Source organism: Streptomyces sp. CA-243310, from assembly GCF_050936775.1.
Lineage (GTDB): Bacteria > Actinomycetota > Actinomycetes > Streptomycetales > Streptomycetaceae > Streptomyces.
The window spans coordinates 115,344-171,087 of sequence record NZ_JBNJMF010000003.1; the positions used below are offsets into that span (position 1 = coordinate 115,344).

The 55,744-nt window shown below is 70.8% G+C and carries 51 protein-coding genes (1 of these 51 running past the window's edge); 18 read left to right on the top strand and 33 right to left on the bottom strand.

Going from position 1 to position 55,744, the window contains the following annotated elements; translation table 11 throughout:
- Together ACQEVM_RS33885 and ACQEVM_RS33890 are read left to right on the top strand one after the other, a co-directional pair.
- On the top strand, positions 1-1,214 hold the 3' portion of the coding sequence (locus ACQEVM_RS33885) for a molybdopterin-dependent oxidoreductase (RefSeq protein ID WP_433085735.1). Its footprint begins 178 nt before the window's first position; only the last 1,214 of its 1,392 coding nucleotides appear in the window; its start codon lies off the left edge, out of view; its stop codon occupies positions 1,212-1,214.
- On the top strand, positions 1,211-1,744 hold the full coding sequence (locus ACQEVM_RS33890; RefSeq protein WP_433085737.1) for a hypothetical protein: 534 nt from the start codon (positions 1,211-1,213) through the stop codon (positions 1,742-1,744). The genes ACQEVM_RS33885 and ACQEVM_RS33890 overlap by 4 nt, the downstream gene beginning before the upstream one ends.
- Here ACQEVM_RS33890 and ACQEVM_RS33895 read toward each other — a convergent pair.
- Complete coding sequence (locus ACQEVM_RS33895) at positions 1,714-2,493, bottom strand: class I SAM-dependent methyltransferase (RefSeq protein ID WP_433085739.1); 780 nt, start codon at positions 2,491-2,493, stop codon at positions 1,714-1,716. The genes ACQEVM_RS33890 and ACQEVM_RS33895 overlap by 31 nt on opposite strands.
- Positions 2,494-2,943: 450 nt before the next feature.
- Here ACQEVM_RS33895 and ACQEVM_RS33900 point away from each other — a divergent pair, with 450 nt between their 5' ends.
- Positions 2,944-3,357: a VOC family protein gene (locus tag ACQEVM_RS33900; protein ID WP_433085741.1), complete on the top strand. Its 414-nt coding sequence runs from the start codon at positions 2,944-2,946 to the stop codon at positions 3,355-3,357.
- Positions 3,358-3,655: 298 nt separating this feature from the next.
- Here ACQEVM_RS33900 and ACQEVM_RS33905 read toward each other — a convergent pair whose 3' ends face one another.
- Entirely contained in the window at positions 3,656-4,270 is a 615-nt protein-coding gene (locus ACQEVM_RS33905; protein ID WP_433085743.1) for a TetR family transcriptional regulator, read from the bottom strand.
- Positions 4,271-4,496: 226 nt separating this feature from the next.
- Here ACQEVM_RS33905 and ACQEVM_RS33910 point away from each other — a divergent pair, with 226 nt between their 5' ends.
- Positions 4,497-5,084, top strand: coding sequence for a helix-turn-helix domain-containing protein (locus tag ACQEVM_RS33910; RefSeq protein ID WP_433085745.1), 588 nt, complete (start codon positions 4,497-4,499; stop codon positions 5,082-5,084).
- Between the two features lie 264 nt (positions 5,085-5,348).
- On the opposite strand, the gene ACQEVM_RS33915 is transcribed toward ACQEVM_RS33910, so the two are convergent.
- The 11 genes from ACQEVM_RS33915 to ACQEVM_RS33965 form a co-directional block, all read right to left on the bottom strand.
- Entirely contained in the window at positions 5,349-6,296 is a 948-nt protein-coding gene (locus ACQEVM_RS33915) for a PDR/VanB family oxidoreductase (RefSeq protein ID WP_433085747.1), read from the bottom strand.
- 82 nt (positions 6,297-6,378) lie between these two features.
- Positions 6,379-7,824, bottom strand: a complete 1,446-nt coding sequence (locus tag ACQEVM_RS33920) for a purine-cytosine permease family protein (RefSeq protein WP_433085749.1) — start codon at positions 7,822-7,824, stop codon at positions 6,379-6,381.
- On the bottom strand, positions 7,821-8,168 hold the full coding sequence (locus tag ACQEVM_RS33925) for a Rieske (2Fe-2S) protein (RefSeq protein WP_433085751.1): 348 nt from the start codon (positions 8,166-8,168) through the stop codon (positions 7,821-7,823). Before ACQEVM_RS33925 ends, ACQEVM_RS33920 begins: the two co-directional genes overlap by 4 nt.
- A complete protein-coding gene (locus tag ACQEVM_RS33930) occupies positions 8,168-9,010 on the bottom strand; it encodes an iron-containing redox enzyme family protein (RefSeq protein WP_433085753.1) in 843 nt (280 codons plus the stop codon). Before ACQEVM_RS33930 ends, ACQEVM_RS33925 begins: the two co-directional genes overlap by 1 nt.
- Positions 9,007-9,795, bottom strand: coding sequence for a dihydrodipicolinate synthase family protein (locus tag ACQEVM_RS33935; RefSeq protein ID WP_433085755.1), 789 nt, complete (start codon positions 9,793-9,795; stop codon positions 9,007-9,009). The genes ACQEVM_RS33930 and ACQEVM_RS33935 overlap by 4 nt, the downstream gene beginning before the upstream one ends.
- 11 nt (positions 9,796-9,806) lie before the next feature.
- A complete protein-coding gene (locus tag ACQEVM_RS33940) occupies positions 9,807-10,328 on the bottom strand; it encodes a DUF6190 family protein (protein ID WP_433085757.1) in 522 nt (173 codons plus the stop codon).
- On the bottom strand, positions 10,318-11,529 hold the full coding sequence (locus ACQEVM_RS33945) for an aminotransferase class I/II-fold pyridoxal phosphate-dependent enzyme (protein ID WP_433085759.1): 1,212 nt from the start codon (positions 11,527-11,529) through the stop codon (positions 10,318-10,320). Before ACQEVM_RS33945 ends, ACQEVM_RS33940 begins: the two co-directional genes overlap by 11 nt.
- Before the next feature lie 262 nt (positions 11,530-11,791).
- Positions 11,792-12,493 carry a DsbA family oxidoreductase gene (locus ACQEVM_RS33950; RefSeq protein ID WP_433085761.1) on the bottom strand — a complete coding sequence of 234 codons (702 nt, stop codon included), beginning with the start codon at positions 12,491-12,493 and terminating at the stop codon, positions 11,792-11,794.
- Positions 12,490-13,422 (bottom strand): MBL fold metallo-hydrolase, encoded by a 933-nt coding sequence (locus ACQEVM_RS33955; RefSeq protein WP_433085763.1) that lies wholly within the window; start codon positions 13,420-13,422, stop codon positions 12,490-12,492. Before ACQEVM_RS33955 ends, ACQEVM_RS33950 begins: the two co-directional genes overlap by 4 nt.
- A 21-nt stretch (positions 13,423-13,443) precedes the next feature.
- Positions 13,444-13,686, bottom strand: coding sequence for a DMT family transporter (locus ACQEVM_RS33960; RefSeq protein ID WP_433085765.1), 243 nt, complete (start codon positions 13,684-13,686; stop codon positions 13,444-13,446).
- A gap of 5 nt (positions 13,687-13,691) precedes the next feature.
- Positions 13,692-14,381, bottom strand: coding sequence for a DMT family transporter (locus tag ACQEVM_RS33965; RefSeq protein ID WP_433085767.1), 690 nt, complete (start codon positions 14,379-14,381; stop codon positions 13,692-13,694).
- Between the two features lie 106 nt (positions 14,382-14,487).
- On the opposite strand from ACQEVM_RS33965, the gene ACQEVM_RS33970 reads away from it, so the two are divergent.
- A complete protein-coding gene (locus tag ACQEVM_RS33970) occupies positions 14,488-15,138 on the top strand; it encodes a TetR/AcrR family transcriptional regulator (protein WP_433085769.1) in 651 nt (216 codons plus the stop codon).
- A 285-nt stretch (positions 15,139-15,423) separates the two neighbouring features.
- On the opposite strand, the gene ACQEVM_RS33975 is transcribed toward ACQEVM_RS33970, so the two are convergent.
- Positions 15,424-16,761 (bottom strand): carotenoid oxygenase family protein, encoded by a 1,338-nt coding sequence (locus ACQEVM_RS33975; RefSeq protein WP_433085771.1) that lies wholly within the window; start codon positions 16,759-16,761, stop codon positions 15,424-15,426.
- A gap of 2 nt (positions 16,762-16,763) precedes the next feature.
- Positions 16,764-18,047, bottom strand: a complete 1,284-nt coding sequence (locus tag ACQEVM_RS33980; RefSeq protein ID WP_433085773.1) for an MFS transporter — start codon at positions 18,045-18,047, stop codon at positions 16,764-16,766.
- A gap of 198 nt (positions 18,048-18,245) precedes the next feature.
- On the opposite strand from ACQEVM_RS33980, the gene ACQEVM_RS33985 reads away from it, so the two are divergent.
- Positions 18,246-20,909 carry an AAA family ATPase gene (locus tag ACQEVM_RS33985; RefSeq protein WP_433085775.1) on the top strand — a complete coding sequence of 888 codons (2,664 nt, stop codon included), beginning with the start codon at positions 18,246-18,248 and terminating at the stop codon, positions 20,907-20,909.
- Here ACQEVM_RS33985 and ACQEVM_RS33990 read toward each other — a convergent pair.
- Positions 20,871-21,245: a DUF2255 family protein gene (locus tag ACQEVM_RS33990; RefSeq protein ID WP_433085777.1), complete on the bottom strand. Its 375-nt coding sequence runs from the start codon at positions 21,243-21,245 to the stop codon at positions 20,871-20,873. The genes ACQEVM_RS33985 and ACQEVM_RS33990 overlap by 39 nt on opposite strands.
- Before the next feature lie 289 nt (positions 21,246-21,534).
- Positions 21,535-23,271: an amidase gene (locus tag ACQEVM_RS33995; protein ID WP_433085779.1), complete on the bottom strand. Its 1,737-nt coding sequence runs from the start codon at positions 23,269-23,271 to the stop codon at positions 21,535-21,537.
- 140 nt (positions 23,272-23,411) lie between these two features.
- Between ACQEVM_RS33995 and ACQEVM_RS34000 the strand changes: the two genes are divergently transcribed.
- Positions 23,412-24,134 (top strand): TetR/AcrR family transcriptional regulator, encoded by a 723-nt coding sequence (locus ACQEVM_RS34000; RefSeq protein WP_433085781.1) that lies wholly within the window; start codon positions 23,412-23,414, stop codon positions 24,132-24,134.
- A gap of 106 nt (positions 24,135-24,240) precedes the next feature.
- On the opposite strand, the gene ACQEVM_RS34005 is transcribed toward ACQEVM_RS34000, so the two are convergent.
- Entirely contained in the window at positions 24,241-24,405 is a 165-nt protein-coding gene (locus tag ACQEVM_RS34005; RefSeq protein WP_433085783.1) for a hypothetical protein, read from the bottom strand.
- Between the two features lie 386 nt (positions 24,406-24,791).
- On the bottom strand, positions 24,792-24,923 hold the full coding sequence (locus ACQEVM_RS34010) for a hypothetical protein (RefSeq protein WP_433085785.1): 132 nt from the start codon (positions 24,921-24,923) through the stop codon (positions 24,792-24,794).
- Positions 24,924-24,981: 58 nt separating this feature from the next.
- Between ACQEVM_RS34010 and ACQEVM_RS34015 the strand changes: the two genes are divergently transcribed.
- The 3 genes from ACQEVM_RS34015 to ACQEVM_RS34025 are packed head-to-tail and all read left to right on the top strand — an operon-like array spanning position 24,982 to position 27,409.
- A complete protein-coding gene (locus ACQEVM_RS34015; protein ID WP_433085787.1) occupies positions 24,982-25,527 on the top strand; it encodes a hypothetical protein in 546 nt (181 codons plus the stop codon).
- 2 nt (positions 25,528-25,529) lie between these two features.
- Entirely contained in the window at positions 25,530-26,741 is a 1,212-nt protein-coding gene (locus tag ACQEVM_RS34020; protein WP_433085790.1) for a sensor histidine kinase, read from the top strand.
- Positions 26,738-27,409: a response regulator gene (locus ACQEVM_RS34025; RefSeq protein WP_433085792.1), complete on the top strand. Its 672-nt coding sequence runs from the start codon at positions 26,738-26,740 to the stop codon at positions 27,407-27,409. Before ACQEVM_RS34020 ends, ACQEVM_RS34025 begins: the two co-directional genes overlap by 4 nt.
- A 189-nt stretch (positions 27,410-27,598) precedes the next feature.
- Here ACQEVM_RS34025 and ACQEVM_RS34030 read toward each other — a convergent pair whose 3' ends face one another.
- The 6 genes from ACQEVM_RS34030 to ACQEVM_RS34055 all read right to left on the bottom strand — a co-directional run bounded on the left by ACQEVM_RS34030 (position 27,599) and on the right by ACQEVM_RS34055 (position 38,118).
- The gene (locus ACQEVM_RS34030; RefSeq protein WP_433085794.1) at positions 27,599-29,989 is read right to left on the bottom strand and encodes a UvrD-helicase domain-containing protein; all 2,391 of its coding nucleotides are present in this window, start codon (positions 29,987-29,989) and stop codon (positions 27,599-27,601) included.
- A 267-nt stretch (positions 29,990-30,256) separates the two neighbouring features.
- Positions 30,257-31,186 (bottom strand): hypothetical protein, encoded by a 930-nt coding sequence (locus ACQEVM_RS34035; protein WP_433085796.1) that lies wholly within the window; start codon positions 31,184-31,186, stop codon positions 30,257-30,259.
- 430 nt (positions 31,187-31,616) lie between these two features.
- Positions 31,617-32,015, bottom strand: coding sequence for an XRE family transcriptional regulator (locus ACQEVM_RS34040; RefSeq protein ID WP_433085798.1), 399 nt, complete (start codon positions 32,013-32,015; stop codon positions 31,617-31,619).
- A 642-nt stretch (positions 32,016-32,657) separates the two neighbouring features.
- Entirely contained in the window at positions 32,658-33,353 is a 696-nt protein-coding gene (locus tag ACQEVM_RS34045; protein WP_433085800.1) for an RES family NAD+ phosphorylase, read from the bottom strand.
- Between the two features lie 273 nt (positions 33,354-33,626).
- Complete coding sequence (locus ACQEVM_RS34050; RefSeq protein ID WP_433085802.1) at positions 33,627-35,984, bottom strand: WD40 repeat domain-containing protein; 2,358 nt, start codon at positions 35,982-35,984, stop codon at positions 33,627-33,629.
- Positions 35,974-38,118, bottom strand: coding sequence for a hypothetical protein (locus ACQEVM_RS34055; RefSeq protein ID WP_433085804.1), 2,145 nt, complete (start codon positions 38,116-38,118; stop codon positions 35,974-35,976). Before ACQEVM_RS34055 ends, ACQEVM_RS34050 begins: the two co-directional genes overlap by 11 nt.
- A 20-nt stretch (positions 38,119-38,138) precedes the next feature.
- On the opposite strand from ACQEVM_RS34055, the gene ACQEVM_RS34060 reads away from it, so the two are divergent.
- The gene (locus ACQEVM_RS34060; RefSeq protein WP_433085806.1) at positions 38,139-39,623 is read left to right on the top strand and encodes a lipase/acyltransferase domain-containing protein; all 1,485 of its coding nucleotides are present in this window, start codon (positions 38,139-38,141) and stop codon (positions 39,621-39,623) included.
- A gap of 563 nt (positions 39,624-40,186) precedes the next feature.
- On the opposite strand, the gene ACQEVM_RS34065 is transcribed toward ACQEVM_RS34060, so the two are convergent.
- A complete protein-coding gene (locus tag ACQEVM_RS34065) occupies positions 40,187-40,582 on the bottom strand; it encodes a YciI family protein (protein WP_433085808.1) in 396 nt (131 codons plus the stop codon).
- A gap of 86 nt (positions 40,583-40,668) precedes the next feature.
- Positions 40,669-41,268, bottom strand: coding sequence for a TIGR03086 family metal-binding protein (locus ACQEVM_RS34070; protein ID WP_433085810.1), 600 nt, complete (start codon positions 41,266-41,268; stop codon positions 40,669-40,671).
- Between the two features lie 324 nt (positions 41,269-41,592).
- On the opposite strand from ACQEVM_RS34070, the gene ACQEVM_RS34075 reads away from it, so the two are divergent.
- The gene (locus ACQEVM_RS34075; RefSeq protein ID WP_433085812.1) at positions 41,593-41,952 is read left to right on the top strand and encodes a hypothetical protein; all 360 of its coding nucleotides are present in this window, start codon (positions 41,593-41,595) and stop codon (positions 41,950-41,952) included.
- An 82-nt stretch (positions 41,953-42,034) separates the two neighbouring features.
- Here ACQEVM_RS34075 and ACQEVM_RS34080 read toward each other — a convergent pair whose 3' ends face one another.
- A complete protein-coding gene (locus ACQEVM_RS34080) occupies positions 42,035-42,703 on the bottom strand; it encodes a MerR family transcriptional regulator (RefSeq protein WP_433085814.1) in 669 nt (222 codons plus the stop codon).
- Positions 42,704-42,834: 131 nt separating this feature from the next.
- Between ACQEVM_RS34080 and ACQEVM_RS34085 the strand changes: the two genes are divergently transcribed.
- The 3 genes from ACQEVM_RS34085 (at position 42,835) to ACQEVM_RS34095 (ending at position 46,343) form a co-directional block, all read left to right on the top strand.
- Positions 42,835-44,217, top strand: a complete 1,383-nt coding sequence (locus ACQEVM_RS34085; protein WP_433085816.1) for a YhgE/Pip domain-containing protein — start codon at positions 42,835-42,837, stop codon at positions 44,215-44,217.
- A 258-nt stretch (positions 44,218-44,475) separates the two neighbouring features.
- Positions 44,476-45,456 (top strand): ABC transporter ATP-binding protein, encoded by a 981-nt coding sequence (locus ACQEVM_RS34090; RefSeq protein ID WP_433085818.1) that lies wholly within the window; start codon positions 44,476-44,478, stop codon positions 45,454-45,456.
- A gap of 113 nt (positions 45,457-45,569) precedes the next feature.
- Positions 45,570-46,343 carry an ABC transporter permease gene (locus ACQEVM_RS34095; protein WP_433086932.1) on the top strand — a complete coding sequence of 258 codons (774 nt, stop codon included), beginning with the start codon at positions 45,570-45,572 and terminating at the stop codon, positions 46,341-46,343.
- Positions 46,344-46,493: 150 nt separating this feature from the next.
- On the opposite strand, the gene ACQEVM_RS34100 is transcribed toward ACQEVM_RS34095, so the two are convergent.
- Entirely contained in the window at positions 46,494-46,988 is a 495-nt protein-coding gene (locus ACQEVM_RS34100; RefSeq protein WP_433085820.1) for a hypothetical protein, read from the bottom strand.
- A 671-nt stretch (positions 46,989-47,659) separates the two neighbouring features.
- Between ACQEVM_RS34100 and ACQEVM_RS34105 the strand changes: the two genes are divergently transcribed.
- The 3 genes from ACQEVM_RS34105 to ACQEVM_RS34115 all read left to right on the top strand — a co-directional run bounded on the left by ACQEVM_RS34105 (position 47,660) and on the right by ACQEVM_RS34115 (position 50,769).
- A complete protein-coding gene (locus ACQEVM_RS34105; RefSeq protein ID WP_433085822.1) occupies positions 47,660-48,160 on the top strand; it encodes a nucleoside 2-deoxyribosyltransferase domain-containing protein in 501 nt (166 codons plus the stop codon).
- A gap of 376 nt (positions 48,161-48,536) precedes the next feature.
- Positions 48,537-48,995, top strand: a complete 459-nt coding sequence (locus ACQEVM_RS34110; protein WP_433085824.1) for a hypothetical protein — start codon at positions 48,537-48,539, stop codon at positions 48,993-48,995.
- Positions 48,996-49,671: 676 nt separating this feature from the next.
- Entirely contained in the window at positions 49,672-50,769 is a 1,098-nt protein-coding gene (locus tag ACQEVM_RS34115) for a hypothetical protein (RefSeq protein ID WP_433085826.1), read from the top strand.
- A gap of 244 nt (positions 50,770-51,013) precedes the next feature.
- Here ACQEVM_RS34115 and ACQEVM_RS34120 read toward each other — a convergent pair whose 3' ends face one another.
- From ACQEVM_RS34120 to ACQEVM_RS34135, 4 genes are all read right to left on the bottom strand, one after another.
- The gene (locus ACQEVM_RS34120; RefSeq protein WP_433085828.1) at positions 51,014-51,649 is read right to left on the bottom strand and encodes an ABC transporter permease; all 636 of its coding nucleotides are present in this window, start codon (positions 51,647-51,649) and stop codon (positions 51,014-51,016) included.
- A gap of 13 nt (positions 51,650-51,662) precedes the next feature.
- On the bottom strand, positions 51,663-53,249 hold the full coding sequence (locus tag ACQEVM_RS34125) for an MFS transporter (RefSeq protein WP_433085830.1): 1,587 nt from the start codon (positions 53,247-53,249) through the stop codon (positions 51,663-51,665).
- Positions 53,250-53,436: 187 nt separating this feature from the next.
- Complete coding sequence (locus ACQEVM_RS34130; RefSeq protein ID WP_433085832.1) at positions 53,437-54,711, bottom strand: cytochrome P450, cyclodipeptide synthase-associated; 1,275 nt, start codon at positions 54,709-54,711, stop codon at positions 53,437-53,439.
- A gap of 664 nt (positions 54,712-55,375) precedes the next feature.
- Positions 55,376-55,723 (bottom strand): ferrous iron transport protein A, encoded by a 348-nt coding sequence (locus tag ACQEVM_RS34135; RefSeq protein ID WP_433085834.1) that lies wholly within the window; start codon positions 55,721-55,723, stop codon positions 55,376-55,378.
- Between the last annotated feature and the right edge of the window lie 21 nt (positions 55,724-55,744).

Consider the following 55,744-nt stretch of genomic DNA (forward strand, 5'->3'; position numbering starts at 1 on the left):
CGCTGCGGGGACCGTGGTTGACCGGTCTGTTCGGCCTCATCCTGCTGGTCGGGGTCATCGTGCTGTTCGTGACGGGCCTGTTGTCGTACGCGTCCTACAACCCGGACCTGGCAGCGCGCAACGACCAGACCCCGGACAAGGGCTGGCTGGGCTTCTACCTGTTCACCTGGCCGACGTCGCCGTCCTGGCTGTATCGGGTGACGCAGGGCGTGCACACGGTCCTCGGCGTGGTCCTGGTCCCGGTGCTCCTGGCCAAGCTGTGGTCGGTGATCCCGAAGCTGTTCGAGTGGCCGCCGCTCCGTTCGGCCGCTCACGCCCTCGAACGGCTCTCGCTCCTGCTGCTGGTGGGCGGGGCCGGGTTCACGTTCGTCACCGGGATCCTGAACATCCAGCTGAACTACATCTTCCCCGGCTCCTTCTACACCCTGCACTTCTACGGCGCCTGGGTGTTCATGGCCGCGTTCGTCGTCCACGTCGCGTTCCGCCTGCCGCGCGCCGTCCGTGCGGTACGGGCGGTACGGGCGGGCCGCGGATGGCAGCCCGCGGCGGACTCCGAGGAAGCCGCAGGGCTGGTCTCCCCCGCCCCGGCGCCGGCCACGATCTCCCGGCGGGGCGCCGTCGCGATGGTGGGGGCCGGCTCGCTGGCCCTGCTGGTGGTGACCGCCGGCCAGAGCATCGGCGGCTGGTGGCGCAAGACCGCCCTGCTGGCCCCGCACGGCCGCGACCCCGGTACCGGCCCGAACGGGTTCCAGATCAACAAGACCGCCGCCTCCAGCGGAATCCGGCCCAGCGACATCGGCCCCGCCTGGCGGCTGACGGTACGCGGCGGAGGCAGGCAGGAGGTGCTGACCCGGCAGATGCTCCTCGCCATGCCACAGCGGGAGGCGGCGCTGCCGATCGCCTGCGTGGAGGGCTGGTCCACCCCCGACCAGCAGTGGTCCGGCGTCCGCCTCACCGACCTCGCCGCGCTCGTCGGACTCGGCACCGACACTCCGCCGGTCCTGGTGGAGTCGGTCCAGCGCGGCGGATCGTTCTCCTCGGTGGTCCTGGCCGCCAACCAGGCCCGTGATGACCGCTCGCTCCTCGCGATGCGCGTGAACGGAGCCGACCTGTCCCCGGACCACGGCTACCCGGCCCGCGTGATCATCCCGGCGGCCCCGGGCGTCCACAACACCAAGTGGGTCACCCGCCTCACCTTCGGAGAACCCGCATGAGCCACTCCACCACGGGGGCCGCCGCGGCCTTCCGCCGACGCTACGGCGCCTCCCCGCTCCACCTCCTGCTCACCCTGGCCTGCTTCGCCCTCGCCCTCTACGCCGGCATCCGCCTCCTGGCGGGCGACACCGTGGGAGTGGCGATCTGGTTCGTCGGCGCCGCCCTCCTCCACGACCTGGTCCTGCTCCCCGCCTACTCGCTCACCGACCGGGCCACCCAACTCCTCTTCCGCGGCCGGACCGCCACGCCCGGGAGCGTGCCGCGTCCGAGCGTGAACCACGTCCGGGTCCCGGCCTTCGTCTCAGGCGTACTGTTCCTCGTCTGGTGGCCGTTGATCCTCCGACAGGGAGGCCACTACACCGCCTACACCGCCCTGTCCGCCGACGGCTTCCTGGCCCGCTGGCTCCTCATCACCGCGGCCTTGTTCATCGCCTCGGCGATCGTCTGGCTGGTACGGACCTGGTTGCGCCTGCGGCCGGAACGCAAGCGTGTCCGAGCTCAGGGACAGGCCCGCAGAACGGCGAAGTGACGCTCGCCCAAGAGGCTCGTCCACTGCTCGACGGGCGCCCAGCCCGAGAGTCGGCCGTGCCGGACCAGGGCCCGGGTGCCGACGGTGGCCCAAGGGAAGACCGGGCTGACCGGACGTCGGCCGACGTGGATCGCGACCCGGCGCCGCTCGTCCACCTCACGGGCCGAGGTTTCCACGAGCAGCAGCCCCGCGGGGCGTACGAGGTCGTGGAGACGGCGCAGGAGGCGCCGGGGGTCACCGCCGATGCCGATGTTCCCGTCGATCAGCAGCGCGGTGTCCCAACCGCCCTCGTCCTGCACCGGGGCGAAGACGGAACCGCTGCGGGCGTGCCCGCCCCGGCACGCCGTGGAGATGACGGCAGCCGGGGACACGTCGATGCCCAGGACGGTGTGACCACGACGGGCGAGCGCCTCGACGAGTCGCCCGGCCCCGCACCCCACGTCCAGTACCCGCCCCTTGCACCGTTCCAGGACGGCATGGTCCGCCCTGTCGGCCCCGCCCGACCATCGGGCCACGTCCAACGGGAAGGACCAGCCCTCGCCATCGCGCAGCGTGACCTCGCCGGCAGACGCGTGGATCGTCTGCGTGTACGGGGCACTGATCCAGGGCTCCGGGCCGCCGGCATCGTGCTCAGCGGCACTGACCCGGATTCCCGTCCCCGCGCGGACGGGCGCGGTCGACGTCCGAGGGACGTCGCCTGGCCCGGCGACAGGCTCCTCGCCGGAGGGGCTGCGGGAGACGCGCGTCATGGCTCGACCCTTTCGGAGCACGCCTGGAACGGACCCGCACGACGCTAGGACGACTCGCCCCGAGCCGCCTGCCGGGAGCGTCAGACGGGCGAGCAGCAGGCAACCGCCGGCGGCGCACCGCATGCCGGGCAGGCCAAGGTGCTCCTGCGCCGCCGTCCCTCCGATTCAGCACGGCTCAGGCGCGCCGGAGTTGCCCGCTCCGCCGATCCCGCACCGCTCCCGCACGGGGCGATTCGCCGCCGCCGCGGGTGAAGGCCGCCTCGGCCTCGGCGCTTCCCGCCGGGAGGGTGCGGGCCTGCTCGTGGGAGTGATGGGGAGGCCGTTGACGACCCTTTCGCCCCGGAACTTCCGCACCGGTGGCACCGGGGCATCGCGATCCGAGGCAGCCAGGACGCGCCCCGGGGCCTGTCTCACGGTCAGACTCATTTGATCTTGTGGCAAGATCGCCGGATGCTACGACTAACAGACTTCATCATCGATTGTCCGGACCCGATGAAGCTGGCAGCCTTCTACTCCGAGGTGACGGGACTCCCGGTCAAGGAGGACAGCAACGAGAACTGGGCCGGTGTCCGGTTCGGCGGGATCGAACTGGCCTTCATCCAGGTGGAGGACTACCGCGCCCCGCAGTGGCCCGACAGCGAGCACCCCAAGCAGTTCCACCTCGACTTCGAAGTCGACGACATCGAGGCCGAACAGCGCCGCGTCCTGGCCCTTGGCGCGACGCTCCAGCGGGACTGCATCGGCCCCGAAGGCTACGGTTTCCGCGTCTACACCGACCCCATCGGCCACCCCTTCTGCCTCTGCCGCAACAAGGGTGTCGTCTGGACGGATCAGGGCCTCATCTGGCCCAAGCGCGACCAGTAGCCCCGACGAACGCTCGCGGACGATCCGCCTCCGTCCTCCCGACAACCGATGAACACACCCCCGGCCGCGACTCCGCCCGGCCGACCCCGCGTTCGGTCAGCGTGGCTCTCGGATGCCGGCGATGATGCGGGTCCCGTCGTCACTGCCACGTCCGTTCCCGATCGCGCGCCGGTAGCGGGCCTGCGCGGCCGGTAAACTGTCTGCCCGAACGCGCAGAACGGGCCGGGCCGTGTGCTCGGCGGTTGTGGGCCGGGGGTGTTCGCCGGCGGCGGCTCAGCGGGTTGCCGCGCGGTCCTGGTCAGCCCAGGATGGGCAGCAGCAGGTCCCAGATCCGCTCCAGCCGCAGTTGGGCCGCCCCGTCCAGGGAGCCGGCCTCGCCGAGCCAGGGCTCGTCGACGGGCAGCGGCGCGCGCCGCATCGCCAGCTCGACGCCACTCACCACGTAGCTGACCAGTGCCGCCAGCGCCGTCGCGTCCGTCCCGGGGCGCAGCATCCCTTCGGACGCCACCGCCCGCGACAACCGCGCCACCTCGCGGCGCCACGGGCACTCCTCGTGGGCGTTCTCCTGTGGTTTCAGCTCCCGCGACAGGCGCTCGCCGGCCCGCACGACCTCATCGGTCTCGAAGAGGCCGATGATGGTGCGGGTGACGGCCACCAGCCTGTGTACGGGCCCCGAGGCCTCGCTCGACGTGGTCTCGACGGCCTTGCGGGTCACCGTGCGGGACCGTTGCCTGACCGCCTCGGCCAGAGCGGCCTTCGACGTGAAGTGGAAGACCACGGCCCCCGTCGTCACTTGGGCCCGTGAGCCGATCCTGCTCAGAGACGTCCGTTCGTAGCCTTCGTCGTCGAACTCGGCGGCCGCGGCTCTCAGGATGACCTGCTTCGTTCTCGCCGCTCGCTGCTGAACTGCCATTGACACTCCCCGTGCGCGCGTCCTCCCCCGACCGTCACAGGGCGGCCCGGGCACAACCACGTACAGCGCCCCCGTCCGTTCCCGGCCACGGTCGGCGGGAGGTGCGGAAGGCCATCACCGTCACGGCCAACTGGCCCTGAATCAGCCTGTGTTCAACATTCCAGTGCTGCGGAGAGCATAGACTACGGGAGTGAACTGCCCCGTCTAATGTATTGGACGAGACGCGTTGGACATCGACCAGCTCTCACAGTCGCTCGCCTGCAACCTCAAGCACTGGCGCACCCGGCGCGGGCTCACCCTAGACGGATTGGCCGCTCGCGCGGGACTGAGTCGCGGCATGGTCATCCAGGTCGAGCAGGCCCGTACCAATCCCAGCCTGGAAACCATGGTGAAGCTCGCCGACGCCCTCGGCGTCGACATGACGGCCCTGCTCGACTGCGACCAGGAGCCACGGGTCCGCCTCACTCCCCCGGGTCGGGCCGTGCGCGTGTGGTCGACCGAAGCCGGAAGCTCCAGCACGCTGCTCGCCGGACGCAGCGACCAGAGCGCTTTCGAGCTGTGGCACTGGCGGCTGGAACCGGGCGACGCGAGCAACTCCTCGCCCCACCCACCCGGCACGACCGAACTCCTGCACGTCCATGCGGGAGAGCTCACCCTCATCGTGGCCGGGGACATCCACGCGATGCCGACCGGTTACTCGGCATCGCTCGCGGCCGATGTCCCCCACGGGTACCGCAACGACGGTGACGTCACCGTCGAGATGACTCTGGCGGCCTACATACCCGGCTCCAGGGAACCTGCACAGGCCGTGTGACCAGCACGTTCGGCGGGTCGTCACAGGCCACGTGACGTCCCGTCACGAGCCGGTGGACGCGACTCCCCCCGCGCATGCACGTGCGCGTCCTCCGCGCCGGGCGCGTCCAGTGCTCGCAGGGGGGCCGGGTGGCGACCCTCCCGTCGGGCCGGCGCCCGAGGACATCGAGCTTCCGAATCCTCGACGCCGGACACCGGCCGCCGCGGGTGCACGAGCCTTCCGCGGCGGCCGGTGCCCGGCGCTTTCGACCGAACGGGCGCGGCCCTAGAGGTCGAGGACCAGGCGGCTGCTCCTGGCCCGGCCGACGCAGATCATCATCGTGTTCCCGGTCTCCTTCTCCGCGTCGGACAGGACGGTGTCGCGGTGGTCCGGGATCCCGCCGAGGACCTTGGTCTCGCAAGTGCCGCAGATTCCCTGCTCGCAGGAGGACGTCACGGAGGGGACCGCGCCGCGCACGACGTCGAGCAGGCTCCGTCCGGCCTCGACCCGGAGCACACGGCCGCTGCGGCGAAGTTCCACCTCGAACGCGCCCGCCTCCGATCGGGGGGCGGGGCCGGGGGCGGCGGCGAAGCGTTCCACGTGGAGGGCGCCGGTGGGCAGGAGGGCGGCGCAGCGTTCCTCCACGGCCCGGATGAGGCCGTCCGGGCCGCAGCAGTAGACGGCGGTGGATTCCGGCAGGCCGCTCAGCACCCGGTCGAGGTTGAGGAGTCCGTGGCTGTCCTCGGGGACGATCGTGATGTTCTCGGCGCCCAGGGAGGCCAGTTCGTGTCGGTAGGCCATGGACGTCGTCGTCCTGCCGCCGTACAGCAGCGACCAGTCGGCCCCGGTGGCCGCGACCTGCCGGACCATGGGCAGGATCGGGGTGATGCCGATCCCGCCGGCGATGAAGACGTACCGCTCGGCGGGAACGAGGGGGAAGCGGTTGACCGGGCCCCGCACGTCGAGCAGCAGCCCGGCGAGAGGAGTGGTGTGCAGTTCGTCGGATCCGCCCCTCCCGCCGGGCTCGCGCAGGACGCCCAGGCGGTAGGCGGCCCGGTCCTGCGGGTCGCCGCTCAGGGAGTAGTGCCGTGTCCGTCCGGACGGGAGGCGCAGTTCCAGGTGGGCCCCGGGCTCCCAGGGGGGCAACTCCGTCCCCCGCGGGTCGACGAGCACGATCCCCAGGACTCCGTCGGCCTCGGGCACGGTCTCGCGGACGAGGAGTCGGCGCGGCATCGAGGTGGGTGGCGGGCCCGGCGGAGGGGACGAGGGGGGCCAGGGTGGTGAGGGGTCCACGTGAACCATCGAGAACCTTCCGTCAGGTCGGGCGCGTCTGGCCCGGCTCGGGCCATCTGCGGCACAGCAGGGCGTACACGGCCGCCGTCACGGTGAAGGAGGCCGGCAGGCTGAGGTCGACCCCTCCGGTCAGCTCGGCCAGGGGGCCCACGTAGAGCGGGTTGTTGACCCACAGGGCGCCCAGGACGGATCCGGCCGCGAAGCCGACCGCGGCCCGCGGGTTGACTCCGTGGGTGTACCAGTAGATTCCGCCGCCGCCGGTCGTGAAGGTCCGCAGGTCCTCGGACCGGTAGGCGCCGCCGTGAAGTCGGTGGCCGACCATGAGCACCGCGGCCCACGGCGCGACGACGGTCAGCAGCAGCGTCACGAACGCCCCCATGGCCTCCATGGCGTCGTAGACCACCGCCCCGAGGTACAGGACGACGAGCGACAGCACTGCCACCACCGCCGTCACCGCGGAGCGCGGGGCCCGCCAGAACATCGAGTTCGCGGACAGGCCGGCCGCGTACAGGCAGACGGCTCCCTGCGGGACGGTCCCGGCGAAACCGAAGACCACCACGACGATCGCGAACCAGCCGGGGACCACCTCGGTGAGTCCTTGCAGCCAGGGCGTCTGCGGGCCGGAGAGCAGGGTGCTCACGTAGGCGCCTGTGCCCAGGGCGACGAGACTGCTGACGAACATGGCCGTGCCCGAGTACCGGACCAGCTTGCCCGGCGGGGTGGTGGAGGGCATGTACCGGGTGTAGTCGCCCTGGAAGGTGGCGTAGGACAGGGGGACCGTCGCCGACGCGGTGGTCGCCAGGAGCCAGGTGTGGAACGGGCCGGCGAGTACGTACTCCCCTCCCGCGTACCCGGCGTCGAAGCGGGGGGCGAGGACCACGATGGTGCCGACCAGCACGAGCGCGCCGATCACCGCGGTGATCCGGTACGTCCGCACCAGGACGGTGTGCCCGCGGACCGCGACGACGGCCACCACGGACGCGGTGACGACCATGGCGACGGTCAACGCGCCCGGCCCCGTCGGAGTGGCGGCCATGCGGTTGGCGGCGACCATGATGGCGGTTCCGCCGGTCCACACGGCGATGGCGAAGAATCCGAGCGCGGTGACGATCGTGATGAGGTTGCCGAGGACGCGGCCTCGCACGCCGAAGTGGGCTCCGGACGCGATGGGGTCGTTGGTACCGGTCCGGGCGCCCAGCCGGGCGAGTGGTGCCAACAGGGCGGTCCCGATCGCGACGCCGACGACGATGGCGCTGATGGCGCCCCACCAGCCCAGACCGAAGGCGACGGGCAGGGCGCCCAGGACCACGGTGCCGAAGGAGAACTGGGCCGAGGGCCAGATCCATCCGAAGTCCGCCGGCCGGGAGGAACGTTCGGCCTCGGGTATCGGCTCGATGCCGTCCACCCGGGCCGCGGACGGGCGGGGCGGTGCCGTGGTCGGCGCCGCCCCCTCGTGCAGGGCGCTCATGCTCCGGCCCGTCCTGTCGCCGCCGGCCGGTCCTGACCGGATGGTGCGGCGGCCCGATCGACAGGTGTGGCCGGCGGGCCGGGGGGTGCGGCCTGCCGGCCGGGAAGGGTGTCCACGATCCGCAGGGGGTCGCACGCCGGCCCGGAGGTGCGTTCGCCTGTGGCCAGGTCGAACGTCGAGTAGTGCAGGGGGCAGGTGATCCTGAGTCTGCCGCCGTCGACCCGGGCGAACTTCAGTTTCCCCTGCCGGTGTGGGCAGCGGGCGGACGCCAGGACTTTGCGACCGGCCACCTCGACGAGGACCAGGTCCTCGCTGACCTCGCGGATCGTCCCGTCAGAGCCCATCAGGAGACCTTCCGTGCTCGGGCGATGGCAGCCTCGGTGGCGTTCCCGACGATGTCACTGGCCAGCCGTACGCCGGCCCAGATCTTCGCCGGGTCGGGCTCCTCCAGCGACCGGATCGCGGTGCGCATGTGGTTGCTGTGGTAGGAGTCGATGTACAGGTGCTCGGTGTAGTAGGCGTCGTTCCGGATGCCGAGTCGCTTGGCCGCACGGGCGAAGCTCTGGAATCCGTACAGCACGCTGGACTCGAAGTAGCCGTAGGCGCCGAGGAAGTACTGCGGTGAGGGGGCACGGCTCGCGAGCCAGTGGAACATGTTGACGTAGGCGTAGCTCTCCGGTGAGGTGTCGTGGAGGTAGCTGTCCAGGTCGGTGCTCAGGTCCAGCTCGTCGAGGAGGTCGCGGTAGAGCTGGGAGTGCGACTTCTCGTCGTTGCCGCAGCCCAGTTCGTCGATCAGGACCCGGAAGACCGCCATGCCGGAGCGGTAGGGCAGGCGCGGCACCACCGGCAGCAGCGATTCGGACTCGGTCAGCCCGTCGAGGGCGAACTCCCGGGCCAGCACCTTGAACTGGTCGAGGTTGGCCTCGTTGGCCAGGAACCGGTGACCGTCCGAGAGTTGGGCCTCCTCCGCGGCCAGGAACTCCTTCAGCGCGTCCAGCAGCTCCCCCGTTCCGGAGAAGGCCGGGGCGCTCGCCTCGTAGGCACGGGCCATCGGCAGGATCCACTGCTCTTCCAGGCCGAGCATGGCCGCGTAGCCCTCGACGTCGGGCACCTGCCGGTACAGCTCGTACAGTTGCCGGTGCGTCCTGTCCCGCTGCAGGCGGGCGGCGACCGCGGTCGGGTTCATCGCAGCTCCTCGTGGACCGCGGGCGTGGCGATGATGCCCCGGGCGTGCAGCTCCTTCTTCACCCACCGGTACCAGTCGTCCTTGAACACCCCGTAGGTCTCGCAGGTGGCGTCGACCTCGGCCTGCCGCTCCGGCGAGGGGTCGACGAGGATGGCGTTGCAGAGGGCGGGTTCGAGGTTGGCCAGGGGGCCGATGAAGCCGTCGATGCCGACGGCCGACGAGATCAGGTTCTCCCAGCCCTCGAAAACGGGCACGCCCGTGTGCGCTTCGGCCATCTTCCGGGTGAAGGCGGCGTCGCCGCTGGACTCCTTGATGCCGACGATGCCGGGTATCTCGCACAGGGTCAGCAGGGTGTCGTACTCGATCCGGTTACCGGAGAGGGCTTCCTCGTTGTAGAGGAAGATGGGGGCGTCGGTGGCGCTGCGCAGCGCCCGGTAGTGGGCGACGATGTCGTCCTGGGTGACGTCCTCGCCGAAGGGGGTCGTGACCACCACCGCGTCGGCGCCGATCTCCATGGCGCGGCGGGCGCGTTCGATGATCTGCGCCGTCTCGGGAAGCTGGATGCCGACGAGCACCGGAAGGGCGCCGGAGTGGCGGACGGTGTGGGTGACGATGTCCGTCCACTGCCGCTCGGTGAGTTTCCAGCCCTCGCCGGACGTCAGCGCCGGCATCAGGGCGGTGACGTCGTGGCGAACGTGGTCGATGAGGCGGGCGGTGCTCTGCTCGTCGACGGTGTCGTCATCGCGGAAGGGGGTGACGAGGGGAACGATCGTGCCGGAATACATACCCGGGCTCCTCACAGCGTGGCTGGTTCGACGGTCAGGACCAGGGAGTCCTGGTAGAGCTTTTCGAGGTGTTCGGGGAAGGCGTCCTCGACCGGCGCCTCGGGGACGGCGGCGACGGGGAGTCCGTCGCGGCCCGCGAGTCGGGGGCTCACGGTGTACAGCAGCCCGGAGCGCGAGAGGACCTGGCCGAGCAGGAGGCGTTCGTGGCTGGGAAGTCCGGCCAGCGCCGGCGTCGAGAAGGCCCGGCCGGCGTCGTCCTCGTCGTAGCCGACGCGGGCGATGCTCATCTCGGTGTGCAGGACGTCCATGAACGGGTAGTACGCGTCCTGCACCGCCCGGCTGTAACCCCAGACGAGGTCGTCGCAGCGGCCGACCTGCTCCCAACTCATCGTGACGCCGCCGGCGAGCCGGCCGACGAAGAACCGCTTGCAGGCCCTTCGGACGGCCTGGTCACTGCTGTGCATGCCCATGAACACGGTGGCGTCGATGAAGACGCCGGCGCCGGTGGGGACGCCGGAGGGGTCAACCGGCATAGCGCTCGAGCACCTTCTTCATGCGGTCCATGGCGGCGGCGAACACCTCGGGGTTGCGGGCGAGGGCGATGCGGACGTACCGCTCGCCGCGCTCGGGCGTGTTCCAGTAGAAGAAGGTGCCGGGCAGGACGTAGACCTCCTCCTCGAAGAGGACCGCCTGGAGTTCGGTGGCGGTGACCTCGTCGGTGAGGATCTTGAACCAGGCGACGGAGGTGCCCACGACCGGCTCCTGGAACTGGAGGATGCTGCCCTCCATGGTCGTGCGGGCCGCCGTGCCGTTGGTGGTGATGACCTCCCGCACCGAGGAGAAGCCGTCCGCGATGGAGTCCTCGACGTACTGGGTGACCATGTTCAGGACGAACGGCGAGACGTTCAGCAGGACGCTGGTGTGGAGGTTGTACACCTCCTCCTGAATGTCCAGGCTGGCTGTGATCATGGCGCACTTGGCATCCTGGATCGGCCACGTCTTCCCGGTGTCCTCCATCACCATGTAGGTGACCCCGGACTCCTCCAGCAGCTTGTAGATGTCCACGCGGCCGATCGTGTCGTCGCACAGCGCGAAGGAGGCGAAGCAGAAGTCCATGACGAGGACCTTGTGGTGGTCCACGCAGTAGCGCACGACCTCGCGGAAGCCCTCCAACTCCTGTGCCAGGAGGGTGAAACCGGTCGGATTGTTCGGGTCGACGAGGTAGATCGCGTCGGCGGTGACGTTCTCCACGAGGCGGTCGTAGATCTCCGCTGTCTGGTGCAGCGCCTGCTCCGGGAGCGGCGATATGGGCACCTGCATGTTGCGCAGCAGGTCGACGAGGTTGTCGAAGCACGGCTCGACGAGAGCCACCGACATGTCGCGCTTCTTCAGGTACATGCCGGCGACCATGGTGGAGACGCTGGCGGAGTAGGAGAGCAGCGTGCGGCCCATCGCGCGGGCCGTGGGCTGGCGGTGCAGGCGGAAGAACGCGTCGATGAACTGCGCCTCGAAGTGGGCCTGCTGTCTGGTCTCCGATTCGTACCAGAGCTCCGGGAGCCGGGCCACGATCGCGTCCTGGCTGGGGGACTGACGCTGGTGGGTGTGCGCGTCGGCGAGGTTGTACCGGGTCTTCAGCGCTTCGATCTCGTGCTGGGTGAGGTCGACGAAACTGCTGACGTCCGCCTTCTTGGAGCCACTCTCGGAGGTCGCAACGGTAGTCGCGCTATCGGGCATGAGAATCTCCCTGTGATTTCTTCCGGAAAGTCCCGGTCGCCGGGCGGCTGAATGAGACGCCCTTGGCAACACACCGGAAACGCTACAGAAACCACTCGAAACCATGAATCACACCCGGGTCACGAATACGATAATCACCGTGATGTTGTCCGGGCGACAAAAAGCGGCCGAGAACTCCAGGGACTGGAATTCTCGGCCGCTCTCTCGACTTCCCGACGTTCGACCGCGCGGAAGCGCGACGATCCGACGCGACGCTTGACCGCTATCCGGTGGCAGCCGCCAGCAGAAGGTCCTTGTAGATATCCGGGTCGTCGGATTCGATCACGGGGAATCCGACGCCGTACGAGCCCTCCCAGCGCACCTCGATGCCGGGGTTGGCCCAGTCGGCCCCATCGGGCAGGAACAGGTGCGGGCTGCACCTCACCGCTTCCGTACGGGCGACGGCGGCCTGGCCGGAAAGCGTGCTGCGCGCACGGCCGTCGTCCAGCGCGTCCGCCAGGGCGGCGACGTCGACGACACCGGTCTCGGCGGCGACGTCCAGAATGACCTTGCGGTGGCTCACGGACCTCGACTCGGCCCAGAAGGCCTTGCGCAGGCCCAGGTCGAGCTGCTCGGAGGCGGTCAGGGACTGCTCCTTGGCCGCCTGCACCGCTTCCAGCGCGGGCAGCATGGTGGAGGGGTAGAGCCAGTCCTTGGCCTGCCAGAGCTGCCAGCCGGCCCCCGGTTCCAGGCTGGCCATCCGACCCACCTCGCTGTCGGTGCCCGGGCGGGGGCTGGGCGCGTCGTTGAGCAGCTCCAGGGGAAAGGCCCGCAGGTCGAAGGCGACTTGACTCTCGAGTCCGAGTCGCTTGCGGGTGGCGTGCAGGCGGTGGATGGCGATGTGCGCGAAGGAACACCAGATGTCCGAGAAGACGGTGATGATGCCCGGCGGCGGTGTCAGGGATGCTGCGCTTGCTGCGGTCACGGGTGACTCCGATGGTTCGAGGAGGAGTGGACGGCGGATGGGGGGAGGGGTGGTTGGATGCCCGGGTCGTCGTCGTTCGCACGCGGCGTGGCGTCCTGGTTCGAGCGCGTCACGGTGGCGTCCTGGTTCGAGCGCGTCATGGTGGCGTCGTGGGCGTCCAGGGCGGCTTCGAGATCGATGTCCGCGCCCGGAAGCCATGACGGCAGGAACGGGATGCGGGCCATGGCGTCCATCAGGGCGGTGACCGTGCGGCCCTCCACCATCGGGCCGTGGGCGGACAACAACCGGGCCGCGGAGAGGGAGGAAACCGACCGGACGACGCGCTGGAACTTCTCCGGGTCCACCAGAGCCGTCCACGGGGCGATAGCCCGATTCAGGACATCGAATCCCTCGAAGAATTCCTTCACGTCGACGTCATCAAATCGTCGTACGGATGTGGGCAGGACGGTACCGAAACTGTCCGAGCTGAAAAGCGTACCGTCGGCGTGATCGAATACGGCCAGCGTTCCCGGAGAATCGAAGGTGGGAGGCCGGAGGAAGCTGAGCTGCCGGTCTCCGACCGATATTCGGCTCCCCGGATTGACCGTCACCACCCGTTCACGTGGAATTTCGAATTCCTCGGACAGACGTGTGAGCGATATCCCGTTCGTGATGACCTTGGCGCCGGGAGCGCGGTCGAGCAGGCGCGTCAGGCTGCCGGTGTGGTCCCGGTCGTCGTGGGTGACCACGATCCACCGGAGATCGGCGGGGTCCACCAGGGACCAGAGCGCCTCTTCGAACGCCGCCCGGTCGACGGGCATGCCGGTGTCCACCAGCACCGGTTGTTCGCCGCGCACCAGGTAGGCGTTGACCGGCTGCAGGCCGAGGTCGGGTATCGGCAGTTCAGAGGGCAGGACGTACAGTTCGCGCCCTGCGGCGTAGCTCTCCACCAGGAACAGCCCTCTCTCGGGTCAGACGAGTTGGATGGCCAGCGACCCGGCCAGCAGCAGGCCGAGGCCCGTCAGGCGCGGCGCGGTCAACACCCGGGTCGGCAGCTTGAACATGCCGCGGTGGTCGATCAGGGCCGAGGTCAACTGCTGGCCCGTCACGGTCAGCCCGACGGTCACGGCCGCGCCGATCTCGGGGATCAGAAGGAAGGTGCCGGTGACGTAGCCCGCGGCGCAGGCTCCGCCGAGCCAGCCCCACCAGGGCATCGCCTTCAGGGGGCCAGCTGCGGCTTGGGGGTCTTCCCCGTCAGGCGCAACACCAGCAGGACGACGGCGATGGTGAGCGTGGCCACCGTGAAGCTGAACGCGGCCACCGTGATCGGGGCACCCAGTCCGTGCCGGAGCTTGGCGTTGATCGCGCCCTGCACCGGCAGTACACCGCCGGCGATGAGGCCGAGCGCGATCCATCCGACCCGGCCCGGCCCCGACATCGTGGGGGCGCCGGGCGGGGCGGACGCCTGCTGTCCCCGGATGATCACGATGATGCCGGCGAGGACCGCGAGGGCGCCGAGGGCGATGCCCGGGCTCAGGCCCTTCTTCTCCAGCCCGAAGAAGCCTCCGAGGTCCAGTACCAGCGACGAGAACATCTGCCCCGTGACGAACAGCCCGACCGAGGCCAAGGCCCCGAGTCGGGGGAAGAGCAGGATGCCACTGGTGATGTAGAGGGGGCTGGCGAGGCCGCCCAACAGGTGCCACCACTCGACGTCGGGGAGCTTCCCGAGGGCGCCCAGCGAACCCGTCACCGCCGCCAGGACCACCAGCAGCCCGGTGGCCACGCTCAGTTGGACCGTCGAGGCGCCGTACGGCGTCCCCACCGCCTTGTTCAGTTGCAGGTTCACCGACGCCTGGACGGCCAGGAGGCACCCGACCAGCAGGGCTGCCGCGAGCAGCGCAGCGTTCATCTCGTTCTCCACACTTCAAACGGACGGTCGTCCCACTTAAGATAGATGCCAACAGGGTAAACGGACAAGACGTCCACTTAACTTTGTGGCAAGTAAGGTGATGCTCATGAGCAACGGCGACGAGAATCCCGCCCCGCCCGTAGTCCTCCGCGGAGATCTCCAGGCCCCCGACCACGGCGCGACGGCCCAACCCCGGCAGCGCGCCGACGCGGTGCGCAATCGCGCCCAGATCCTCTCCGCCGCCGAGGCGCTCTTCACCGCCGACGATCCGCGCACCGTGACCATGGAGCAGATCGCCAAGGCCGCGGGCGTCGGCCGGGCGACCCTCTACCGGTCCTTCCCCGACCCGGGCGCCGTCGCCACCGCACTGCTGGACGAGCACGAACGGCGACTACAGGGCCAGATGATCTACGGCCCCCCTCCCCTGGGCCCCGACGCGCCGGCCGCCGAACGTCTGGCCGCCTTCTACATCGCGTACCTGGACCTGCTCCGCAGACACCTGCCGCTCGCCCTGGGCGCCGAGGTCGGGGCGTCCCGCTACGTCACCGGCGCCTACGGCTTCTGGCACCTTCACGTGCGCACGTTGCTGATCGCCGGCGGCGCCCCCGACCCCGGAGCGCTCGCGGACATCGCCCTGGGGCCCCTCGCCCCCGAGCTCTACCACCATCAGCGCCACACCCTGGGCATCCCGCACGAGCGCATCGCCCAGGCCCTCGCCGTATTCGCCCGACGCCTCCTGGGCCCCGCCCCGCACTGAACCCCGTGCGGTACGGAACGCGGCCGGAGCGACCGGCCCGGCGACACACACGTGTGGGAGTGGATGGGCTGGCCCGGCTGAGCTGAACCACGCGGCAGCCGCCGTCGAGGGTGCGAACGACGGCGGCTGCACCGCGTGAGGTCAGAAGGAGGAGAGGGCGGCGGGCACGTTCGAGAGGAACGTCGAAGCCCGGGCCACGGCCGAGGGGGAGTCGACGGTGGCCCGGGCGGCTCGGGCGGGCGTGCCGGGCACCGGCACGCCCCGTGGGTCATACGGGTCGGGCGGTCACGCGGGCAGCTCGGCGTCGGGGATCCAGTCGCCGTGGATGCCGGCGGGGACCCTGCGGGGCAGTTCGACGGCGGCCACGGTGCTCAGGTCGCCCGCGTCCAGGACGAGCAGTTCCGAGGCGTCGGCCTTGACGTCGCTGACGATGGTGAGCAGGTAGCCGTCGTCCTCCGCGCTCCCGCCCTCGGCGGGTACGAAGACCGCCTCCCCGGGCATCCGGCCCTCACCGTGTGCGAACAGCGTCTCCCGCCCGGTCCGCGAGTCCAGCTTGACGGTGTGGTAGCCCGACAGGCCCGCGCCCGGGAACGCGATGGCGTAGCTGTAGCGGTAGTCGGAGCCGGTGAGAGCCTCGTTGATCGACGGGAACTCGGTGACCAGTTCGTTGAGGGACTCCGTGGTGACCTTGCCCTTGGCCGGGTCGATGGTCCACCGGTGGAAGGTGGAGCCGGCGTCGGGGGTGGTGCCGTAACCGGGAGCGCCCACCCACCACTTCCAGGAGTTCTCCCAGGCGGAGCGGTCGAAGCGCGGTGCTTCGAGCACGATCCGGCCCTGCGGGTCGGTGTAGGCGTTCGTGACGTGCAGCAGCGCGGCCTGTTCCGGCGCCTCGTACCAGGTGGTCCGGCCTCCGGCCCGCGGCATCACGCCGATGCGCAGCGGGACGTCGTCGTGCCAGCGGTAGGGGATGCCGGAGTGCTCGGCGTGGTCGAAGACCACCGGCGAGTTGATGAAGACGATGTGCTCGCGGGTGATCGCGAAGTCGTGCATGAGGGAGGGTCCGGAGCCGTCGACGACCTCGGACCTGACGATCGCGCCGGAGGCGTCGGCCACGTAGTAGGTCAGGAAGGGCGCGAAGGGGCTGTAGCTGAAGAAGTGCAGTTCGCCGGTCTGCGGGTCCTCCTTCGGGTGCGCGGTCATCGAGCTGGTGAGCTTGCCGCCGAAGTCGTGGACGCCGATCGTGTCGAGGTCGGCGCTGACCTCCCAGGGCAGGTTCGCCTCCTGCAGGGCCAGGTAGCGGCCCCCGTGGAAGATGATGTTGGTGGCGGCGGCGCTGACGTCGAGCTCGGTTCCGGTGAAGGGAACACCGTCGAGGAAGGGGGTGCGCACCCAGCGGTTGCGGTACCACTCGGCCCGCCCGTCCTGGAGGCGGATGCCGTGGAGCATGCCCTCGCCGCGGAACCAGTGGGTGGGCGTGATGCCGGGCTTCGGGTTGTGACCGTTGCGGAAGTAGCGGCCGTTCAGTTCGGGCGGGAGGGTGCCGCGTACCTTCAGGTCCCGGCCGGTGATCTCGTCGGTGACGGGGGCGAAGTGGTTGCTGATGTAGGGCTTGTCGAGAGACATGGTCAGGCCTTTCGGGTGGCGAGAGCCGAGATGAGGAGGGTCAGGGCGGCGCAGGCCAGGAAGGCCGCGCCGGAGGAGGGGAGCAGGGTCAGGAAGGACAGGCCGATGGCTCCGCCGATCTGCCGGGTGGCGTTGACCAGCCCGCCCGCGAGGCCGTTGTCGGCGGCCGGCACCCCTGTGGAGGCCGCCGCGGTGAGCCGTACGAAGGCGACTCCGAGGCCGGCGCCGATGAGGAGCGTGGGGCCGAGCAGATCGGTGAGGAAGGTGCCGTCGGCCGGAGTGCGCGACAGCCAGGCCAGTCCGGCCGAGAGGACCAGAAGGCCGAGGGGGAGCACGCGGCGGGAGGAGACCTTGCCGGTGAACCATGAGGCCAGAGTGATCATGAGGGCGAGCGGAAGCTGGGTCAGCCCGGCCTCCAAGGGCGAGTAGCCGAGGGAGCGTTGCTGGTAGAGGGGCAGGAAGTAGAAGAGTCCGAGCCAGACCGCGCCCAGCAGCGCCATCAGTGCGTTGGGTGCGGCGACCGCGCTCATCCGTGCAGGCAACAGGGGTGCTGCGGAACGTCGTTGGAGTACCACGAACAGGCCGAGCAGTGCCGCACCGACCACGGCCACCGGCCAGGGACCCGACAGTCCGTACGTCAGGGCGACGAGCCCTGTCGTCACCGCCGCCGTGCCCGGTGCGTCCATGCTTCCGCCGCGCGGCCGGTCGGCCCCGACGAGCAGCCAGGTGGCCGCCAGAACGGCCGCGGCGAGGGGCACCATCACGATGAACACCGCACGCCAGCCGTACAGTCCGGTGAGCAGGCCGCTCAGCAGTACGCCCGCCGCACCGCCGGCGCCGGAGACCGCGCCCCACACTCCGAGTGCGGTACCGCGCCGGCCCCGGTCCGGGTAGAGCGTCAGCACGAGGGCCAGTGCCGTGGGCGCCAGCAGGGCGGCGCCGATTCCCATCGTGGCCCTGAAGGCGATCAGCGCCGTTGCCGAGGGCGCCAGCGCGGCGCCCGCGGCGGAGAGGGCGAACAGGCCGGTGCCGAGGAGGAACACACGGCGGAGGCCGTACACATCGCCTGCCCGACCGCCCGGCAGGAGCAGCGCGCCGAAGGCCAGTACGTAGGCGTTGACCGTCCAGGCCTGGCCCGTGTCCGAGAGGTCGAGGCCGGCCCGGATCTGCGGGAGGGCCACGTTCACGATCGAGATGCTCAGGACGACCAGGAACTGGGCCGTGGCCAGGATTCCCAGCGGTGTCCAGCCGGTGGTGGCGGTTGGTGCCGGTGCGGTGCGGGTCATGGCTGGAGCTTCGCAACGGGCGCCCACCGCTCGCGTCGGTGGTCATCACCTAGGTGACTCCGTCGAGGACGCGTAGGCGATGAGCGGCCGTGCCGCGGGAGGCGGCGGAGGGCATCCGACGGGCGACCGCGGTCGCCCCGCTGCGGCATTGATCATTCCGGATTCCTCCACGGCGCGCGAGCACATACATTCTCGGGCATGCCCACGACATACGCGGATGTGCTGATCGGCCGGCAGGACGAGACGAGCCGGCTCGACGCCCTGCTCCACGAGGCGCGGGAGGGCCGGGGCGGCGCCCTCGTCCTGCGCGGCGAACCGGGCATCGGCAAGAGCACGCTGCTGCGGCACCTGGACGGGGCCGCGCCCGGATTCCTCGTCATACGGGCGTCCGGCACCGAATTCGAGACGGAGCTGCCGTTCGCCGCACTGCACCAGTTGCTCACGCCCGTGTTCGGCGGGCTGACGGCGCTGCCCGCGCCACACCGCAAGGCGCTGGAGATCGCCTTCGGCCTCGACACCGGGGCACCCGACCCCTTCCTGGTCGGGGTGGCGGCGCTGGGCCTCCTGGTGGAGGCCGTACGGGAACGCCCGCTCCTGTGCGTCGTCGACGACGCACATTGGCTCGACCAGTCGTCGGTCAAGGCGCTGGCGTTCCTGGCCCGACGGGTCTCGGCCGAGTCGATCGCCCTCGTCTTCGCCTCGCGCGAGCCGAGCCGGCACCCCGAGCTGGACCAGCTGCCCGGCCATGTGCTGCGCAGCCTCGGCGAATCGGACGCCCGCGCCCTGTTGGCCGCTGCCGTCCGCGCCCCCCTCGACGAGCGGGTGCGCGACCGCATCCTGGGCGAGGCGCGCGGCAACCCGCTCGCCCTGGTGGAGCTGCCCAGGACCGCCGGACTCGCCGGCATGGCAGGCGGATTCGCCCAACCCGCCACGGTGCCCGGCGTGATCGAGCAGAGCTTCCGCGCCCGGCTGGAACTCCTCGCCCCGGCAGCACGGCTGCTGGTGACCCTCGCCGCCGCCGAACCGATCGGCGACCCCGGCCTGCTCTGGCGTGCCGCCGAGCTCCTGGGCATCGACGCGACTGCCGTCGCGCAGTCCGTTCCCCTGGTCGACTTCGGCACCCGCATCCGGTTCAGCCACCCCCTCGCGCGCTCGGCGGCCTACCGCGCCGCGGCGCCTGACGAGCGGCGCAGGGCGCACGAAGCGCTGGCAGCCGTGACCGACCCGGTGACCGACCCCGACCGGAGGGCCTGGCATCGCGCCCAGGCCAGCGCCGGCCCGGACGAACAGGTCGCCGCCGAGCTGGAGGTCTCCGCCACCCGCGCCCGGGAACGCGGCGGTGTCGCCGCGGCGGCGGCCTTCCTCGAACGCGCGGCCGAGCTCACCATCAGCCCGGCCCGGCGCACCGAGCGGATCCTCGCCGCGGTCCAGGCCACACTGTCGGTGGGGGACTTCGACACGGCGGCCGGCCTGCTCACCACCCTCCTCACCGACGATCCGACCCAGGAGTCCAGGGCCGATCTGCTCCGCGGCAGACTGTCGTTCGTTCGTCGCCGCGGCGACGAAGGCCCCACCGCTCACCTCCTTCGTGCCGCAGCACGCCTGGCGGACACCGATGGCGCCTGGGCGCGGGAGTGCTACCTGGACGCGTTCGAAATGGGCCTTCTCCTCGGCGGTCTGGACGACGTGGTGGACGCCGCCAGGAAGGCCCCGCCGACGGACGGGTCGTCCAGCACCGCGGCGGTGGTGCTCACCGGTCTGATCAGCCTGGTCGGCGACGGACACCGGGCCGCGAGCGAGATCCTGGGGCCGGTGGTCGGCGACGCCGGCAGCGAGGTGTGGGAACGGCGGCCCTCGCTGGGCTTCATGCTGGCGACCGAACTGTGGAACTTCGACACCCTGTGCGGCGTCGCCGCCCGTGCCGTCGCGGCCGGACGCGAGTCGGGCTCCTTTCACGCGCTGCCCATCGGACTGGCCATGCAGGCCACGGCCAAGGTGCACACCGGCGACTTCGGTTCCGCGATGGAGCTGATCTCCGAAGAGGAGGCGATTGCCGATGCCACCGGGGCAGCACCGCTCGTCTATCCGCGCCTCCACCTGGCCGCACTGCGCGGGCGCCGCGAGGAGGCCCTCGAACTCTTCGCCTCGGTCGAGCACCGGATGAGCCTCAGCGTGCAGTGGGCGACGGCCGTCCTCGGCAACGGTCTGGCCGACTACGCGGCCGCGCTGCGGGCGGCGAGGCGTGCGGTCGAACACGGCGCGGTCGGCACGGCGGGCCTCGCCCTGCCCGAACTGGTCGAAGCAGCCATGCGGTGCGGCGAGACCGAAGCCGCCGCCGCGGCCCTCGCCTCGCTCCAGGAGCGCACCCGGACCGGTCGGCACGCGTGGGGTCTCGGCGTCGAGGCGTACGCGCGGGCACTGGTGACCGAGGACGAGTCCGCCTACCAGGAGGCGATCGGCCTGCTCGACCACGAGGGCCTGGTCGTCTACCGGGCCCGCGCGTACCTGCTCTACGGGGAATGGCTGCGCCGTCAGGGCCGACGGCGGGACGCCCGTTCCGCGCTGCGGCAGGCGCACGAGTCGCTCTCCGCCCTCGGCATGGAGGCGTTCGCCGAGCGGGCCGCCGGCGAGTTGCGCGCCACGGGCGAGCAGGCCCGCAGCCGTACCTCCCGGGCGTCGGACCAGCTGACGATGCAGGAGGTGCACATCGCGCGCCTGGTCGCCGACGGCGCCACCTCGAAGGAGGTGGCGGCAAGGTTGTTCCTCAGCCCGCGGACGGTCGACGCGCACCTGCGCAACATCTTCCGCAAGCTCCAACTCACCTCACGCAGGCAGCTGCGGGACCTGCCCGACATCCGTTAGGCACAGGGTGGTGGCGGCTGCCTCGGGTTCGTTGATCGATGCCACGGGACCCGGCCAGCCGAGTCCGTACTTGGCCTGGTAGGCGTCCGAGACGCGCCGGACGAGTTCGGGGTCGCTCACCGGCCGCAGGGTGACGGGCAGCCGGCCCGCGGCAGCTTCGATCCGTGTCTCCGCGTGGCCCCGTACCCGGCGGTACCAGGCGCTGCGCAGCCCGAACGCCGATCGTACGTAGGCCTGTTCGTCGACCAGCACCATCCAGAGCGTCCTGGCCGACCACCGACCGTCCGTGTGCCGTGTCCACAAGATGATCTCCATGTGGTCCGTGAAGGTGTCCATGAACCCCACCTTCACGTCGCGGCCCCCGCGTACGCGTCGGTGGTCATCGCCTAGATGGGCGGGAATCGCCGCCGCGAGGGCGGCGGTCCCGCGCCCGGTCCGTCCGGGCGGGTGACCGGGTGGCCTCCCGCCCCGGCGGGCGGGGGATCCCGCCTTCGGGGTACCACTGCGGTACCTGCTTCAACGTGTCGCCGTGCTCGGCGTACCGGGAGGGCCCTTCGCGGGGACGCGCCTCCGCCACGACCGGTGGCGGTCGGAAACCGCCACCGCGCCGGGGCCTTCCGTCAGGTCACCGTGTCGACAGCCGCGGTGTGCGCGTCGGCTCCGTGCGCCGGCTGCCGGTCTTCTCGAAGGCCGCGGCCAGGGCCAGCAGGGTGTTGTCGTCGTAGGCGCGGCCCGCGAAGGTCAGCCCGATGGGCATGCCGGTGTCGGCCATGGTGCCCATGGGCACGGTCACGGTCGGGATGCCGAGGTGGCGCGGGACCAGGTTGCCGTTGGCGACCCAGACGCCGTTGCGCCAGCCGAGGTCGGCGGACGCCTCGGACACGTCCATGTCCGCGGGCCCCACGTCCGCGACGGCGGGGAAGACCACCGCGTCCAGGCCCAGTCCGTCCATCCACAGCTCCAGGTCGACCCGGCGCGTCTCCTCGAGTCCGCGCAGCCCCTGCTCCAGGTGCGGCATGTCGGCGAAGGACGCGTATGGGCGCTCGCGCACGAAGCGGGGGTAGTCGCCGATGGTGTCGTCGAAGCCGTCGTAGCGGTCGGGGAGTTCGCCTTCCCGCTTGGGCCAGATGCGGGTGCCGTCGACTTCGGCCAGGGTGGAGAGCGCCGGGTCTCCGTTGGCCCGCAGGAAGTCGTCCCACGCCCAGGCGGACAGGTCCTCGATCTCGAAGGTGAGGTACTCGCGGCCGACCAGTCCGCGGGTGAGCAGCGAGGGTGCTCCGGCTCGGTCGGACTCGTAGTTCGACACGACGGGGAAGTCGACCTGGACGACCTCGGCGCCGGCGGCCTCCAGGTCGCGTCGGGCGGCTTCCCACAGCGCGATGACCGAGGGGCGCGTGTCGATGCGCCGGCCGGTCTGGCCGCCGATGCCACCGTCGGGGTTCGTTCCGGCGTCGGGGTCGGCGTTGATGTACATGCCGGGTACGCCGACGCGTTTGCCGGCGAGCGCGGCGTGTGCGGCCGGAGCGTCGACGGGTGCGAGCGCCGGATAGGAGGCGGGGCGTACCTGCGAGGCGCGGGGCAGTGTCAGCCACGGCTGTGCGCGCCACAGGTCCCCGCGCGTGTGCGGGTCGTCGGCCACGATGACGTCGAGGAGTTCGAGCAGGTCGTCCATGGTGCGGGTGTGCGGGACCACGACGTCCATGGTCGGCACCAGCGGCCAGTTCCCGCGCACCGAGATCACGCCGCGGCTGGGCGTGTAGGCGCACAGCGCGTTGTTCGAGGCGGGGGCTCGGCCCGAGGACCAGGTCTCCTCGCCGAGGCCGAACGCGCCGAACGACGCGGCCGTCGCCGTGCCGGAGCCGTTGGAGGATCCGGAGCCGTAGGCGCTGGTGAGCCAGTCGGCGTTGTACGGGCTTTCGGCGCGGCCGTACACACCGCGCTGCATGCCGCCGTTCGCCATCGGCGGCATGTTGGTCAGGCCGATGAGGACGGCCCCGCCCGCGCGCAGCCGCTCGATGGCGAAGGCGTCACGCTGGGCGACGAGGTGCTCGAAGGCCGGGGAGCCGGACGCGGCCGTCAGTCCCTTCGCGAGGTAGCTGTCCTTCGCCGTGTAGGGAACGCCGTCCAGCGGGCCGAGCGTCTCGCCCCGCGTGCGGCGTGCGTCGGAGGCCTCCGCCTCCGCCCGAGCGCGCGGGTTCCTCACGACCACCGCGTTGAGAGCGGTGGCCGTACCGGGCCGGTCGTACGCGTCGATCCGCGCGAGGTAGGCGTCGAGCAGCCCGACCGCCGTGGTCTCGCCCTTCTCCAGCGCCGCGCGCAGGTCGGCGATACAGGTCTCCACAACATCGAATCCGCGCGTCATACGGGTGTCTCCTGGGTAGCCGGGTCGGTCGGGCGAGGGCGCCGGCGCTTAGGGCCGGCGGACGGGAGTCAGGCGCCTCGCTGCACTGACTAGATTTTCAGTCTAGACTAAGAATCTAACCGAGAAATCGAGGTGAGGTCATGTCGACGTCAGAGACCGGGCCGGCACGGCCCGAGGGCCCTCTCGTACCGGAGCCCGCGAGCGGGGTGACGGGCGCGGAGGCCGGCGCCGCCTCCCGGTCCGCGACCCTGGCCCCGATCGACAGGAAGCGTCAGCCCAGCGGGGACGAGGCGCGGGGGCGGGCGATGCGGGCCGCCATCAGCGTCATTGCCGAGAAGGGCACCGCGGGCCTGCGGATGTCGGACATCGCCGCGCGGGCGGGCATGAGCACCGGGCACATCCTCTACCACTTCGGCAAGAAGGACCGGCTCCTGCTCGAAGTCCTCGCATGGAGCCAAGCGGACCTCTGGGAGCGGTTCCAGGAGGCCGCCGACCAGGCCGCGTCCCCTGCCGAGAAGCTGGACCTGTTCGTCCGCCACTACCTGCCCGACCACCGGGGCGACGAACGCTACGCGCTGTGGACGCAGGTACTGGCCCAGCGCCACGACGAAGCGGGCCGACACATACTCACCGCACTGCTCGACGGCTGGGACGAACGCCTGGAAGCCATCCTCCGTGAGGGCCGGGACCTGGGACAGTTCGCCGACGTGGACCTTCCCGAATTCACCATCCGGGCCGTGGCCATGCTGAGCGGGCTCTCCGAGGACATCATGTTCGGACGGGCCCGCTGGCAGCACGCGTCCGCGCACGCCTTCGCCCTGTCCGCCCTCGAACGCGAACTGCGCCCCGCCGGCCGGGCCTGACACGGGCAGCCACCGCCCCGACGCACCCGCGCGCCGTGAGGTGGCGCGGCCCGGACGGCGGTGGAGGCGTGAGGGTCAGTTCGCCGGGACCACGGGTACCGGCTCTTCAGGTGGGTGGTGGCGGCACGCAGCGCTGGTTGCTCGTGCCGCAGTCCAGGCAGACGAGCCAGTCGCGCATTCCGCCGTCATCGTGAAGCCACGGGAGACCCGCGACGTTGCCGTCGTCCCCGCAGAAGAAGCACCGTGCCTCCTCTCCCTCCAGTCGCCGCATCGGCCTGAGGGGCGCGTCCGACGGATGCTGGACGCCCAGCCAGTCGCAGCCCTGACACTTCCACCAGCGTTCCCCGCTCCTGGGCCGCGCCCCGCCGCCGCCCCAGCGGTTCCTGGTCCGGTAGACCTCGAACTCCGTCAGCCCACGCCCGCAACACGGACACCCGGGGGGAGTCACAGCCGTCCTTCCCGCAGGGCGAATGGGCCTGCCTGCGGCCCCACGCCTCCCACCGGGAACGGACCGAAGTCCTGACAGGCTTCCTCCACGCTTGAAACCCCCACCGCCGTCACTCCGCACGGGACGGACACCCACCGACCGGCCGACTCGACAACCCTGCGGGTCACCACGGCCAGAGCCTGTGTGATGTCGTGATCAACTCCTGGGTTCTACCCCTCCTCGCGACGCGGAATCCGCAGGACTTCGGTCGTGACGCGCAGGCAACTCACCGCTCCCCGGTGGAAGTTCATCGAGCCGTCCCGAGACATCGTCAGGTGGACGCGCGGCACGTCGATCTCCACCCGCACCTCCACCCGTGGGTCCAGGCGTGGAGGGCCGCGCGACAGCACTCTTGAGGACATGACCACAACCGACTGGATCACCGACATCGCCCTGGTACTCATCGTCTTCCGGCAGCTGCGGGAAGGCCGTCTGGGCCCCAAGTCCTACCTGCTTCCGCTGGGCATCGTGACCTTCGTGGCCTCCCGGTACCTGACGACCGTCCCCACCGCGGGCAATGACCTCGTGCTGATCGGCGCGCTGGTCGCGGCCGGCGCGGCGCTCGGCATCGCGGGCGGCGTGTACACCCGGATCCGCAGCATGGACGGACACCTCTTCATCAAGGCGGGTGCCGTCTCGGCGGCCTTGTGGGTGCTCGGCATGGGCGCACGCATGGGATTCCAGGTCTGGGTCGACCACGGCGGTGGCGACGACGTGGCACGGTTCAGTGCCACCCACGACATCACCACCGCCGACGCCTGGGTCGCGGCCTTCGTACTGATGGCGCTCACCGAGGTGGTCACGAGGCTGGCCACGATCTTCGTACGGAGCCGCCTGGCGACTCGGGAGCAGGCGCTGCCCGTGGGTGCACGCCCCGGCGAGGCCGTCCTCGATCGCGCCGCCTGACGGTGGGCTATGGTCGCGGCGTGTCCGCATCTGCCAGTACCGCCGGCCCGGGGCCGGCCCCGGACTCGGGGCCCGGCCCCCGGGTCGCGCCCCGCCAGGACCCACGCCTGCACGGGGCCGTCACCCTGGCGGTGATCGTCAGCGCGGTCGTGACGGTCCGCCCGCTGGGAGTCGACGGTCGCGGCCTGGCGGTGGCCGCGCTGATCGCGGTGAACGCGGTGGCACTGCTGGCACGCCACCTGTCCGAGTCCCGGCTCCCGCCCCGCGCCGCCCTCGTCTGGCTGACAGTGGGGGTGGTGGCAGCCGCCGCTCTGATCGGCACCGCCCGAACCGGCTCCGGCTACCTGTTCGCGTACTTCCTCGTCGGCCACATCGGCTACCGGCTCCCCCTCCGACAGGCCCTCTCGCTCGCCGCCCTGGCCGGCCTGCTCTGCGGCGGCGTCCTGTACTTCCGCATCGGCCCCGGACACGAACTGCTGCCCTGGGCCGTGGGCCTCACCGTCGCGATCCCGGTCGTGGCCGGAATCCTGAGCCGCAGCAGGCAACGCGCCGTGGAGGCGATGATCTCGTCCGCCGAATCCGCCGAACGGGCCGCCCGCGCCGAGGCCCGTACCTCCGTACTCATCGAGCGCGCCCGCATCGCCCGGGACGTCCACGACGTGTTGGCGCACTCGTTGGCCGGCATCAACATGCAGCTGGAGTTGGCCGACGCCCTGCTCGACACCGGTGACCTGGAAAAGGTCCGCGAGGCGAACGGCAAGGCGCACAGCCTGGTCAGGGAGAGCCTCAAGCAGGCCCAGTGGACCGTACACGCGCTGCGTGAGGACTCCCTTCCGCTCCTCGAGAGCCTGACCGCGATGATCGAGTCCTCCGGTCACCGGAACGCCCTCACCGTCACCGGAACCGTCCGCGAACTGCCGACCCGGGTCACCCAGAACCTGCTGCGCATCGCGCAGGAGGCCCTCACCAACGCGGCCCGGCACGCCCCGGGGTCCGACGCCCGGGTGGAACTGACGTTCCAGGACGGATCCACGACGCTGAGGATCCGCAACGGACCCGCGACGGGCGAGGCCACCGCAGGCGAGGGCAGCGGAATGGGGCTGATCGGAATGCGCGAACGCGTGGCGCTGCTGGGTGGCACCATGACCGCGGGCCCTGTCACGGAAGGGCGCGATCAAGGCGGCTGGCAAGTGGAGGCAGTGATACCGGCATGAGTGGACCGACCGAGAGTGAGCAGCACCTGAAGGTGATCGTCGCCGACGACCAGGCGGCCGTCCGTGAGCCCCTGGCCGCGGTGCTCGGCATGGCGGAGGGCATCGAGGTCGTCGCCGCCGCTGCCGATGGCACGCAGGTGCTGGCCGCCGTCGCCGCCGCGGCGGTGGACGTCGTCCTGATGGACCTGCGCATGCCCGTGATGGACGGCATCGAGACGACCCGCCGACTGAGCGAGGAACACCCTCAGATCGCGGTCGTGGTGCTGACCACCTTCGCCGACGACGATTCGATCCTGGCCGCACTGGGCGCCGGCGCCCGCGGCTACCTGACGAAGAACGCGGGACGGCAGGACATCATCCGTGCCATCCGCGCCGCCGCCGCGGGCCAGGCCGTCCTGGACCGCGAGGTCCAGGACCGGCTCCTGGCCACCGCCCGTGCGCGGCCCACGGCCACGGCACAGCCGGCGCCGCTGCCGCCGGACCTCACCTCGCGCGAGCGTGAAGTCCTCACCCTCATCGGCCGGGGACTGCCGAACCGGGCCATCGCCGAGAAGCTCTTCATCAGCGAGGCGACGGTCAAGACGCACATCAACAACCTGTTCGCCAAAGCGGACATCCGTGACCGCGCCGACGCGGTCCGCCGCGCGATCACGGCGGGACTGGCCTGACCCCGACCGGCGACGACCGCGCAGCCGCATCCGTGGGCGCCCGCCTCGAAGGAGGAAGCGGGCCGATATCGTGCCGGCTGGGGAAGCCTGCTCCCCGCGTGCGCGGGGCCGTGTGCTGTCCGCCCGGTCGGCAGAGACCAGGCACGACCGGCCCTCCCCCGGAGGTCCCCGTGGAAGCCGCCGTGGCTCTCAGTGCCGGGCAGCCTCGTGCAGGTGCCGGCGCAGCTGTGCCCGCAGTGGTGTCAGCGGGGCGCCCGCGCCGAGCCGCCGCAGGAAGTCTGCGGCGTCCCAGGTGATCAGGCCGCCTTGGCGGGAGAGGTACAGGCCCACCCGGTCGATGCCGAACTGGTGGTCGTAGTCCAGCAGGAGGTATCCGGCGAGCTGGTGGATCTCCTCGCGGCCCAGGCGGCGTGGGTCCTTGGTGGCTTTGCAGTCCAGTAGGAGGCCGCCGACGATGTAGTCGGCGTCGGCGCCGCCGATGTCCCCGCTTCCGGTGAAGACCGGACCGCACACCCGGGCGCTTCGCGGTAGGGCCCGGAAGGCGGCGAACGGTCCGTCGGCGAGCCCCATCTGCTGGTCGATGTCGGTCACGACGTACTCGGGAACGGCTGCGGTGAGATCGTCCAGGGTCGTGGCGGGGGTGGCCTGGGCAAGCATGCTGAAGCGGCGGATCTCGCCGGTGCGGGCGATGTCCTCGAAGAAGCCGGCGACGAAACACAGCCGGACGAGCGCGTTCTCGTCCTGGCTGCCGGGGTCGGCGAGGTAGGCGTCGACGGCGGCCAGCAGCTTTCGGCCCGCCGCCTGCAAGGCCTTGCGGACACCACGAGCCGGTGCTTCGCGCAGTGGTCCGGCGCCGTCAAGGAGCATGACGCCCCCGGCAACGGCCGGTCCGAGCCGCCCGCCGAGGCTGAGGCGCAGCCGGTAGTCGATGGCGTGTCCGAGAGCCGACCAGTTCGGGTACCGCACGTCGATCGGCTGGATCGGGTGCGGGAGGCCCTCGATGCGCGCCAGATAGTCACGGACCAGGTTGTGGCTGTACGGCAGTTGGGTGGCCATGAACTGCGAGAGCGGTGAGGAGTCGTACTTCAGCTGTCCGGTCAGGCTCAGCTCGATCATCCGCCGCCCGGCCACCGTGCCGTCCCGGCCGGCGCCGGCCATGGTCTTTTCGTATGCGTCGATCCAGGTGATGCCCTCGGTGTCCAGCTGGTGGCGGGCGCGGGTGACCGCGACGTAGATCAGGCGGGCTTCGCTCGCATTGAGCGGGCGCTGCAGGCCCAGGTCGTCCACCGACGGGGCCATGAAGCCCTTGCCGATGCGTACCGACGGCCACTCGCGTCCCTTCGCCTTGTGCGCGGTGGAGACGGTGACCTGCGCCTTCTCCTCCGGAGACAGGCGGTCCACCGCGGCGATGATCTGGTCGGGGCCGTAGGTGTCGACCAACTGCACGATCGCTTTGAGGTCTTGGCCGGCCTTGTCCTGCTCGGCGTACTCCTGCACCTCGCCCCAGGAGGAGAACAAGAACAGCTCCGGGTGACTGGTGTGCCGGCCCGCCTTGAGTTCGAGCGCGGCCTGGGCGATGCGGCGCGGCGCGCTGCCCCCGCCTGTGAGGGCCACGGGGATGCCAAGTTCCAGGTAGGAGAGGACTTCGCTCATCGCGTCCACGTTGCCGCGGCACAACACCGCCTCGGGTTGCACCACCTCGCCCACCCGGGAGCCCGGGCCGTGGCCGGTCAGCTGCATCTCCGACTCGGCGTGTCCCAGCCACCGGTTGGCCACTTCGGCGATGGCCGGCCCGAAGCGGAAGGACTGGGTCAGGCGCAGCTGTTCAGCCGGGAAGCCGGTCATCACATCGCGCGCGTTGCGCCAGCCGTAGATCTGCTGTGCCGGGTCCCCGACACACACGCGCTGTGCGTCCTGGGCGAGGAAGACCTCTTCCAGCACCGGGTTGGTGTCCTGTGCCTCGTCCAGCAGGACGAAGTCCGCCCCGAGCCGCGGGGAGGTCATCGCCCACAGCTTCATGTAGTGGTCGTGCTCGAACCGCAGTCTGCCCTCAGGAGAGCAGATGTCCTCCCACGCACGATGCGCGTAGGGCAGCAGGGTGCGGGCCAGGTACTCCTGGCCCTGGGGATCGATGCCGTTCACCGGCTCCATGTGGCGGGCCATGACCTGCCGGTCGGTGGTGTAGCAGAACTTGCGGACCATGCCCATCACCAGGCGCGCCTGGTGGGTGACCTTGATGCTCCGGGAATTGATGTCGAGGTCGTGGGTGATTCCGAGCAAGCGGGCGGTGTGCTTGGCGGGAATGCGTGCCGAGGCGTCCAACCGCTCCCGGTAGTGGTGGCCCACCACCCGGAAAGCCAGGGAGTGCGCGGTACGGCACTCCACGTTCGGCCCGAATCGCCCGCGGGCGTCGTCGGCGATCGACCGGTTGAACGCCACGTACAGACCACGTCTGCGGGTCGCGGCACCCATCAGGATCAGCGTGGACGTCTTCCCCGTCCCGGCACCTGCGACCAAGGCCAGGTCCCGACCCGAGGCGAACACCTCACGGGCAGCCTGCTGCTCCTTCGTCGGCTCCATGGCCCTCGATTCCTCTCCGGGAAGCGCGGCTTCATGTACCGCAGCCCCCGACCTTGCCCACGGTGACGACTGTGCGTCAATCCAGTCATGCGTTCGGTGATCGATTCCGGACAGGGCGGTTGGGCATCGGGGCACCGCTCCTCGGGACATGTTCGGAGCCGGCTGAGGAGGGTTGCGACGGTGACGGTGCCGAGTGGATCGAGGCGCACCCGACAACGGGCCGCGTTTGCAAGTGGGTTGGGGCAGCGGTCGTTGATGCCTTGGCCATCACGGGAGAGAGTGGGCATCCCGCCTGCGCTTCAGGACGTATGCCCTTGCAGCGAGCGCGGCGGCAATGATTCCTGCCGTTGCCAGCCAGGGGGTCGGGCTCTTGATCCTGTCGGCCAGTGTGGGGGCAGGGTCGTGGCAGTCAGGGGCAGCGGGTTCGACCCGCAGCCTTGCCCAGACCTTTGACCCCATCTTCGCCTTCTGCCGCCAGACCACGGTGTGGATACCCGGGGTCGCGTCGCACCTGATGCGGACGGTCGCGGAGAGCACCCTGGCTCCGTGCATGACCGCAGGGCGCGTGAACGCCGACGAGGTCAACGTGACCTCTCCGTCGCCAGCCATCTCCAAGCCGTCGGTGGCCTTCATCTCCCCACCGGCCCGCACCGACCTCACGTCCCACGGGCTCCCGGGCCACCCCTCATTCGCAGGCCAGTGCTCCTCCTGGGGCTCGGGCGGCAGCTCGGACACCCGCCGGGCGCAGGCCGCACGCTCCGCCTCCTCGGCCGGAGCCACCCGGACACTCCCCCAGAACGACCCGACCGCAGAGGGGTCGCGGTCGCGGTCCCCACCCGATGCTGTGCGCACTTCGTAGGACCCGGGCGCGGTGGTGCAGGAGATCGTCATGACCGCGGTGACGTGCGGATCGTTCATCCTCATCCGACCCTCCGCGATGAACGCCGGAGAGAAGATTCTGTGGTCATTGGTGATGGAGTCCTGCAGGCCCACCGTGACGCTGACCCGCTCTCCAGGCCGAACCAACCGCTCGGCGTCGCGTTGAAGCGGCAGCGGCACATCCTCAAGCGGAGCCGCCTGCACTCCCTGCGTTCCGAGTGTCATCAACAGCGGAACCGTCAGAGCTGCCGCGCCGATCCATGCCCGTAATCGCTTCACGCCACTGCGCACTCTGCCCTCTTCGCCGAACTGACGCACCACTGACGTTGAAGTCGACTTGTCGCGGGCGCTGATGGCCAATGACTGTTGCGGGATGCCGGTTCCACGAGGTATCCGCGGGGCGGGATCTGACCGCGGAGCGGCAAGCCGTCCGTGAGCGGATCCGGATGAAAGCGGTCGGAAGGCCCGCCCGCCGGGCGAGGCAGTACCGAGGTCGCGGAGGGGTTACGGGCCGGCGTTCGGTGGGTTCAGAGGTGGCGGCGGGCTTGGCGGGAGGCCCGCCAGGAGCGCACCGGGACCCGGTACTCGCCGCCGGCGATCCGCGACACGAACCGCCGTATCGTCACGCCCCTCCACCTGCCCCTACGTCACAGGAGCGCCCCGACACCGCATGCCTGAGCGGCCCCGCAGCATGGTGGCCGGTCGGGCGACACCGAACGCGGGTGGCGCAGATGCCTGGAGATGCCGGTCAACTGCCGTCGACGTAGGCGCGCGCGGCGACCATGACGTCGCGGAAGCGTCCGGCGGCGATGCACTGTGCGGGTGCCTCGTCCTCGAGCTGCGGATTCATGCCGATCATCCAGGCGCGTGCGGTGTAGAGGCTTTCGGCGTCCTGGATCAGATGGAAGACCTGAAGGGCGGCACGCAAGCGCTCCTCGGACTCCGGGCGCGGAGTGGTCACGCCCGAGGCCCACTTGCCGACCTGCTTGGGGTCGCTGATGCCTGCGATCCTGGCCGTCAGTCTCTGGCCGAGGTTGTCCTGAAGGAAGCGGGCAATCTCGCTGATGTGCATGCGCACGGTGGCGATATGCACGAATCCGGCGATGAGATCGCTCTTGCTGGGGGCCGTGGTGGTCTCGATCGGCATGGCGTGGTTCTCCCTCGGTGCCTGACTACGCGCCGGCTTGGTGGCGGGCCACGTGTCGGGCATGGGTGCTTGGAATGCGCACAGGACCTGGCTGTCGCATGCTGCCGCGAGGGACGAACTCAAGACGCTCGGCCGCGGCGAGCAGGTGAACGCTTCTGATGCACCTGACCCCGTGGGCAAGCATGGCCTCTTCGGGTAGGTGGGCGCCTGTTACATGCCGGCACTCAGCATCGTCGCTTCCCGGTCGGATGAGATCCGGTGCCGGAATGACCGAGGGGGTCCAGCCCCCAGGCGGGTGGCGCCAGGACGAGCGTCGGGCAGCCCGGCGATGGGAAAGCGCTGTTCGTGATCATGATTCCCCCTCTGTCTTCCGTCGCTCGGCGCTTCTCAGGTTACCCATTATCACTGTCCAACTCCACCTGTTGGCAAGAACCGACACGTCTCCTCACGAGCCGCCAACAGTGCGGTTTGGAAAGGCAATTGCCATCTCACCTGCACGGACTCTCCAACCGACCGTGGCATACGAGGGCCTTCCCTCCAACGAACTCGGCCGGGAACCCCCCTTTCGGACTACGGGGAGACGGGGTGTTTTACGGGGGGTTTTCAGGTGGACAAGCAGGTGGGTTTGGGGTGGGTCTGCGGTCAGAGCATCTTGAGTCCGTACTCGTCGGCGACCTGGCGCAGGGCTTCCGCCTCGGGAAAGACCAGGCTGGACTCTTCCTGCTTGAGCTCGACGTCACTGAAGACGGCCCAACACTGGCGCAAGCCGAAGCGGGATCGGTACGCGATGCCGTGGATGAGGCGTTCGCGCTCGGATGGGCCGGTGCGCTGGGTGATGGCCCACGCCGAGATCTGGCGCGTGATGCGTCGGTTGAATCCCTGGGTGTGCGCGGGGGTCAGTCTCGGCACTCCGAGTGCCGCCAGTTCGCGACGGAGTTCTCGGGAGAGGGTTCTCAGGGTGCGTTCGTCGTCGACGTCAAGGAAGCGCGCCTCCTTGACGGGCTGTAAGCGGACGAGGGTGTGGCGTGTGGACCAGTCCCGGGGAAGATGGCCCGGGGGCAGGTAGGAAGCGTCTTTCCATTCCTCCGCGACGACTTCGAGCATGGTGGGGTGTACCCGGAAGGGTGCCAGGGCCTCGGCGAAGCAGCCGTCGGGGTCCGTGGCGCAGTAGAGGGTTCCGTAGCTCACCAGGCTCCAGCGGTTGCCTCCGGGGCTTGAGGCGTCCGCCTTGCTGATCGTTTCGTACTTCAGGGGTTCGTTCGCCTTGCCCAAGCGCCAGATACCACGCTCGGGCGCCTGGATCAGGCTGACGCCCGGGTTGTTCTCAGCCGTGGTCATGTGGCCGCTCCTTGCTCCGGCCGCGCCCAGCAGGGGGTGTGCGCCGGTCATGCTCGTGGCTCGTCGGTTCGCCGTGGCCGGCACGGGTCGCCGAACGGGCAGGTTCGTGAGAAGAGAGTTGTGCGGTGGCGCAGCACAGGGGTGATGCGGGGTCTCGCGACCTGATGTCGTTGTCACATGCCGAGCGATCATTTTTATGCGCTGAACGGACTGAAGCGAGCCGTTGGGGCGATCAGTTGGGGGCGCACGAGGGATTTCGGGGGGCGCATGGTGTCAGAGGGTCTTGCGCCGGCGTTCGCTGAGTTCGATTTCGAGTGTGGCGGCGCCGGCTTCGCCGGCGAACGCCAGCACGATGCGCGTGGGGCTGGGCGAGGGGTGGGCGGAAAGGGTTCGGACGGGACTACCGGTGGCGAGGAGCAGGAGGCAGCGGCCGGTGGCCGTGTTCCAGATCCTGATGGTTCCGTCGTCGGAGGCGCTGGCGAGGAAGTTTCCGAGGCTGTCGAGTGTCCAGAGGGTGACGGCGCGCACGGTGCCGGTGTGGCCTGTGAGCGGTTCGTTCAACTGGCGGTGCTCGAGGAGGTCCCACAGACGGATCGTGCCGTCCTGTCCGGCACTGGCGAGGTGCGGGGGCATTCCGCCGGCGGGGGCGGGGTTGATGCCGATGGCGTGGATGCGTCCCTGCATGCATCGGAAGGGTTGTCGCAGGGCGCCTTCCTCGATGCTCCACAGACGGACGGTGCCGTCGGCGCCGGCAGTGGCGAACCACTCCTGGCCGTGCTGGTCCAAGGCCGCGGCGACCGCGAGGACACGCAGGTCATGGCCGCTCCAGTCGCACAGCAGGCTGCCGTCGTCCAGGCCCCACAGTTTGGCGGTGTAGTCGTCCGATCCGCTGAGAAGGAGGTGGCGGCCGTCCGTGGTGGTGAGCGGGGCGAGTGCCCGTACTCGCAGGATGTGACCCTCAAGGGCGTGTGGGAGGTGGGTTTGTGTGCTCGCGTCCCACATGTGGATGCGATGGTCGGGGCCGGCCCACAGCAGGGCCCGGCCCTGGGACCGTTGCCCCCAGGTCACGGCGGTGGGAAGGGCTTCGGTGGCAACGCTGGTCACGACGGACCCGCCGACGGTGTCCCATATCTCGATGTCGGGGTGGCTGCCGCTCAGTGCGAACCAGGAGGGAGTCGTGTGGTCGTCACGTGCCAGAGTCCCGTTGGTCACGCGGGGAGGCCCGGGGATGCCCGTGCCGAGGGCCTTGTCGATGGCTTTGTGGTCCCACAGGCGCAGCGTGTTGTCCAGGGCCGCGGACGCGAGGGCGTCGCCGTCCTTCAGCGTGACGCGGGTCAGGGCGGTCACCGGTTCGCTGTGGCCGGTCAGCAGCGTGGCGGGTCCGGTGTGTCCGGTGTCCCACAGGGCGATGTCCCTGCCCGTGCCCGCGGCCAGCAGGTGGCGGGAGCCGACGGACAGGGCGGTCAGGGTGGTCACGGGGCCTTCGTCGGTGTTCCAGGTCGCGGTGTTCCCGCCGATGTCCCAGACCGTGACGGATCCGTCGGCGTGGCCTGCGGCCACCTGGCCGGGGCGGGTGGTGGACGTCAGGGCGCGAACGGGGCCGGGCAGGTCGAACTCCGCGATGACGTGCCCGCAGTCGTCCGGCTCCCGGAAGGTCAGCGATGCGCCGTCGGCGATGGCGAGCAGGCGCCGCCCCGTCTCGTCCTCGATGGTGGTCAGGGCGACCTTGCCGGTCCGAGGCTTGGCACCCGGCAACACCAGCAGGTCCTGTGATCCCATCCGCTCGTTCCAGCGCACCACTTCGGCGAAGCCGTTGACGGCGAGTACGGCCGCTTCGCCCTCGCTGTCACGGTAGGTGCTCAAGTCGTCGATCCAGACACTGGCCGGCTGGTGTATCTGGTCGATGAGTGAGCCGTGGACCGGGTCCCAGGCGCGGACGGAGCCGTCGGCACTGCCGGATACCAGCACCGGCCCTTGGCCGGCTCGGGTTTCGCTGAGCAGGCAGCCGACCGTCCCCTCGTGCGCGCTGATGCGCTCGCCCACCGCGCTTCCGTCGACCGGGTCGATGATCTCGATGCCGCCGTGTTCGTCTCCCGCCGCGACGAGGGGGCGGCCGTCCAGTGTGGTCCATGACGCGAGGGAACGCACGGGGACGGCCACCTTCGCCAGGACGTTGACGGGCGGGGTCCACTGGGACCACAGGACCGTCATCCGTGAGCTGGGGGGCGATGCCACCTCCGCGGGCATTCGGGCCCGCGGCACCCGGGCAAAGCGCAGGCCGACGTAGGCTAGATGGAGGCTGGCCCACCGGGAGGGCACGTCCGCCCGGTGCAAATAGGGTTCGACCGTGGCCCACGCCTCCAGCCACGAGCCCGGGTCCCGCTCCCCGGATGACGCCAGAAGTCCGCGGATTCCCGGGCCTGTCGCCCAGGGCAGCAGCTCCGGCGGGACATGGGCATCGTCGAGTGCCCCTCCCAGCCGGGCGTGGCCGGCCAGGTACCTGCGTACGTACGGCGGCGGGGGCGTCTCCCCGTCCCTGGCCACCAGCGCCGCCAGGGCCTCGGCGATCCGGGCGTGCACATCCGGTTCGTCCGCCTGTTCGCCTGCCGTGCCCTCATGCTCAGTCGACATTGCCACTCCCCCCTCCCCGGCCGGCGCCGCCCGCGGGCCAGCACCTCAAGACCGCTGCCAGGCTGTCGTGCGCCGGGCGGTACACACGACGATCGTCTTCGATGTCATGGGTGAGATACCCGGCCAGGCGCCCGCCCAGCAGGTTGCGAATCTTCTCGTCGGCTTCCTGCAGGGGTCGTTCGAGCAGCACCGCTGCCATCGCCGGCCACACCTCCCCCCACGGAATGCCACGCCCCAGCCCGAACGCGGTCGCGCGCAGCAGCGCCAGGGCTTCCTCGGCCCCCAGCCCGTCCTCCGCGGCCCTGTCCAGATCCGCGGCGAGCAGACCAACCGTGCCCGTATTCAACCGGCCGAGCCACCGTGCGTCCCTCAGCAGGGTCGGGCCGCCTGTCCTGAGCTGTTCCGCGGCCACTCTGGCGTCGAGGAAGGACCGGCCGACCGCGGCTGCCACCACCTTGGAGACCCCGTCCAGGTCCTGCCCCCGTCCCTGCCAGGCGGCTTCACCGTCCAGGAGTGCCCGGACGTAGGCGGCGATGTCCTCGCGCATCCCTGTGCGGTCGGTGCGCAGGAAGGTGGCGTCCGGGAACGACGCTTCCAGTTCGGTCAGGAGCTCGTGTTCGCCGTCCTGGACGCGGGAGGTCTCGTCGGCGGGGCTGCTGCTGCGGACGGCGATGAGCAGTCGGACACCGCGTCCCTTGGGCGTGGCGTGCGTGGGCTGGGGCGGGACGTGGTCCAGGGGTCCCTCGGCGGTTCGGTGGCCGGCCAGCGGGACGAGGACGTTGTGCACGCACCCCATGGGGTCGTTCGCCTCGTCCAGCGAGTCGACGACGACCGTGACCATCGGCCCGGGAGTCCGCAGGAACAGTCTCAGCCCGGCCTGCCACCTGCGCAGCGCATCGGTTCCTCCGGCGGGATCCGCTCGTGCGCCCAGTTTCCCGGCGATGGCCCGCAGGAGATCGAGGGGGTCGCGGTTGTGGGCGGTCACCGCCACCGTCACCGAGCCCTCGCCGGGTACGGTCTCGTCCGGACAGTGCCGGACCGCGGCCTCGAAGCGGCGCGAGCGCCGGAAACTCTCATCGCTGAGGGTCACCGCCCGGCCGAGAATCGCCGACTTGCCGCTCGCGGCGATGCCGGTGACGATCATGACGGCGGCCGGCCCTTGCAGGAAGGACGTCAGACGCTCGTTCAGCGGCCTGCGTCCGGAGAAGTACCAGCCCGCGTCGGTGGCGTTGGGGCGTCCGCTGGCCTTCTCCAGCCAGTAGTCCAGGTGCTCCAGCGTCGGCGCGAGTTCCTGCCGGCCCGGTTCCACGGCCGCGGGAACCGGCCGGTATCCCGGATTCGGCAGCGTCGCGGTCGGGACGTCCTGTTTGCCCGGCAACATGACCCGTGGCCCCTCCAGCCTGCGGCTTTCCCGCGCGTTGATGGCGCGGGTCGCCTGGCGCAGGGCCGCGCTGAACTCCTCCATCGTCAGGAAGGGGCGGGTGATCTCCTCGCTGGAGCTCAGCAGCTCGTACGCCTCCCGGAGGATCGCGGCGAACGCGCCGGCCGGCACCTTGCGTTGGGGCCCCGCAGTCGTCAGCACGTGGAGCGTCGCGGATTCCGCGCGTCGCGTGAGATCCCGCTCCATCGCCAGGAGTTCGGATCCGATGTCAGAGGACTCGCACATGTTGACGATCACCAGAACGTCCTGGGAGAGCGAGTCCAGTGCGGCGGCGATGATCTCGCTGGTCCTCAGCCCGGTCGCGAGCAGGCGCTCGGTACTGGTGTCCCGCAAGACCGCGTAGTGCGTCGACGCCGCCGAGGTGATCCCGTGCCCGGTCACGTACAGCACCAACGGAACGTCAGCCTCCACCTCCCGGATGTGCGAACCGGCGAGGAACCGTTCCACATCGTGCCGGCTGGCCGGGGGGTACTCCGGCTCCACCCTCGTGAACCCCGGACCGTCGGGCGGCGCCTTCACCCACCAGGCGGCCACCGCGTCCATCTGCTCGTCGATCGCGGCCCGCATCTCGTCCGTACCGTCTTCCAACAGCAGGAGGAAGAGCGCACCGCCCCCCGACACCAAGTGGTCCTCGTCGCCCTCCGGCGCGGAGGTGGGTTCCGCCAAGCCGATGTCGCCCCGCTGCCCGTTCACTTTCCCTATTGTTCCCAACCATGGACCAGAACCAGCAACTTCGGGTCACCGCCGCCGCGGCCGGCGACTTACCCGATCACGTCACCCAGGATGCCGTCGTGATCGTCCCCGGCATCATGGGAAGCGAACTGTTCGACACGCACACGAACAAGCGCCTGTGGGGCTTGGGGGGCATCTCCTGGCTGCGCAGGGCGTGGACCAGTCCCACAGGCCTTGAGGGCCTGCGCATGACCGATGAGGAACTCGACGGCAAGCACACCCGGGTGAAGGCGACCGGCCTGCTCAAACACAGCGCCTGGACACCGTACTTCGCCGGCCAGGAGCCCTACACCGATCTCGTCGAGACCGTTGCGACCAGTGTCGCCGGCCGCGCCGCTATCCTGGAGTTCGCCTACGACTGGCGCCTGCCCATCGCCGCGAACGCCCGTCTCCTGGCCGCGGCGGCACGCGAGCACCTGACCTCCTGGCGCCTGCACCCCGACCACGACACCGCCCGGCGGCACCGCGTCGACGAGCGCGAGGCCCGACTCGTCTTCGTCGCCCACTCCATGGGCGGGCTGGTCACCCGTGCCGCGCTGGACGCCCGGTACGACAGCGACCTCCTCGACGACACCCGCGGTGTCATCACCCTCGGCACCCCCTTCCACGGGGCGGTCAAAGCGGCGGTCATCCTCAACACGGGCCGTGGAACCCCCGTTCCCCTCCCCCATCGCAGACTCCGCGCCATCTGCGCGGACATGCCCGGCCTTCACGATCTCCTGCCCCAGTACAAGAGCCTGCGCAGCAACGGGGACGTACGCCATCTGACACCGAGCGACATCACCTCCATCGGCGGCAACCCCGAACTCGCGCGCAACGCCGCCGTCTTCCACCACGGCCAGAGGAAGATCACCCTGCCCGACCACCGCTCCGTGGTCGGCGTCAACCAGCCCACCTGGCAGAACCTGACCATCCGCGACGGACAGGTCGAAGCACACCTCGACGGCGCCCGCACCCACGGCGACGGCACCTACCTCCGCGATCACCACAAGAACGTCAAGTTCTTCCACGTTCACGGAGACGGCACCGTCTACAAGGAATCAGCCGCCGTCGCCCCCTCGGTCACCACGCTCCCCCTGCAGCACGGCGACGTCGCCAAGGCCGAGACCGCCCTCGATGCCGTCACCGAGATCATCCGCGAGGACGCTCACATGGGCCCGCCCCTGGGCGAAGCCGGATGCGGCCTGACCACACCGGACCTCGTCGAGGCCGGCCGGCCGTGGACGTTCACTCTCAGCGGTGTCGATTCCCTCGCCGGCATCACCTGCCGACTCACCAACCTCGAAGACCCCCAAGACCGGCAGGACCCCGCCCTGAACTGGGAGGACGGCCGGCCCACCGCCCACGTGTCCGTGACGGCACCCGGCCTGTACCGGATCTCGATCCGCACACCTGACGGGTTCACGATCACCCAGCTCGTCATGGCCGACGAACCCGGCCTGCCCTTGCGGGAAGGCCCGGAGTAGATCGCTCCCTCTGCCGGCTCCGTACGGGCGCGACCGCCGGTTGTCGGTCGGGGGTTGGGGGTCGGGGGTTGGGGGTCGGGGTTGCCGGCCGCCGGTTGGGCGTTGCGGTTGCCGGTTGCCGGTTGCCTCACCCGTGCCGCCGGAGATCCCTCGGCCGAACAGGAGAGGGCAGGAGCACGTGGGACGGACGCCCAGCGCCCGTCACCGGAGGACATGGCCGGCGAGGATCGGCAGGAGCACGGCCGGCGGGCAGCCCAGAGTGACGAGCAGCGAGGAGCGGGGTGCGGCGGCGTTGCGCGGAACATTCGGCGGCGCGTCCCGATCTGTGACGGACTGGCTGATCCGGATGATGGACGGTGATCGCCTGTGAGCAGTCGGCACGAGACATGCCTGTCACGCCTGGACGCGGCTCGCTCGACCACCGGATCAAAGGACCATCCGGCCTGGCGGGTGCGCCTGGCGGGCGCGGCGTTCGTCAACGGCGTCACTTTCACGCTCGTCGTGATCGTACTGGCGGGGTGTCAGGGGGCGTGAGGGGTCCCCGTTCCGACGGTCGGTCCGGGTCAGGCCTCGGGCGGGCCGTCGGGGATCGCGTGCACCTCGACCGGATCGTCTCCGGGCTTGCCGTCGGGGCCCGGGCAGGCGGATGCCCGTGCGGCGATCTCCAGGGCCCGTTCCTCGCTCCGGACGTCGACCACCCAGTACCCGGCCAGGATGTTCTGGTCCGCCTCGGCCGGTCCCTCGGTCACCCGCGGCCGTCCGTCGCTCCCGGCCCGCACCGTCTTGACGCGGGAGGGGCCGCCGAGTCCTTCGGCCTCAACCCATTCACCGGCGGAAGTGATCTCGTCGTTGAGGGCGTCCATGTGGGCCATCACGGCGCGCATGGCGTCCTCGGAGTACGCCGACATGACGGTGTCCCACTGGGCGGCCGGCATGTTCATCTGGATCATGTACTTCATCGTTCTCAATCCTCTCGGTACGGGGTCTCCGGGTCTCCGGGTCCCTGAATCTGTGGGTCTCTGGATCTGCGGGTCGGTGCACGTCGTCAGCGGGGCGGCGGCGTCCAGTCCGGAGCGCGTCCGCTCAGCCCGACCGACCGGTCCAGGAGCGGGGCATCGTGCGGTACGGGCACGACGGGCCCGAAGATGCTCCCGCCGCGGTCGCCCTCCCCGGCCGCGGCCAGGAGGAAGGTGTACGAGGCGCTCAGCGCGGCAGGGTCGGGGGCGTACTCCTGGCCGGTGGCCCGTGCCAGGTCCCACCCGTGCACCACCAGCTCGTCGGCGGCCACGGCGCCCGCGATGTCGCCCGGCAGGTCCACGCCTCCCGCGCGGGTCATGCCCGTCCAGGCGGCCGGGTCCTCCCAGGCTTCGGCAAGCTCGCCCAGGACCCGGGGCAGGTCGTCACGCCAGGAGGCGGGCAGCGCGGGGGCGGAGGCGTCGGGGGCCGTGTCCGTCGTCGGGCCCAGGTCCTTGCGGGCCGCGTCGCGGAAGGCGACGGAGAGGCCCAGCAGGTGACCCAGCAGGTCGCCGACCGTGTAGTCGGGGCACGGAGTCCGATCGGTGAGCCGGGCGTCCGGGACGGACGCCGCGAGTCCGGCGAGGATCCGGGCCTGAGCCCCGAAGTCGAGAGTCGTCGTTTCGGTCATCGTTCGCTCCTCCGGAGACGATGGGTCTGAACGGTAGACCGGCGGCGCAGGCCGTTCTCATCGGCGCGCGGGCGACGAATCCTCCCGATCACTCCCACGGGGCCTCCGTCGTCGCGGGGCCTCGGTCGCTGCGGCGCGTCGGTCGCTGCGGCGCGTCGGTCGCCATGGGGCCTCGGTCGCTGCGGGGCCACGATCCGTGCGGGGCGCAGCAGGGCCGGCCGGGTCGGGTCGGGTCGGGTCGGGTCGGGTCGGGTCGGGTCGGGTCGGGTCGGGCCCATCCGATATCGGGTGTACGCGTCTCGGTGTGCGTCCTACGCTCGGCGCGTGGATCCCGTCGAACTGGCCTGCGCCGTAGGGCCCGTCACAGCGCTGCTGTACGGGTTGTTCGGCGCGCGGATCCGCCAGGAGCGGGTGAGCCACCGCGGCCATCGGTCCCTCACCACGGCAGGGGCCGTGCCGCTGCCCGGCGCCGGCGGGCGCCTGCCGGACGGGCCGTTCGCCGCCGTGGTGTGGGCCGGATCGACGGTGTTCGTGGCGACGACCACCGAGCCGGCGTCGCGGAACCCGGGGCGCGCGGCGCGGCTCCGGGTGGGCCGCATTCGGACGCGTCGGGGACGCCACCAGGACCGCTACCGGGACCGGCCCCGGTCCCGGCCCCGACTGCGACCCATGGGCGGGGCCTGACCGGTGGGTCGGGGAGGCCGGACGTACCGGGCCTGGTCCTGGGTCCGGGAGGCGGACGCACGCCGGGGCTCGGCGGGACGGGTCAGGGCTCGGCGCCGTCGCCGGCCACCCGGCGTCGGACCTGGTCTTCCTGCGCGAGGCGGCGCAGCAGCTCGAACACCGGGGCGCAGATCGCGAAGACGATGACCGCCCGCTCCGCGAGGGCCACCGGGTCGTCGAGGCCGGCCGCGCGCTCCAGGTCCAGCCGGGCCACCGACTCGGCCAGCCTCGCGTATGCGGCGAGCTCGCCCGGGGCGTACTGCGCGTCCAGCCGGCGCAGTTCCTCCAGGGCCGCCGTCAGCCCCTTCACGTGCGGTGACGTGCCGGGCGCCTGCCAGTCCAGGACCGCGAGCAGCTCGGCCACCTCTGCGCCGACGGTCGGGTCGGCTTCCCTTTCCTCCGCTTTCCCCCCGTCGCCCGCGGGACGCCGACCCGCCACCGGTACGGGGAGGGCGTAGCTGATCGCTCCGAGGGCGCCCTCGGAGCTTTCGGCCTGGTCGACGGCTCCGAGCACGTCGCGGGTGGCGGCGATGGTGAGACCGCCGAGCGTGGTCAGTGCCTTGATCAGCCGGAGCCGCTGCGCGTGCTCCTCCCCGTATTCGGCGAGGGTCGCGGCGGTGGCCCGCCCCGCGGGCAACAGCCCTTGTCGCAGGAAGTACTTGATGCTGGCGACCGGCACGCCGGTGCGGCGGCTGAGCTCCGAGATCTTCATACGGGTTCCCTGCTGGTCTCGCGGTCCGGTGGCCATCGGCGGCGATTGGACACCACAACAAGATACTGCCACTATCCAGTACTGGATACCATAAGTATCCAACTCAGGAACGCCGCCGCACCGGAGAATCGATGCCTCATCCCACACCCCCCTCCGTGCTCCGCCGACCCCAGTTGTGGATCGGAACGGGCCTCATCGCCGCAGTTGTCTCGATGCTGTTCGCCCTGCTCTACGTGGGTGGCAACGTCAACCCCAGGGGCAATCTGCGCGATCTGCCCGTGGCCCTGGTCAACAGCGACAGCGGAGCCGATGTCAACGGCCGCCGGCTCAACCTGGGCGAGCAGGTCGTGTCGGGGATCGAGAAGGCCGCCAAGGGCGACCGGAGCATCGACTGGCAGGTCGTCAGTCGCGAGGAGGCCGACAAGCGGCTGGGCAAGGGCAAGGTCTTCGGCGCCCTCGTCATACCCGCGGACTTCTCCGCCTCCGTGACCGGGCTCACCGCCCCGCAGCCCGCACGCCAGGGCAAGGCCACCGCGCCGACGCTGACCGTCCTGACCAACCAGGCCGCCGGCAGCATCGGCTCCTCCATGTCCTCCCAGGCCGCGCAGAAGGCCGCCCACGCCGCCTCCGCCCAGCTCGGTCAGGAGCTCCTCAAGCAGGCCGGATCCCAGAAGACCCCGATCCCGACGGCCGCCCAGCTCAAGCTGGCCGACCCGGTGACCGTGAACGTCGCCGACGGCCACCCCGTCGGCTCCCGCAGCGCCATGGGCCTGAGCGCCTTCTACTACGCCCTGGTGCTGGTCGTCTGCGGCATGCTCGGCGCCAACGTGGTCAACTCCCAGGTCGACACCGCGCTCGGCTACCTGCACACCGACTTCGGCCCGGTGCGCAAGCGCGAACCCGTCCAACACACCAGCCGGGTCCGCACGCTGGCCATCGGCATCGCGCTCATGCTCGGCCTGTCCCTCGTCATGGGGACCCTGGTCGAGGTGGCCACCGTCGGGATCCTCGACATGGACGCGTCCCACCTCGGCCTGCTGTGGCTCTACTCGGTGGCCACCATCGCGGTCGTAGGCGTCGGCAGCCTGGCCCTGTTCGCCGCCTTCGGCACCCCCGGCATGCTCCTGGCCACCATCGTGTTCGTCGCGATGGCCGTCCCGTCCTCCGGCGCGACCGTGCCCGTCCAGGCACTGCCCGGGTTCTTCCGCGCCCTCTCCGAGTTCGAGCCGCTGCGCCAGGTCACCGAGGGCCTGCGCTCCCTGCTCTACTACGGGGCCCAGGCCGACGCGGGCCTGACCCGGGCGTGGGCCTCCATGGGAGTCGCCCTGGTCGCCGCACTGGCCTTCGGCTTCGCCGTCACCCGCCTCTACGACCTCAGGGGGCTGCACCGCATCCCGCACCCCGAGCCGGTGACCGGTACCGACCCGGACACGGACACGGGCGCCGATTCAGGCACGGGCACGGGCACGGACACGGGCACCAAGACCGGGGCCGCGGCTCCCACCACGGCCTGATAGAGGGAACCGGGCGGACACGAGCCCGGCCGCGGCCCATGTACGGGCCGCGGCTGTCCGCTCGGGTCCGCCGGGCGGGGGCGGCCGAACCGAGCGGCGGTTCCGCGTACGGCGGACAGCCCGGCCCTCGAAGCCGTCAGGCACCCGGGCGGCTTCTGGCCCTCGGCTCCGCGCGGCGCTCTGTACCCCGTACGGCGGACACGAGAAACGTACGCACGGGGGGACCGGTGGACGCGGTTCCGGCCGAACATGGACGGCATGACACAGAACGCGGTGGAGGTACGGGGGCTTCGCAAGCAGTACGGCGAGGTCACCGCGGTCGACGGACTGGACCTGACGATCCGCCGGGGCGAGGTCTTCGGCCTCCTCGGACCCAACGGAGCAGGCAAGAGCACGACGGTGGAGATCCTCCAGGGCCACCGGGAGCGGGATGGCGGCGAGGTGTCCGTGCTCGGCGCGGACCCGTCGACCGGGGACCGGGCCTGGCGCTCGCGCGTCGGCATCGTCTGGCAGGACGAGTCGGCGCCCGCCGAACTGACCGTGCGCGAGACGGTGGAACACTTCGCCCGCTACTACCCGACGCCCCGCGACCCGGCGGAGGTCATCGCCCTCGTCGGCCTGGAGCACAAGCGCGACCAACGGGTGAAGGGCCTCTCCGGTGGACAGCGGCGCAGGCTGGACGTGGCGCTCGGCGTCATCGGTGATCCGGAACTGCTGCTCCTGGACGAGCCCACGACCGGTTTCGACCCGGCGGCCCGACGCCAGTTCTGGGAGCTGATCCGGTTGTTGGCCGGGGCGGGCACGACCATCGTGCTCACCACGCACTACCTGGAGGAGGCCGAGGCCCTCGCCGACCGCCTCGCGGTGATCGCGCGGGGCAGAGTCGTGGCCGAGGGCGACCCGGCGGGACTGCGCGCCCGCTTCGGCGCCGGCGCCTCCGTCGGCTGGACGGGGGCCGGCGGCTCCCCGCACAGCCTGCGGACCGAGAACCCGACCGGGGTCGTCGCGGAGCTGGCGGCCCACTTCGGCGGCGAGGTCCCGGACTTGACGGTCACCCGCCCCACGCTGGAGGACGTCTACCTGCGTCTCACCGGGCAGCTCACCGAGCCCGACACCGTGGGGACCGTGGGGACCGCGGAAGAGGCTGTGGCCGGGACCGTGGAAGGGGCCATGGCCGGCACCGAGTCCGCCTCCCGAACGGCCGCCCCGAGCGGGCCCCGACCGGAGGAGGCCCGATGAACACCGACGCCAATGCCGCCTCCGCCGCCACCTCCACCACTTCGGCCGCTTCGGCCGCTTCGGCCACGACCGCCCGGACGGCGAAGGCCCTGCCGGGCGCCTGGACCCTGGGGATGAGCCGCGGCGCCATGGAGATCAAGCAGTTCGTCCGACAGCGCGACGCGATGATCTTCACCTTCGCCTTCCCCATCGTCTTCCTCGCCCTCTTCGCCTCGATCTTCGGCGACACCGTCGAGGGAACCGGGATCACCGCCTCCCAGCTCTACGCCGCGGGCATGGTCGCCGCCGGCATCATGTCCACCAGCTTCCAGTCACTCGGCATCTCGATCGCCGTCGAGCGGGACGAGAAGGTGTTGCGCCGGCTGCGCGGGACCCCGATGCCGCCGGCCGCGTACTTCCTGGGCAAGATCTGGATGGTGCTCGCCACCGGGCTCGCCGAGACCGCGATCCTGCTCCTCGTCGGCTCCACCCTCTTCGGCCTCGACCTGCCGTCCTCCCCCTCCAAGTGGCTCACCTTCGGCTGGATCTTCGCCCTGGGCCTGGCCGGCTGCGCCCTCCTGGGCATCGCCGTCAGCAGCCTGCCGAAGTCCGGGAAGAGCGCCAGTTCGGTGGTCGTGTTGCCGTTCCTCGTCCTTCAGTTCATCTCCGGGGTCTTCATCCCGGTCAACCAGATCCCCGACTGGCTGCTGAACCTGGGCGCGCTGTTCCCCCTGAAGTGGATGTGCCAGGGCCTGCGCGGGGTGTTCCTGCCGGAATCGGCCGCCGTCCTGGAACAGGCCGGCGGATGGGAGTACGGAAAGACCGCGCTGGTACTCGGAGCCTGGGTCGTCGGAGGATTGGTCCTGTGCCTGCTGACGTTCAGGTGGAAGAGCCGACGCGACGGCTGAGGCGATCCACCACGGCGACCGGAGCACGCGACGTCCACGTCCGGGACCACGCGTTCCTGCCGTGGGACGCGTACGTATTCGGGTGTGCCGACAGTGTGGCGAGGTGCCGTGGCCCGCGTCGTGCGCCCGCCGGGGATGACGGGACAGCCCTCAGGCGATCTGGTCCGCGAGTGAGGTGGCCAGGGCCGTGATCCGTTCCTGGCCCAGCGATGAGCGCCCGGCCTCTCCGGCCCCGACCACCATGACCGCGTCGCCCTCTCCGTCCAGTTTCAGCCGGACGGCGGCGACGTTGCCGCTCTTGGTCACGACGGGTTCGCCGATCTTGGCCTTGGCCATCCCGTTGATGTAGGCGATCAAGTCGTCGGTGGAGGATCCGGCCAGTTGGGCAACGATCGCGGCGAGTGGCGCCACGGCCTGTGAGTGGCGGGTCGCGGCAGTGTGCACGACCACCTCCTCCCGACCGATGTGGAAGGCGCAGCTCACCAGGGCGCCGGGGTTCTGCGCCAGCGGTGTGCCCGCCTCGGCACGCTCGCCCCCTTCCGCGGTGGCGACCGCCGCCCCGGGATCCTTCACGGAGCCGGGCGCGGACGCCCCGTCGGCGCCTGCGGCCTTCGCCGCCTGCTGCTCGTCCCGGATCTTGCGCATGCTTGATCGCGGTCCTCGGTGTCGGTGATCCTTCGCGCCAGATCAGGTCCGCGCCCCACCTGCCCACAGCGGCAACGAGGTCAACCTCAAAGGCAGTTGAAGGACCGACGAGGACTCGACCAGGAACGGTGGGGGCTCGGCACGGAACGGTGGGGGCTCGGCACGGGCCGGGAGGAGTCACGCGCTGTTCGAGCCGGCCGTGACCGTGGCGGCCTCTGCCCCCGTGACTGCCCGTGCGCCGGTGGCTGCCCGCGCGCCCGTGGCGGCTCCCGGTACCCAGCCCTGCCTGCCACTGCCTGCCCCCACCCTGCCGCTGCCCGCGCCTTGCGTTCCATCGCCGCCGGTAGCCCTTCGGCCGCCGTGGGCCGCGAGTGGGACGGCGCCATCGCGTTCCGCCCGCGCTCGGGCGGGGTTCACCCCGCGTACGTCCTGGTCCTGCCTCGCATACACGTCCAGGACACGGGAGAGGATCCGGAAGTGACCGCAACCGCGATACGACGCCCTGCCGGGCCGATGGCCGAGTGTCCGGCCGCGAACATCGTCACGTCGAAGGAGGGCAGGGCCACGCCGATCGTCCTTGCCCTCCACGTCCGTCCATGGTGTGACCCACGCCGCCGCCGACCGATTGCCGCTCCACTCCCCCGGACCTCGCAGCACACCGAAGGATCCCGATGACCGTGCGCCCGAACCTCGTCTACGCCCGCGAACCGCTCCCCGCCACCGGGCCCAGCGTCTTCCTCGCCGGGCCCACCCCGCGCGCCGACGGGCCCGTCCCCTCTTGGCGCCCCGACGCGATCGGCGAACTCACCACCCAGTGGACCGGCAGACATCCACTGACCGTCCTGAACCCCGAATCGCGAGGCGGGGTTCAGGCCGCCCACTACGACGACCAGGTCGACTGGGAGACCGACGCACGCCACCACGCCGACGCGATCCTCTTCTGGATCCCCCGCGACCTCGTGTCACTTCCCGGGTTCACCACCAACGTCGAGTTCGGTCTTGACGTCGCAACCGGCCGGGCCGTCCTCGGATGCCCGCCCGACTGCCCCAACCCGGAACGAAACCGCTACCTCGTGCACGTCGCCCGCCGCCACGGCGTACCCGTGGCCGAGACGCTCCACGACACCGTGGCCGCCGCGCTCACCCTCGTCACGGCGAAGGGCCCTCGGTAGTCCGGAAACGCGAGAGCGGACTCGTGGGGGTATCGGCGGATCTTGGTGGGTTGACAGCCGGCCGATTCCGCGACGGCGACCACTCCGGCCACCCCGGGCACCGTCAACGCGGCAGCAAGGAAGCGGCGCAGCGCGAGGGCGGCCTTTGCCGTTCTCATGACTCCCCCTCGCGATTTCGGCAATCGCAAGCTGGTGCGACAGGCACACGGCCGTGCTCCAGCCGGCGAAGTCTTCGGAGCGAGAGCCGGTGGGGTCGTCGGGAGCGTCGACGGGGCCCTGCTCGGAACGAACCCGACGACGCGTCCGTTGGACACCGAAGACCGTTGCGCCCACCCATCCGGACTCGTGGCATCCCGCATGAGGAAGAATCGCGATCATGACCCACCCCCACCTGCCCACCACCGAGGCGGCCGTCACCGCGATACGCGAGATCGCGGCCGACCACGGCCTGGAGATGACCGTCACCGATGACATCGGCGCCGACCAGACGTCGCGCCGCGCATCGGCCGGCGCCTTCGCCATCGTCGACCCCGACGGCTCGCTGCCGCACGAGGCCTTCGTCGAACTGTCCGGCGTGCCGACCGTAAGCGTCCATGTCTTCCCCGAGGACGACGCGAAGATCACCGTGGACAACGTCGAGTTCCACGATGTGCCGCGCGACTCCGTTCCGGCGTTCCTCCGGTCCGTTTACAGCGGACTGGCCTACACCAAGGGCCGGTTGTTCCCACCGGGCCAGTGGCTCATCGTGCCCCTGCCCGGTGACGAGACGTACAAGGAACTGGTCACGATCGCCGCGCTCACTCCCTGGCTCTCACGCAGCGCCCGGATCTCCTAGCTCCCCCGACCGGCGGTCCGCCGACGTCGGCCCCGCGCCCTCACTGCCCCGCCCCGGAGTCGGCATTGCGCCACGTGGTGCGGTGGCTTCGGGGCCGGACGCGCTGTGCGGTCTGTCGCATCGTGGCCGTACGGCGGGCTCGCCCCGGTCAGGCCCTGCGAGAGCGCGCCCGTGAGCGTCTGCTCGCTCCACTGCCCCGGCGGGCCCGCCGCCACATCGTCACACCGCCACCCCCGCTCCGTGTTCGCGGGGGCGAGTGTCAGGACCGGGGAAGGCCATGGTCCGGGTGAACAACACGACGAGCAGCAACAGGACGACAACCGGAACGCGGTGCGTACGGCTTTGCCGGCCCACCCCATGGCCACCATGACCGTCTCGTTCTCGATGCGATCGACGCCCCTCTCCGAGGGTCCCGCTAGGGACATGGGCTCCGACCTGCGCAAAGGGCGAGTCGTCTCGACGATCGGGATCGTGGTCGGGGAGGGTGTGCCGGTGGGAGACAAGCCCTGTGACGGTGCGGTGACATACGGCGGACGCTTCCCGCACACATGATCCATAGATTTCTTCTTGCAGCCCCGCCCAGCCTCAACAGTTCACACCTGACAGAGGAGGCGGCATGCAACCTCTCCTTCTTCCGCTTTCGGCCACTCGGCCGCCCCTTGTCACGGAGTCGTTCATGTCGACCTACACCCACTCCCGCCGCCGTACCGTCCTGCGCGCAGCGGTCGCCACCGCCGCACTCGCGGGTGCCCTCCTCGCGCCGAGCGCCGCCGCCTTCGCCGCCGACGCCCCCAAGACCGCGGACGCCTCGAAGGCCGCCGACGCCCCCAAGACCGCGGACGCCTCGAAGGCCGCCGACGCCCCCAAGACCGCGGACGCCTCGAAGGCCGCCGACGCACCGAAGACCGCGAGCGCCCCCAAGGCCGCCGCCCCGGCGGCCACGGCGACGGCGACGGACGGGGAACTCGTCGGCCACCCCGTGCTGGCCGACGGCATCAAGGGTGACCTGTGGAAGAAGGGCAAGGGCTGGTACTACCTGGATGTCCACACCACCACCGGCATGCCGATCGCGAGCTTCCACGTCGGCGGTCCGAGCAACGAGACTCAGGACGGCCAGCAGGTCCGCGGCATGTGGGTCACCCTCGACGACTCCGGCCAGGTCCGCTCGTGGAAGAACCCCGCCACCGGTCACGGCTTCGACGCCGGCGGCACCGAGACCCGCGAGGGCTGCACCGTCTCCTGGAGCATGGGCACTCCCTTCGACGGGGTCAGCCTGCGTCTCTCCAACGGCACCTCGGGACCGGTCGCCCAGCTCATCGACGGCAAGACGGCCCGGACGCTGACCACGCTCACCACCGCCAACCGCACCGGCCTCGCAGGAGGCGCCCGCATCAAGGACAGTGACGACCCGAAGACGCCGCAGTTCCAGATGCGCGTCGTCGGTGGCCAGATCCCGTGGGAGGGCGTCTCCTTCCCCAAGCCCCCCAAGGACTGCGCCGCGACGCCCACCACGAAGCCGACCGCCACCGCGAAGCCCACCCCCGCGGCCAAGCCGGCCTCCACGACGACCACGTCCACCCCCGCGGTCTCCACCCACAACGTCGCGCAGACCTCGGTACTGCCCAAGGGCGGCGTCGCGGCCGGCGCCGAGATCGCGCAGGACAACCCCGCCCACACCACCGCCCTCGTCGCGGGTGGCGCGAGCACCCTGGCCCTCGGCGCCGCCGCGGCCGGATTCGTCGCCCTGCGCCGCCGCACGGCCAACCAGAACTGAACCGTCACACACCGCACATCCGGCATCCGGCAGGCCGTACACGACGCATATGACGCATATGACGCACATGATGCACATGATGCACATCGCACGGCACTGAACCCGCCCGCCCTCGGAAGCCCACCCGCTTCCGAGGGCATCGGCACGTCCAGGGCCGGGAATCAAGGCCTCGCACGCAGTCGGCCCCGTGGGCAGGGCGGGCAGTGCGCCGCGCTCCCCCGCGTACGAACCCGTGACGGGCCCGTCAGTTCCGCGAGGATCCTGCGCGAGGCCTGAGGCGGCGGTGTTCAAGGACCGTGGCAAGGGCGTAGGCACCGCCGCCTGCGAGGGCGAGGACCCAGTAGAGGCCGCGGGCGTCGAGCGAGAGCGCTGCGGTGGAGGTCAGGGCGAGCCAGACGCCGAGGACGTAGTGGAGCACGTTGCGGCGTACGGCGCCTTCGGCGAGGTAGAGCAGGCCGACGATGAGCCCGGAACCGGCGGCCCAGAGTACGGACTGCAGTTCGGGCTGGAGTTCGGGCTGGTCCAGGACGGATGTGAGGCCGGTGACGGCGAGGAACAAGGCGGTGAACGCGACGATCCAGGCGGCGCCGAGCAGTCTGCCGGCGAGGAGGTCTGGCCCGGTGGCCTCCCGCTGGGCCCGCAGCGCGGCGATGGTCGCCTGGACGATGCCCGTCGCGAGCCCGAATCCGAGCAGCGTCATGGGCAGCCAGCCGGGGAGGCCGAGCAGCGGGGTGTCTCCTTGCGAGGCAGCGGCGGCGCCGTGCCCGAGCACGTAGGCGAGTCCGAAACTGAGGTAGGCCGCGCGATTGTCGACCTCGTACGGAAGACGGGTGGGATGGACGGGAGCAGCGGATGGCAGTGCGGTTGCGTGGCCGGACATGTCGGGGTTCCCCTCAAGGGTGGTTGACGGCGGTCGTCTGGTCGGTCGCGTGCCTGGCCACCCGGCCGGTCACCAGGTCGGTCACCGGCCGATCGCCCGGTTGGGTCACCCGGTCCGTCTCATGGCTCTGTTGGAGCGGTGTGGTGGCGTGGGACGTCTCGGGCGGGAGGGCCGCTCGGGCGTGGCGGCTCGGGCAGGTGAGGCGCACCGCGAGGAGGGCGGTGACCGCGAGGATCGCGGCGGACACCGCGAACGCGGCCCGGTAGCCGGCGGTGAGGGCCTCCAGGTGGGACTGGTGGGTGGCCGCGTGGGCCGTGACGGATCCGGCGAGGGTGGCGAGAGCGGCGAGGCCGATCGCGCCACCGACCTGGCGGGTGGTGTTCACCAGTCCGCCTGCCAGCCCCGCGTCCTGCCCCGGCACGCCTTCCACGGCGAGCGTGGTGAGTTGCACGAAGGCGATGCTCAGGCCGACACCGACCAGGACGCTCGGCCCCAGGACGTCGCCGAGGAAGTTCCCGTCGGCGCTGATCCGTGACAACCACAGCAGCCCCGCGGCCTCGGTGAGCAGGGCCGCGGTGACGGTTGCGGTGGCGCCGATGCGCCGGGAGACGCGGGGTGCGGCGACGGCGCCGAGTATGTTGGCGGCGGCGAGGGGAAGTTGACCGGCTCCGGTGGCCAGCGGGCTCATTCCGAGGACCTGTTGCTGGTAGAGGGGCAGGAAGAAGAACAGCGCGATCCACACGGAGCCGAGGAGCGTCATCAGCAGGTTGCCCGCGGCGACACGGCCGGTGGAGAACAGCCGCGGCGGAATGAGTGCGTCGGGCCGGCGACGCTCGATGACGGCGAAGGCCGCGAACAGCGTGACGGCGCCGACGAGGGCCCCGAGCACACCGCCGTTCGTCCAGCCGGCGCCACGCGCGCTGGTCAACGCCCAGACCAGGCAGGTCAGGGCAAGGGTGACGGTCGCGGTACCCAGCAGATCGAACCGCCCTGCCTCACGGCCGCCGGCGCGGGGCACGAACTTCGCGACGGTGATGAGGACCAATGCCGCCCCGAGGGCGACGATGTGGAAGACCCAGGGCCAGCCCCAAGCCTGTGTGAGTACGCCGCCCAGCAGGACACCGGCCGCTCCCCCGGCGCCGGAGACCGCGCCCCACACGCCCAACGCGCGGCCCCGTCCGGGGCCGGCGGGGAACAGGCCCATCGTCAGGGCGAGCGCGGCGGGAGCGACGGAGGCGGCGCCGAGTCCCTGCACGGCGCGAGCGGCGATCAGCACGCCCGGGGAGGCCGCCAGTCCCGCCGCCAGTGAGGCTCCCGCGAACACCGCGAGACCGGCGATCAGCACCCGCCGCCGGCCGAGCAGGTCGGCCGCCCGGCCGCCCGCCAGGAGCAGCGCCCCGAACGCCAGGCCGTAGGCGTTGACCACCCACGTGATACCACCCTCCGACAGGCCGACTCCGGCGCGGATCTGCGGCAGCGCGACGTTCACGATCGAGGTGGCCAGCATCACGGTGAACTGTGCCGCGGCCAGCGCCGCGAGGGCGCTCCCCTGACGGGGCCGGGTGGCGGCCGGGTCGTCCTTAGTACGTACAAGGTTCATGGCGCACAGCCTCGGGGCGGGCGGTGTCCACAATCCACGCTCCGCGAAGGCGACGAGTGTCCAATCCTGTCCGCACGCGTCCACTCGTCCACTCGTCCACTCGTCCACTCGTCACCCTGATCGCCCGTCACCCGCACGCGTCGCACGCGTCGGGCGGGGATCGTGGGTCCGGGGCGGACCGTACGGGTCAGGCGCAGTCCACGCCGCCCGTGACGGGCGTGACGGGCGTGACGGGCGTGACGGGCGTGACGGGCGTGAACTCCAAGGGCAGGGCGGCGGGACCTCGCGTGTACAGGCCGGTTTCCCGGTAGCGGGAACCGGGAGCGTGTCGGACGTGGTCGAGTAGCGGCAGGAGCATCGCGGCGACGGTTTCGATCTCGGCACGGGCGAAGGCCGCGCCGACGCACTGGTGGAGCCCGGTACCGAAGGCGAGGTGCTGGGCGGCGGCGGTGAAGGAGCGGGCGGTGCCGAGGTCCGGGCGGTGGATGTCGAAGGTGTCCGGGGCGTTGAAAGCGTCCGGGTCGCGGTTGGCCGCGCCGATCATGCAGAAGACGACGGCTCCTGCCGGAACGGTGGTGCCGGCGACCGTCACGTCCTTCTCGGCCTGGCGCGGGATGAGTTGGACCGGTGGGGTGTAGCGCAGGGTCTCGGCCATGGCGGCGGTCAGGAGGTCCGGGTCGCGGCGGACCTGCGCCATCTGTTCGGGGTGGTCGACCAGGTGCTTGAACAGCAGGGCGAGGGTCTTGTCGGCGGGCTCGGTGGCCGCGACCAGGACATTGATGATCAATGCGGTGACATCGCGGTTGCTCATCGCGATGCCGTCGAACTCGGCGGTGCACAGCCTCGATATGAGGTCGTGGCCGGGGTGGCGGCGCCGCTGTTCGATGACGGGGACGAGGTATGCCTCCAACTGTTCGGCGCAGTCCAGGCAGTGCCGGCGGCGTTCGGGGGTGAGGACGACGCTGGTGATGAACTCGGCGACCCCGCCGTGCCAGACGGCGATCTGCTGCCAGTCCTCCTTGTCCAGGCCGAGGACGTCGAGCGTTACATGGACTCCGAAGGGTTTGCCGAAGTCGTTGACCAGGTCCACCCGCCCCCGGGAGAGGAACGGCTCGATGAGCTCGGCGGCGTTGGCACGTACGGCGCGTATCTGATCCCGCAGTGCCGGCCCGGTGAAGGCCCGCACGACGATCTTTCGCTTGGCGGTGTGTTCGGCACCGGTCATCTGGGCCAACACCCGCCCCCGCATCACCGGTTCGGCGCGCACCGTCAGCATCTCGGTGCTGAACAGCTCGTGTTCGGTCAGCACCCGCTTCACGTCCTGGTACCGGGAGACGAAGTAGCTGTCGATCGAGGGTTCGTGGTGAACCGGCGCGTGCTCCCTCAAGCCGGCGAAGAACCGGTAGGGGTCATGGGCGAAGTCCTCCGACAGGACGCTGAAACGAGAATCGATCACGGGCATGCGGGGAGACCTCACGGGAGCGGATGGAACGTCACCAGCTAGACGGAGTGGGTGCGGTGACCGTTCCGGTGGTGCGGGACTTCTGGCGCCGAGGAGAGCCCGATCAGGGAACGGACGGTCGGCCAAACCGTGTCGGCACCTGTGCGTCGCCGTTGTCGCAACGTACCGGAATCGCGCGGGACGGCTCACCATGCAGAGATACCGGAGGGCGGGAGCGAGTTTACGGTTGGTGCCGGGACCGTCCGCTGTTCAGGGCAGGGAGGGGCATCCATCCGGTCCGATATGAGAACATTTCCGGCATAACGGGAATAGGCGACGCGCGAGAAGGGTCTTCAGAGCGCCGATCCCGAGACCGCCGGTGTGATGCCATCACCCCTCGCCTGAAAGGGCTTCAGCAGGCCGCACAGCCGCTATCGCCTGCTCTCGGTCGGCTCTGCAGCTGCGAACAGGCCTCTCCGAGCGCGTGTGTGACTCAGTGCTGTAGTCGGTCCGGAGTGTTCCTCTCCCCTGGCCCGATGATGGATGCGGCTGCTCGGGACTTCCGGATCGGCGATGTGTGGTCGGTCGTCTGCCCGTTCACGCCGGCCAGAGTTGAGCGGGGCGTGATGTGGAACGGCACGGCCGCCCGGAAGGCGGCGCTGCGGCCTGTCCATCCGGGGGTCCCTCAGCTCTCCCCCGCGGGTTTCAGGTGTCGACCCCAGATCTGGGCCTTGCGGTAGGGCCCCTCCCCCGCAGTGTCGTACTGCGGCTCGTCGAAGGCCACCCAGTACTTCAGCTCGCCGATGATCGCCTGGGCGTGCTCGTTCGCCTCGGGCGCGCCCGTGGCGTCGATGGTTCCGGGGAATTCGACCTGCCAACCGCCGTTCCCGTTCATGTCACGAACGACGGTGACCCGAGCACCCGCCGGCAGGGCATCCGCCGGCCACTGCCGGCTCAAGGGACGGCCAAGGATGTGCTCGATCGCCTGCCGGTCCGGCAGGGACGCGGGGACGGACGGGGGTGTGTCTGTCATGCCCACCATCTTGTACGAGCC

What these genes read in the sequence shown, in the direction of transcription:
- ACQEVM_RS33890 (WP_433085737.1), top strand. Translation starts at nt 1,211, where the DNA reads ATGAGCCACTCCACCACGGGGGCCGCCGCGGCCTTCCGCCGACGCTAC.
- ACQEVM_RS33895 (WP_433085739.1), bottom strand. Translation starts at nt 2,493, where the DNA reads ATGACGCGCGTCTCCCGCAGCCCCTCCGGCGAGGAGCCTGTCGCCGGG.
- ACQEVM_RS33900 (WP_433085741.1), top strand. Translation starts at nt 2,944, where the DNA reads ATGCTACGACTAACAGACTTCATCATCGATTGTCCGGACCCGATGAAG.
- ACQEVM_RS33905 (WP_433085743.1), bottom strand. Translation starts at nt 4,270, where the DNA reads ATGGCAGTTCAGCAGCGAGCGGCGAGAACGAAGCAGGTCATCCTGAGA.
- ACQEVM_RS33915 (WP_433085747.1), bottom strand. Translation starts at nt 6,296, where the DNA reads ATGCCGCGCCGACTCCTCGTCCGCGAGACCGTGCCCGAGGCCGACGGA.
- ACQEVM_RS33920 (WP_433085749.1), bottom strand. Translation starts at nt 7,824, where the DNA reads ATGAGCGCCCTGCACGAGGGGGCGGCGCCGACCACGGCACCGCCCCGC.
- ACQEVM_RS33925 (WP_433085751.1), bottom strand. Translation starts at nt 8,168, where the DNA reads ATGGGCTCTGACGGGACGATCCGCGAGGTCAGCGAGGACCTGGTCCTC.
- ACQEVM_RS33930 (WP_433085753.1), bottom strand. Translation starts at nt 9,010, where the DNA reads ATGAACCCGACCGCGGTCGCCGCCCGCCTGCAGCGGGACAGGACGCAC.
- ACQEVM_RS33935 (WP_433085755.1), bottom strand. Translation starts at nt 9,795, where the DNA reads ATGTATTCCGGCACGATCGTTCCCCTCGTCACCCCCTTCCGCGATGAC.
- ACQEVM_RS33940 (WP_433085757.1), bottom strand. Translation starts at nt 10,328, where the DNA reads ATGCCGGTTGACCCCTCCGGCGTCCCCACCGGCGCCGGCGTCTTCATC.
- ACQEVM_RS33945 (WP_433085759.1), bottom strand. Translation starts at nt 11,529, where the DNA reads ATGCCCGATAGCGCGACTACCGTTGCGACCTCCGAGAGTGGCTCCAAG.
- ACQEVM_RS33960 (WP_433085765.1), bottom strand. Translation starts at nt 13,686, where the DNA reads ATGCCCTGGTGGGGCTGGCTCGGCGGAGCCTGCGCCGCGGGCTACGTC.
- ACQEVM_RS33965 (WP_433085767.1), bottom strand. Translation starts at nt 14,381, where the DNA reads ATGAACGCTGCGCTGCTCGCGGCAGCCCTGCTGGTCGGGTGCCTCCTG.
- ACQEVM_RS33970 (WP_433085769.1), top strand. Translation starts at nt 14,488, where the DNA reads ATGAGCAACGGCGACGAGAATCCCGCCCCGCCCGTAGTCCTCCGCGGA.
- ACQEVM_RS33975 (WP_433085771.1), bottom strand. Translation starts at nt 16,761, where the DNA reads ATGTCTCTCGACAAGCCCTACATCAGCAACCACTTCGCCCCCGTCACC.
- ACQEVM_RS33980 (WP_433085773.1), bottom strand. Translation starts at nt 18,047, where the DNA reads ATGACCCGCACCGCACCGGCACCAACCGCCACCACCGGCTGGACACCG.
- ACQEVM_RS33985 (WP_433085775.1), top strand. Translation starts at nt 18,246, where the DNA reads ATGCCCACGACATACGCGGATGTGCTGATCGGCCGGCAGGACGAGACG.
- ACQEVM_RS33990 (WP_433085777.1), bottom strand. Translation starts at nt 21,245, where the DNA reads ATGGACACCTTCACGGACCACATGGAGATCATCTTGTGGACACGGCAC.
- ACQEVM_RS33995 (WP_433085779.1), bottom strand. Translation starts at nt 23,271, where the DNA reads ATGACGCGCGGATTCGATGTTGTGGAGACCTGTATCGCCGACCTGCGC.
- ACQEVM_RS34000 (WP_433085781.1), top strand. Translation starts at nt 23,412, where the DNA reads ATGTCGACGTCAGAGACCGGGCCGGCACGGCCCGAGGGCCCTCTCGTA.
- ACQEVM_RS34005 (WP_433085783.1), bottom strand. Translation starts at nt 24,405, where the DNA reads ATGCGGCGACTGGAGGGAGAGGAGGCACGGTGCTTCTTCTGCGGGGAC.
- ACQEVM_RS34015 (WP_433085787.1), top strand. Translation starts at nt 24,982, where the DNA reads ATGACCACAACCGACTGGATCACCGACATCGCCCTGGTACTCATCGTC.
- ACQEVM_RS34025 (WP_433085792.1), top strand. Translation starts at nt 26,738, where the DNA reads ATGAGTGGACCGACCGAGAGTGAGCAGCACCTGAAGGTGATCGTCGCC.
- ACQEVM_RS34030 (WP_433085794.1), bottom strand. Translation starts at nt 29,989, where the DNA reads ATGGAGCCGACGAAGGAGCAGCAGGCTGCCCGTGAGGTGTTCGCCTCG.
- ACQEVM_RS34040 (WP_433085798.1), bottom strand. Translation starts at nt 32,015, where the DNA reads ATGCCGATCGAGACCACCACGGCCCCCAGCAAGAGCGATCTCATCGCC.
- ACQEVM_RS34045 (WP_433085800.1), bottom strand. Translation starts at nt 33,353, where the DNA reads ATGACCACGGCTGAGAACAACCCGGGCGTCAGCCTGATCCAGGCGCCC.
- ACQEVM_RS34050 (WP_433085802.1), bottom strand. Translation starts at nt 35,984, where the DNA reads ATGTCGACTGAGCATGAGGGCACGGCAGGCGAACAGGCGGACGAACCG.
- ACQEVM_RS34060 (WP_433085806.1), top strand. Translation starts at nt 38,139, where the DNA reads ATGGACCAGAACCAGCAACTTCGGGTCACCGCCGCCGCGGCCGGCGAC.
- ACQEVM_RS34065 (WP_433085808.1), bottom strand. Translation starts at nt 40,582, where the DNA reads ATGAAGTACATGATCCAGATGAACATGCCGGCCGCCCAGTGGGACACC.
- ACQEVM_RS34070 (WP_433085810.1), bottom strand. Translation starts at nt 41,268, where the DNA reads ATGACCGAAACGACGACTCTCGACTTCGGGGCTCAGGCCCGGATCCTC.
- ACQEVM_RS34080 (WP_433085814.1), bottom strand. Translation starts at nt 42,703, where the DNA reads ATGAAGATCTCGGAGCTCAGCCGCCGCACCGGCGTGCCGGTCGCCAGC.
- ACQEVM_RS34085 (WP_433085816.1), top strand. Translation starts at nt 42,835, where the DNA reads ATGCCTCATCCCACACCCCCCTCCGTGCTCCGCCGACCCCAGTTGTGG.
- ACQEVM_RS34090 (WP_433085818.1), top strand. Translation starts at nt 44,476, where the DNA reads ATGACACAGAACGCGGTGGAGGTACGGGGGCTTCGCAAGCAGTACGGC.
- ACQEVM_RS34095 (WP_433086932.1), top strand. Translation starts at nt 45,570, where the DNA reads ATGAGCCGCGGCGCCATGGAGATCAAGCAGTTCGTCCGACAGCGCGAC.
- ACQEVM_RS34100 (WP_433085820.1), bottom strand. Translation starts at nt 46,988, where the DNA reads ATGCGCAAGATCCGGGACGAGCAGCAGGCGGCGAAGGCCGCAGGCGCC.
- ACQEVM_RS34105 (WP_433085822.1), top strand. Translation starts at nt 47,660, where the DNA reads ATGACCGTGCGCCCGAACCTCGTCTACGCCCGCGAACCGCTCCCCGCC.
- ACQEVM_RS34110 (WP_433085824.1), top strand. Translation starts at nt 48,537, where the DNA reads ATGACCCACCCCCACCTGCCCACCACCGAGGCGGCCGTCACCGCGATA.
- ACQEVM_RS34115 (WP_433085826.1), top strand. Translation starts at nt 49,672, where the DNA reads ATGTCGACCTACACCCACTCCCGCCGCCGTACCGTCCTGCGCGCAGCG.
- ACQEVM_RS34120 (WP_433085828.1), bottom strand. Translation starts at nt 51,649, where the DNA reads ATGTCCGGCCACGCAACCGCACTGCCATCCGCTGCTCCCGTCCATCCC.
- ACQEVM_RS34125 (WP_433085830.1), bottom strand. Translation starts at nt 53,249, where the DNA reads ATGAACCTTGTACGTACTAAGGACGACCCGGCCGCCACCCGGCCCCGT.
- ACQEVM_RS34130 (WP_433085832.1), bottom strand. Translation starts at nt 54,711, where the DNA reads ATGCCCGTGATCGATTCTCGTTTCAGCGTCCTGTCGGAGGACTTCGCC.
- ACQEVM_RS34135 (WP_433085834.1), bottom strand. Translation starts at nt 55,723, where the DNA reads ATGACAGACACACCCCCGTCCGTCCCCGCGTCCCTGCCGGACCGGCAG.